Genomic DNA, 56,481 nt, shown 5'->3' with positions numbered 1-56,481 from the left:
GCTGCGCCAGATCGTGAGCCGCTACGACCTCGACACCCCGGCCGGCCGCGCCGCCGCCCTGGACGAGGCCGCGCCGATCGTGGCCCGTATCAAGAACAGCGGCGCGCAGCACGAGGTCGCCGTCGAGCTGGCCGGCATGCTCGGGATCCTGGACACCCAGTTCGTGGTCCGGCGGGTCGCCCAGCTGGCCCGCTGGGCGAGGGACCGCGGCGGAAAGGCCCCGCGGCAGGACCGCCCACGCGGCCCGGAACACCAGTGGGCGGCTGCCTCCCACCCCGCCGCCCCCGGCCCTGCGCTGACCCTGCGCAACCCCGTCTACGCCGCCGAACGCGAACTGCTCAAACTCGCCCTGCAGCGCCCGGAGTTGGTCTCCCCGGCCTTCGACGCCTACGGCGTGGACGAGTTCACCGCGCCGCCCTACGCGGCCGTACGCCGGGCGGTCGCGGAGGCGGGCGGCGCCGAGTACGGCGTTTCGGACCCGCAGGAATACCTCGTCCGTGTCCGCGAGGCCGCACCGGATGACACCGTCCGCGCGATGGTCACCGAGCTGGCCGTCGAGCCGATCCTGCGCCGCACGGTCGACGAGACCTATGCCGGGACGGTCCTGGTGCAGATCCGCCGCCGCGCCGTCGAGCGCCGTATCCGCGACATCCAGTCCCAGATGACCCGCCTCTCCACCGGCGGCGACCCCGCCCAGCTGGCCTCGGTCCAGAACGAGATGTGGATCCTCCAGCAGTACGACCAGGCACTGCGGACGCGGGGCGCGGAGGCGCTGTAAGGGCGCCGCAGTTGCCAGTCGCATAGTCCGGTGAACTGAGTAACCGACCGGTCACGGACCGGACGCAAAAAGTCACCGCAAGCCCCTCGTGGCGGGGATGTGTCTTCCCCCACACTGGGGGCGGTGCCCGAGTCCTCGGAGCGCAGGCCGTCGACTCTCCACTCCCGAAGTACCGCTGCCGCACACCTTCAGCAGCGATCATCCTGGAGGTCGCCCCCGTGCAGACCCAGACCCTCACCCAGACCGACAGCGCCACCAGCGCCACCAGCACCACCGCGGACGATCCGGACGCGGAGACGGACGTCCTCGTGGCCGTACCCCCGCAGAGCCGCGCCGCCCGGCACCCGGAGGCGGTGCCCGCCGAACCGGCGGAACCGCCGGCCGAAGCGCTCACGGACGAGCCCGAGGAGGCCGCTGAACCGCTGGAGGCCGCTGAACCGCTGGAGGCCGCCGAGCCCGTAGAGACACGGGTCTCGGCCCGGGCCGACACCGGCGGCCCCTCGGCCGACCTGTTCCGCCAGTACCTGCGCGAGATCGGCCGCATCCCGCTGCTCACCGCCGCCGAGGAGGTCGAACTCGCCCGCCGGGTCGAGGCCGGGCTGTTCGCCGAGGAGAAGCTGAGCAACGCCCCCGACCTGGACAGCCAGTTGGCCCTGGACCTGGACCGGCTGGTCGTCATGGGCCGGATGGCCAAGCGCCGGCTGATCGAGGCGAACCTGCGGCTCGTCGTGTCCGTCGCCAAGCGGTACGTCGGCCGCGGCCTGACCATGCTCGACCTGGTCCAGGAGGGCAACCTCGGGCTGATCCGGGCCGTCGAGAAGTTCGACTACGCCCGGGGCTACAAGTTCTCGACGTACGCCACCTGGTGGATCCGCCAGGCCATGTCGCGCGCCCTGGCCGACCAGGCCCGCACCATCCGCGTCCCGGTCCACGTGGTCGAGCTGATCAACCGGGTCGTCCGCGTCCAGCGCCGCATGCTGCAGGAACAGGGCTACGAGCCGACACCCGAAGAGGTCGCCGCCCACCTCGACCTGCTGCCCGAGCGGGTCTGTGAGGTCCTGCGCCTCGCCCAGGAACCGGTCTCCCTGCACGCCCCCGTCGGCGAGGAGGAGGACGTGGCCCTCGGCGACCTGATCGAGGACGGCGACGCGGCCAGCCCCGTCGAGTCGGCGGCCTTCCTCCTGCTCCGTGAGCACCTGGAGGCGGTCCTGTCCACGCTGGGGGAGCGCGAGCGCAAGGTCGTCCAGCTCCGCTACGGCCTCATCGACGGCCGCCCCCGCACGCTGGAGGAGATAGGCCGGCTGTTCGGTGTGACGAGGGAGCGGATACGGCAGATCGAGTCCAAGACCCTGAACAAGCTGCGGGATCACGCGTTCGCGGACCAGCTGAGGGGTTACCTGGACTGAAGGGGGGCCGCCTCTCGGCGGCCCCCCTCGCGGCTAGTCCACCTCGGCAACCGCCTGCGCGAACTGGGCCTGGTACAGACGCGCATAGGCGCCGTCGGCCGCCAACAGCTCCGTATGCGCACCCTGTTCCACGATCGCCCCGTTCTCCATCACCAGGATCGTGTCCGCGTCCCGGATCGTCGAGAGCCGATGCGCGATCACGAACGACGTCCGCCCCGCCGCCAGCTTCGCCATGGCCTTCTGGATCAGCACCTCGGTCCGGGTGTCGACCGAACTCGTCGCCTCGTCCAGCACGAGAATCGTCGGGTCGGACAGGAACGCCCGCGCGATGGTGATGAGCTGCTTCTCACCCGCGCTGACCCCCGTACCCTCGTCGTCGATCACCGTGTCGTACCCGTCCGGCAGCGTCCGGATGAACCGGTCGGCGAGCGCGGCCCGCGCGGCCTCCTCGATCTCCCCGCGGGTGACCTCCCTGGACGCCCCGTACGCGATGTTCTCCGCGATGGTGCCGCCGAACAGCCAGGTGTCCTGGAGCACCATCCCGATGCCGGCGCGGAGTTCGTCGCGGGACATGCGCCGGATGTCCACGCCGTCCAGGGTGATCCGGCCGCCCGACACGTCGTAGAACCGCATCAGCAGGTTGACCAGGGTCGTCTTGCCGGCACCCGTCGGGCCGACGATCGCCACCGTGTGACCGGGCTCCGCCGTCAGCGAGAGGTCCTCGATCAGCGGCTTGTCGGGGTCGTACCGGAAGGACACGTGCTCCAGGCGGACCCGCCCGCGCAGCTCCTCCGGCCGCTCGCCCGGCACCGGATCCGCCTCCTGCTCCTCCGCGTCCAGGAGTTCGAAGATCCGCTCGGCCGAGGCGACACCGGACTGCACCAGGTTCGCCATCGACGCGACCTGCGTCAGAGGCATCGAGAACTGCCGCGAGTACTGGATGAAGGCCTGGACGTCGCCGATGGACAGTGCGCCGGACGCGACCCGCAGGCCGCCGACGACCGCCACCAGGACGTAGTTCAGGTTCGACACGAACATCATCAGCGGCTGCATCACACCGCTGTTGAACTGCGCCTTGAACGAAGCCTCGTACAGCGCCTCGTTCTGCTCGGCGAACTGCTTCGCCGACTCCTCCTGCCGGCCGAACACCTTGACCAGGGTGTGCCCGGTGTACATCTCCTCGACGTGCGCGTTCAGCTTGCCGGTGGAGCGCCACTGCTGCACGAAGTGCGGCTGCGACCGCTTGCCCACCCGGGTGGCCACGACGAACGACAGCGGCACGGTGACCAGCGCGACCAGCGCCAGGATCCAGGAGACGTAGAACATCATCGCGAGCACGCCGATGATGGTCAGCAGCGAGTTGATCAGCTGGCCCATCGACTGCTGGAGCGTCTGGCCGATGTTGTCGATGTCGTTGGTGGCGCGGGAGAGCACCTCGCCGCGCTGGCGCTTGTCGAAGTACGACAGCGGCAGCCGGGACAGCTTCGCCTGCACGGACTCGCGCATCCGGTACATCGTGCGGTTCACGGCCCGGTTGACCAGCCGGGTCGCCACCGCCATGAGCAGGCCGGCGACCAGGAACGTGCCGAGCGCGAGCAGCAGGACGTCGCCGACGGCCCCGAAGTCGATGCCCTTGCCGGGCGTGAAGTCGGTGCTCTTCAGCATGTCCGCGATGGAGCCCTTGCCATGGGCCCGCATCTGGTCGAGGACCTGCTCCTTGGTGGCCCCGGCCGGCATCTGGCGGCCGATGATGCCGGCGAAGACCAGGTCGGTGGCCTTGCCCAGGATCTTCGGACCGATGACGTTCAGGGCCACGCTGACGACCACGCACAGCAGCAGGCCGTAGATCGTGAAGCGTTCCGGTCTGAACTGGGAGACGAGCCGTTTGCCCGACCCCTTGAAGTCCATCGAGCGCTGGTCGGGGCCGCCTCCGGCCATCATGCGTCCCATGGGCCCGGCCATCAGGCAGCCTCCGCTTCCGTCAGCTGGGAGAGCACGATCTCCCGGTAGGTCTCGTTGCCGGCCATCAGGTCCCGGTGCCGGCCGCAGCCGACGACCCGGCCCTCGTCCAGCACGATGATCCGGTCGGCGTCCCGGATGGTCGCCACCCGCTGGGCGACGATGACGACGGTCGCCTCGGCGGTCTCCCGGGAGAGCGCGGTGCGCAGGGCCGCGTCGGTGGCGTAGTCGAGCGCGGAGAAGGAGTCGTCGAAGAGGTAGATCTCCGGGCGCTGGACGAGCGTGCGGGCGATCGCGAGGCGCTGCCGCTGGCCGCCGGAGACGTTCGTACCCCCCTGCGCGATCGGCGCGTCGAGGCCGGCCTCCAGCTTCTGCACGAAGTCCTTGGCCTGCGCCACCTCCAGCGCGTGCCACAGCTCCTCGTCGGTGGCGTCGGGATTGCCGTAGCGCAGGTTGGTGGCGACCGTGCCCGCGAACAGATACGGCTTCTGCGGCACCAGACCGACCGTCTTCGCCAGCAGCCCCGGCTCGACCTGCCTGACGTCCACGCCGTCGACCAGGACCTCGCCCTCGGTGGCGTCGAACAGCCGCGGGACCAGCCCGAGCAGCGTCGACTTGCCGCTGCCGGTGGAGCCGATCACGGCGGTCGTCTCACCCGGCCGGGCCACCAGGTCGACGGCCTTCAGCACGGGCTCCTCGGCACCCGGGTAGCGGAAGCCCGCGCCCCGGATCTCCAGATGGCCGTGCCGGCGCAGCTCGACGACCGGGGAGTGCGGCGGCACCACGCTCGAGTCGGTGTCCAGGACCTCCTTGATGCGCTCGGCGCACACCTCCGCGCGCGGCACCATCATGAACATGAAGGTGGCCATCATCACGGACATGACGATCTGCATCAGATAGGCGAGGAACGCGGTCAGGTCGCCGATCTGCATCCCACCGCTGTCGATGCGGTGCGCGCCGAACCACACCACCGCGATCGACGACAGGTTCACCACCGTCATGACCAGCGGGAACATCAGGGCGAGCATCCGGCCGGTGGCCAGCTGCATGTCGGTCAGGTCGCCGTTGGCCTTCCCGAACCGGCCGTGCTCGTACTCGTCGCGGACGAAGGCGCGGATCACCCGGTTGCCGGTGATCTGCTCGCGCAGCACCCGGTTCACGGTGTCCAGGCGGACCTGCATCGACCGGAACAGCGGTCGCAGCCGGCGCACGATGAGCGTCACGCAGATCGCCAGCACCGGCACGACGGCGACGAGCACCCCGGACAGCGGCACGTCCAGGCCGAGGGCCAGCACGATGCCGCCGACGCACATGATGGGCGCCGACACCATCAGCGTGAACGTCATCAGGGCCAGCATCTGGACCTGCTGGACGTCGTTCGTGGTACGCGTGATGAGCGAGGGCGCCCCGAAGTGGCCCAGCTCACGCGGGGAGAAGGACTGGACCCGGTCGAAGACGGCACCGCGCACGTCCCGGCCGAGCGCGGCGGCGGTCCGGGCACCGTAGTACACGGCACCGATGTTGCACACCACCTGCGCCAGCGAGATGCCGATCATCAGGGCGCCGAAGGACAGGATGTAACCCGTGTCCCCCTTCACGACACCGTTGTCGATGATGTGCGCGTTCAGGGTGGGCAGGTAGAGGGTGGCGCAGGTCTGCAGGAACTGCAGCAGCACCAGGACGGCTATGGGTTTCTTGTAGGGCCTGAGATAGGTCCGCAGAAGTCGTATGAGCACGCTGGGTCTCTCGGAGTCGGCGGGTGGGGCTGGTCGGTTGCCCTTGGCCCCTATCGTCGAACACTCCACCCCCGTTACCTCAACCGATTAACCCAACAGCGGTCCAAGGAACGGCCGGCCCTCGGCCGTTGGCCCTACGCCTCGCGCGCGAAACGCCCCCGGACGGGTCACGCGTGAAACGCCCCCGGACGGGTCACGCCCGAAACGCCCCTGGATGGATCTGTTCCCGCACCGCCGCGAACTGCTGCCGCACCGCCTGCCCCACGGCCAGCTCGTCCCCCGGCTCCAGGACCTGCGCCGCCGCACCCTGCCAGGCCGGCGGGGTACGCGGGTCGAGTGTGCCCTGCGACACACCGAGCGCCCAGGCCGCCTGCCGGGCCGCGCCGATCGCCGCGTAGTCCGCGGGCTGCGGTACGACGACCTGCGCGCCGAACAGCGAGGGCGCCGAGGCCTGCACGGCGGGCAGTTCGGCGGCCGGGCCCAGCAGGAAGATCCGCCGCACGTCCACGCCCCGTCCGCGCAGCACGTCCAGCGCGTCGGCGAGCCCGCACAGCATGCCCTCGAACGCGGCCCGCGCCAGATGCTCGGGCTTCATCGACTCGCGCCGCAGCCCGGCGATGGTCCCGGCGGTGTGCGGCAGGTTCGGTGTCCGCTCGCCCTCCAGGTAGGGGAGCAGGACGAGCCCGTGCGCGCCCGGCGTGGACTTCATCGCCAGCTCGGACAGGCTCTCCAGGTCCGCGAGACCGAGGAGTTCGGCGGTGCCGCGCAGGGTCCGCACGGCGTTCAGGGTGGTCACGACCGGCAGATGCATGCCGGTGGCGTCGGCCAGGGAGGTGATCATCCCGGACTGATCGGCGAGCGCTTCCGGGTGCACGGCCATCACGGACCCGGAGGCACCGAGGGACACGACCGCATCTCCCAGCCCGATCCCGAGCCCGAACGCGGCGGCCATGGTCTCCCCGGTGCCGGCGGAGATCAGCAGCCCCTCCGGGGTCGTACCGGCCGCGTCGGACGGGCCGATCACCTCCGGCAGCATCGCCTGGTGGCCGAGCGCCAGCTCCACCAGGTCCGGCCGGTAGGCGCCGGTGGCGGCCGACCAGTACCCGGTCCCGGAGGCCCCACCGCGATCAGTGGTCCGGCGCACGGGCCGCCCGAGCAACTGCCAGACCAGCCAGTCGTGCGCCTGGAGCAGCACGGCTGTCCGGCGGGCGTTCTCGGGCTCGTTCTTCGCGAGCCAGCGCAGCTTGGTGACCGGCTGGGCGGCCTGTGGCACCGAGCCGACCGCCTGCGCCCAGGCCTCCCGGCCGCCGAGCGCGTCGACGAGATCCGCCGCCGCGACCTGCGCCCGTTTGTCGCCGCCGACCAGTGCCGGGCGCACGGTGTTCCCCTGGGCGTCCAGCGGGACCACGGCGTTCTGCTGCGCCGACACGCCGATGGCCTGCACGCCCTCCAGCAGACCGCCCCCCGCGGCCTCGCCGAGGGAGAGCAGCCAGGCCTGCGGGTCGACGTCGCTGGGCCGGCCCTCGACCGGATGCGGGGCGTACCCCTGCCGTAGTACGGCACCGGTGTCCATGTCGCAGACCACGATGCGCGTGAAATCCGGTGAGCTGTCCAACCCGGCGACTATCCCCATGCGGAGAATTTTGCAGCATCCTCGCGCTTGCCACGGCCGAGGGCGCCTAGGTGTTGCTCGTGCCCCAGTCGTCGCCGGGGGTGCCGTCCACGTTCCGCTCCCTCAGGGACCGCACGCGCTGGGCCACCGTTTCGGGGACCCGGTCGCCGACCTTGTGGCTGACCGTGTGGAATGCCTTGCCGGCGTACTGGCGCCCCTGCTGGGCGGCGGTCTCGGCCGTGTTGCGCACGGCGGGGTTCTGCGCGATCCGCTGAGCGGCCTTCTTCAGCTGCTCGTACCGCTCGCGTCCGGCCCTCGTGCCGAGTACGTAACCGAGGGCCAGTCCGGCGACGAACGTGAGCCGGTAGCGCATGGCTGCCACCCTTCCCTTGCCTGGGTCTGCTGGTGCGACGTGGGCGCCGGGGGTACCGATTGGCGGAGCACCCCCCTGCTTGCGCTAATGTATGTGTCGCAGCGAGCGCCCGCCCCCTGGCGAATACCCAGGTAGGTACGTTCGATGCAATCGAGGCGATCCTCCGTAGCTCAATTGGCAGAGCAGCCGGCTGTTAACCGGCAGGTTACTGGTTCGAGTCCAGTCGGGGGAGCTTCGGTCCTCCGTAGCTCAATTGGCAGAGCAGCCGGCTGTTAACCGGCAGGTTACTGGTTCGAGTCCAGTCGGGGGAGCGCAGTGAACCAGGACCCCTAGAGGGTCCTTTTTCATGCCCGCGGGAACCGCCGCGCCTGCGTCGATGTCCTCAAGGTCATGAGCAGCGCGGAAGCCGACCATCCGAAGCAGGAGATCGTATGAGCGGCTATGCTGCGGCAGACGGCGCGCACACTTGTACGCGACACGCCGCTATGGGGCGGTAGCTCAGCCGGTTAGAGCAGCGGACTCATAATCCGTCGGCCGTGGGTTCGAGTCCCACCCGCCCCACCACCAACTACGCGGGCAGAACCGTTTCTACTGCAGAAACGTTTGAACGGAGGGCGCCACTCCAGGGTGGCGACCCCCGTTCAAACGGTCAGACCAAGATCCAGGGGACACGCAGGGGCACGGTCAGGCGACAGTATCGAGCCTGGACGATGATCAACTCATCGTCACAGGCGGAAGCTGATGAGCATCCTCGACCCGTACGGGCTGTGAAGGCGGGCGTGCCCGGCGGCCGTTCACCGGGTGCCGGCGGCGTCTCTCAGTCCTTCAGATCGATCATCCGTACGGGCTGTCCGGTCGTACGGGCGATCGTCTCGAAGTCGCGGTCGTAGTGGAGCAACGTCAGTCCCGCCTCCTCCGCCGCCGCTGCGACCAGCAGGTCGATGGGGCCCGCACTGCGCTGCTCGCCCTTGGTGGTGAGCAGTTCCTGGACGACGCGAGCACGTCGATAGATGCCGTCGGGCATGGGGCACCAGGTGTAGTGGGCGTTCAGCGTGCGCTTCACGCGTTCACGGTCCGCCGCCGAGCGTGCGGAATAGAGGACTTCCAATTCGGTGATGTCGCACAGGGCGACGAGCCCCGCGCCGATCCTGTCGTCCCATTCAGCCGTGGTCCGGCCGAGGAGCACGCGGGCGACGGCGGAGGTGTCGATCAGGTAGTCGGCGACGGTCACTCAACCGCTCCTGCGGTGCGGACACCGTCCGGCTCGCCGGTGGGCCGGTACGTGCTCTTGTCGAGGAGGAGGCTGATGTCCAGGGCGCCTTCGGCGACCAGTTCGCGGGCTTCTCCGAGAGCGCGGAGTCGCCGGTAGCGGGCGGTGACCTCCCGCAGGGCGGTGTTGATGGTGTCGCGTTTGGTCGTGGTGCCGAGTTCCTTCGCGGCGGCCTCCAGCGCCTCGTCGTCGAGATCGATCACGGTGCGGCTCATGGCGAACCCCCTGTATATACGGTGTTGTATATCAATATACATTACCCGGTATGCCTGGCCGGCGGCGTTGCCTGCTCCGACACCCTGAGCACCGCCTGCCCGCCGCTGCTCTGCCTCCGGGGTCAGCCTTCGGTCAGCTCGCGCGAGGTGAGAAGTGGGCGGTCTCGAAGAGGAGGGACAGCCGGCTGGACCGCTCGGTGAGGACCTCGGCGAAGGCCGCCGCCCGCTTGGCCGTCCAGCGGTCCGCCGGTCCGGACACCGCCACCGACGCGGCCGCCTGTCCGCCCGGGGTCAGCACGGGAACGGCGACCCCCCTCAGGCCGGGATGGTTGGCTCCCTCCGACAACGCGAAACCGTTGGCACGCGCTGCGGCCAGCGCCCGTTCGATCTCCTGCGGGTGTGCGTCATCGCCGGCGCGGGCGAGGATCGCTGTGACGTCGTCGTCGGGCAGGTGCGCCAGGATGGCCTGTCCGCTGCAGCCTCGGTGCAGGGGAGTGGTCGAGCCGAGTCGGGCCGCCCGGCGCAGTTCGTAGTCGCTCTCCGCACCCAGGACCAGGACGGCCTCGTGGCCGGCGCGCAGGTGCAGCGTGGCGGTCTCTCCGGACAGGTCGGCCAGCGCCCGCAGCATGGGCCGGGCCGCCGCGTAGACGTCGGCGCGCGGCATGACCTCGGCGGCGAGCCCCATGAGCCGAGCGCCGATGCGGTAGCCGCCCGACTCGGCCCGGGTCACGTACGACTCTTCCTGGAGCACGCGCAGCAGGCGGTAGGCCGTGGACTTGCTCAGTCCGACCGTGTCCGCCAGGTTCTGCAGGCCCAGGGGCGACCCCGAGGCCGCGACTGCTTCCAGGAGGCGCAGGGCCCGCCGGGCCGTGTCACCGCCTTCGATCCGTGCCGCCACCATTCCGCCTCTTCCACTGGTCTCATCATCCGCATCACTGAATTCAGTATGTGGAACCTTACGCGCGCGTCGTCCGGGGAGCAAGACGGTGCGCGGCCCCAAGGAAGCTGAGGGCCCCGCTTGACGACGCTGCGGATGCCTGTACCCTCTGTCCCCCGCTGTGAAAGTCGAGTTACAAATAATGAAACTGGACGGCGCAATGGCTGATATTTCCGACGCGACGCACAGTGCGCGAGAGGTTTCCGGTACACGCTGTGTGCAGGACGCGGTCGCGGCCCGTCTCGATGCGCTCCCGGTGGGGCGCTGGCACCGACGTGTGCTGGCCGTGGTCGGCCTCGGCTCCTTCTTCAACTTCTTCGAGGGCGCCCTCGGCAGTCTGCTGATCCCGTTGCTGCCCACCGGGTGGACGGTGACCACGGTGGACAAGTCCCTGCTGATCAGCGCCACCTTCGCGGGTGAGCTGGTGGGCGCGCTACTGCTGTCCGGCCTCGCCGACCGCTATGGGCGGCGGCGTATGTTCCGGATCAACCTGCTCTCCTACGCCGTCCTGTCCCTCGGCTCCGCCTGCGCCGCGACCGCGACCTCGCTGATCGTCCTGCGAGTCCTCCTGGGCATCGGCCTGGGTGCCGAACTCGCCCTGGTGGACACCTATGTGACCGAACTGATGCCGACCGCACGGCGCGGTCGCTCGCTGGCCGGCGTTTACGCCCTGGGCATGCTCGCCGTGCCGGTCGCCGGTGTGCTGGCCGCCAAGCTGCCGCACAGCATGGCGGGGATCGAAAGCTGGCGCTGGCTGATGGGCTTCGCGGCACTGGGCGCCGTCCTGGTGTGGCTGCTGCGCAGGCGCCTGCCCGAATCGCCGCGCTGGCTCGCCACCCACCGGCCCGAGCGGGCGCTCGATGCCGTCGCGCGCATCGAGCGGGGTGCGGGCCGACCGCCGGGCGCTGCCGCCACCGTGCCGCCCGGAAGGCAGGCAGCCCGGTGCGAGGAGGCACCGCTCACCCCGCCGCCCACCTGGGCGCGGGAGCGGCCCCGGCTGTGGGGAGCCGACCTGCGGCGCCGCACCCTGCTGCTGTGCGTCATGGAGACGTTGGGCCCGGTCGGGTTCTACGGCTTCGCCTCGATCGCCCCGCTGGTGCTGCTCCACAAGGGCTTTTCGGTGGTCGAGTCGCTGACGTACTCCGCTCTGACAGGGATCGGCTACCCGCTGGGCTGCTTCCTGCTGGTGCACCTGGCCGAGCGGATCCAGCGCAGGACCCTCGTGATCGTCTCGTCCCTGCTGGTCGCGGTGGCGGGCACGGTGTTCGGCATGGGCACCAGCGTGTGGGTCATCGTGCCGGCGGGGCTGCTGACCACCCTCATCGGCGTCATCAACGCCACCGTCTCCCGGGCCTACGGGGCCGAGCTGTTCCCCACCCGGGTGCGCAACACCGCCCTGGGCCGCACCTACGCGCTCTCCCGCCTTGTCTCAGCGCTTCTGCCGTTCTGCACCCTGCCGGTTCTCGACGCCCTGGGTCCCGGCCCGCTCTACCTGATCTGCGCCGCCCTGATCGCCGCGATGAGTCTCGCCGTCGCCCTGGCCGGCCCGCTGACCAACGCCGTGCGCCTGGATTCCGTATGACCCGGTCACCGGCGAGGAGAAGGCAAGCGACCGGCGCAGGCCGGCGAGGCCGCACGACCGTTCCAAGCCGCCCGGACGGAGATCCGGACCGCCCTGCCGCCCGCTGGGCGCCTACATCGATGGAGGTGAGCGCGGTGCACGCACCGCCGACGACAACCACCCGGCCGCCGACCGACCCGGACGGCCCCACGGGACGCCTGGCCACCTGGCTGGCCGGCACCACCCTGGCAGACATACCCCGGCCGGTGCGGGAACGGGCGGCGCACCTGGTGCTCGACGGCCTGGGCTGCGCCCTCATCGGCGCCCAGCTGCCCTGGTCCCGCACGGCCGTCGAGGCCGTCCTGGACCTGGAGGGCGCCGGCGGTGCCCCGGTGATCGGCTGGGGCCGGACCACCAGCGGCCCCGCTGCCGCCGTACTGAACGGCACCTTCATCCAGGGCTTCGAGCTGGACGACTACTTCCCGCGCGCCCCGCTGCACAGCACCTCCCTGGTCCTGCCCGCCCTGCTGTCCACCGCCGACCATCTCGGCGAGGCAAGCGGTGCGGACTTCCTGCGGGCAGCCGTCGCCGGCTTCGAGACCGGCACCCGGGTCGGGCTCGCGCTGAACGGTTCGCAGATGCTGTCCCGCGGCTGGCACTCCGGCTCGGTCTTCGGCACGCACGCGGCGGCCGCGGCGTCCGGAGTGCTGCGCGGTCTGGACGCCGCCGCCTTCGAGGACGCGCTCGGCCTCGCGGCGACCCAGTCGGCGGGTCTCATGGCGGCGCAGTACGAGGCGATGTCCAAGCGCATGCACCACGGCCTCGCCTCCCGTAACGGCTACTACGCCGCCGGACTCGCCCAGCACGGCTACACCGGCATCAAAAAGGTCTTCGAGCGCCCCTACGGCGGCTTCCTGTCGACCTTCGGCGAGGGCCACAACCCCGACCCGTCCCAGATCACCAGGGGGCTGGGAGAGGTGTGGAACACGGAAAGGATCACCGTGAAGATCCATGCGGCGATGGGCGGTCTGCACCCGGCCATCGACGCCGTCCTCGCCCTGACGGCAGACCGCCACCTGGGCACCGATGACATCGAGTCGATCCGTATCGACGTCCCCGACGCGATCTACCACCACGGCTGGTGGCAGCCCGAGCGTCCGCTCACGACCATCGGCGCCCAGATGAACATCGGCTACGCCACCGCCGTGGCGCTCCTGGACGGCCGGGTCCGCCCCGAGCAGTTCCACGCCGAGCGGATCGACGCCGACGACGTGTGGGAGCTGATCGGCCGCACCGAAGTGCACCTCGACGACGAGCGGAAGGACCCGAGCTGGTCCGAGCCCGGCTACAACACCCGCGTCACCCTCGTCCTGCGCGGCGGTGAGACCCTCACGGCCGCACTCAACCAACCGCACGGCGGCCCCGACGACCCGCTCACCAACGCCGAGATCCGCGAGAAGTACCGGGCACTGACCGCGCAGGTCATCGGCCCCGGCCGCTCGGCGGAGATCGAGCAGCTCGTCCTGGACCTCGAGAACCAGGACGGCCTCAACGACCTGATCGACCTGCTCGCCGCTCCGGTTCGCGGCGCCCTGGACTGAGGAGTACCAGCATGTCTTTCTCCGCAGGGGCGCGGCTGCGCCGGCTGCTCGCCGACACCGGGCTGATCACGGCCCCAGGTGTGTACGACGGCCTGAGTGCCGCCCTCGTCGCCCGCACCGGATTCACCGCCGCTTACCTCACCGGCGCGGGCGTCGCGGTCGCCGGGTACGGCCTGCCCGACATCGGGCTGCTCACCCAGACCGAGATGACCGACCGGGCCCGCACCGTGGTCACGGCACTCGGCGACGTTCCCCTGATCGCAGACGCCGACACCGGCTACGGCACCCCGGTGAACGTGGTGCGCACCGTGCGCGAGTACGAGAAGGCCGGAGTGGCCGCGATCCAGCTGGAGGACCAGGCGTTCCCCAAGAAGTGCGGCCACCTGCCGGACAAGGAACTCATCCGTGCCGACGAGTTCATCCTCAAGCTGCGGGCCGCGCTGGATGCCCGCACCGATCCCGACACGGTGATCGTCGCCCGTACCGACGCCCGGGGGCCGCTCGGGATCGACGAAGCGATCGACCGGGCCAATCGGTACGCGCGGGCCGGAGCAGACGTCCTTTTCGTCGAAGCGCCCGAGAGCCCGGCCGAGATCGAGCAGATCGCCACCTCGGTCAAGGCGCCCTTGCTGATCAACATGGTGCAGGGCGGACTGACCCCCGAGGCAGCTCCCGACAGGCTCGCCGCCCTCGGCTACCGCATCGCCATCCACCCCGGTGCCCTGCTGGCCCCCTACGTCCTGCACGGTCTCGACGCGCTGAGCCGCCTCGGCGGCACCGTGCCCGAGGCCACGCCCGGCCCGCAGGGCCTGTTCCAACTCGTCGGCCTGCGCGAATGGTCCGCGGCCGGCGAGCGCTACCGCGACGACACCAAGGACGGTGCCTGATGGGCATGACCATGATTGAGAAGATCCTCGCCCGCAAAAGCGGCCTGGAGCAGGTGGGCGCCGGGCAGACCGTGGTCTGCGACGTCGACATGACCGTCATGATCGACCTGCAGTTCGCCACCGGCTGGGTCCAGCCGTTGAAGATCAGTGACCCGGACAAGGTCGCGGTCGTCATGGACCACGCCGTCCCCGCCCCCCACGTGCACGACGCACTGGGCGGCACTCACGCCCGCGCCTTCGTCCGGGACTTCCGCATCGAGAGGTTCTACGACGTCGGCCGGCACGGCATCTGTCACCAGGTGATCGCCGAGAACGGCCTGGCCCGCCCCGGGGAGATCCTCGCCTGCACCGACTCGCACACCTGCGCCGGAGGCGCCTACAACACCGCGGCGCGGGGGCTCGGCCCGGCAGAGGTGTACTCGATCCTGTGCACCGGCACGACCTGGTTCCAGGTCGCACCGACCATCCGCTACGAACTCACCGGCACCAGGCCCGCTGCCGTCTCCGGCAAGGACATCTTCCTCCACATCGCCGGCACCTACGGCGATGCCACCAACCACAACCTGGAGTTCGGCGGAAGCGGCCTGGCCTCGATCCCGATGAACGACCGGCGCACCATCGCCACCCAGGGCGCCGAAGTCTCCGCCGACTTCTCCACCTTCCCCATCGACGACCTGGCCCGGGACTTCCTCGCCGAACACGGGGCCGACCCCACGTCGTACCAGGCGGCCGATCCGGACCCGGACGCGGCATACGCCGCCGTGCGCACCGTCGACCTGTCCTCTCTGGAGCCGTACGTGGCCCGGCCCGGCACCGTCAGCGACAACTCCCTGCCCGTCTCGGCCATCGAGAAGCGCCCGGTCGACCAGTGCTTCATCGGCTCCTGCGCCAACGGGCAACTGGAGGACCTGAGGATCGCCGCCGAGATCGTCCGCGGCCACAAGGTCGCCCCCGGCGTGCGCCTGCTCGTCACCCCCGCCTCCCAGCAGGTCTACCGCGACGCGATGCGCGCCGGCTACCTCCAGGACCTCGCCGACGCCGGAGCGGTGGTCACCAACTCCACCTGCGGGGCCTGCTTCGGCTACCACATGGGCCTGCTCGCGCCCGGCGAGGTCTGCCTGACCTCCTCCACCCGCAACTTCACCGGCCGCATGGGCAGCCCCCAGGCAGAGATCTACATGGCATCCCCGGCCACCGTCGCCGCCTCCGCCCTGGCCGGCCACGTCACCGACCCCCGAGGAGCACTGGACTGATGGACACGCTCATCACCGGCAGCGTCTGGGTCGTCGGAGACTCGGTCACCACCGACGCCATGTACCCCGCGTTCGCCATGAAACTGCCCGTGCCCGAGGCCGCGCGTCACATCTTCTACGAGCTGCGCCCCGGCTGGGCCGACCAGGTACGGCCCGGCGACCTCGTCGTCGCCGGACGCAACTTCGGCCTCGGCTCCTCCCGACCGGTCGCGGCGCTCTTCCGCGAACTGGGCGTCGCGGCGCTGGTGGCCGAGGAATTCAACTCCCTGTTCCTGCGCAACTGCATCAACCACGGCCTGCCGGCCCTCACCGTCCCCGGGGTCACCGGCGCCTTCGCCGACGGCGACCCCGCGCGCCTGGATGTCGCCCAGGGCTGGGTGGAGAACACCGCAACCGGCATCCGCCTGGCAGGCGGCGCCCTGCCGCCCCTGGTCCTCGGCATCCTCGCGGCCGGCGGCATCCTGCCCAAGCTGGCCCGCGAAGGCTACGTCCCCCTCCCCGACGCCGCAGCCCACTGAAACCGGTGGTGAGGAGGAGACGGTACCGCCCCCACCACCCCGCACACCGGCAAGGAAACGTCATGCACCACGCACTCGCGCCCGGCGTCACCCGCATCGCCACCAGCTCACGTGACAACGCCTTCCTCGTCGAGGGAGACGACGGCTTCACCCTCGTCGACGTCGGCTGGGCCAAAGCCCCCGGCGTCCTGCTCGACGCGGTCGCCGAGCTGGGACGGGAGCCCGCCGACATCCGCCGCATCGTGATCACTCACGCCCACCCCGACCACGTCCAGGGCGCGGCCGAACTGCGCCGCCGCACCGGTGCCCAGATCCTCGTCCACGCCGCCGACCGCGTCTGGCTGGAGGCCGGGCGCGTGCCCGCAGAGGGTCGCGCCGGCATCCTCGGCCGCCTGGTGGACCGGTTGCCCAAGCTCCACTGGAGCCCGACCACCGCTGACGCGACCGTCGCCGACGGCGACATCGTCGAGCACTCCGGCGGGCTGCGGGTCATCCACACACCCGGTCACACCCCGGGACACATCGTGCTGTTCCACGAGCCCAGCGCCACCCTGCTCATGGGCGACGCCGTCTTCCACCGCGGCCGACTCGCCCTCGGACCCGCCGGCCTGGCCGCCGACCCGCACCTGCGCGCGGGCAGCCTCGCCCGCCTCCCCGACACCATCGAGGCGGTCGGCTTCGCCCACGGCGCCCCGCTCACCGGAATCAGAACCGACACGTTCCGGCACTTCCTCGACGCCCTACGCGATGGCTGACACGCCCCGACTTCTCGTCATCCATTCCTTCCGCCGCAGCGCGATCCGGGACTGATCATCCGTCGGCCGCGGATTCGAGTCCCACCCGCCCCACCGGGCGCCACACGCGCAGAAACGACCTGCCCAGACTCCGCGAGGGGCGCCCCGGGCGCCCCTCCCGCCGGGGGGCCCTCCGACGCGCTGTCCCGACCTCGTTACACTGCGACACGTTCGACTCAGGACGCAGGCGAGGGAACGGGGGCGCCGTTCGAGGGGGAGGGGCGTGCGACGACATGCCGGGCCGCCGCCGATCCTTCACAGAGTTCTGGCAGGAGGCCGTCGAACACCGTGCCGGTCTGCCGATAGGCTCGGACCGGATCGAAGCCGGCCGGCGGGCGTCGCGGACGTGGCGCAGGGCGACATGACCGCGTACCCGGAGGACACTCTGCCCGCCGCACCCCCCGCCTTACCCCGGATGCCTCTCGTGGGGGCGTGTCCGTCGCCCGGTCGTGTCCCGCTCTCCCCGTCGCCCGCGTCCGTCCCTCCCGGGAGGACCGGCGGTGCGCGGGATGGCCGGCGTTCGCATTCCCGGCTTTCGGCCTGTCATGTCCGCATCCAGACAGATGTCCTTCGGGTGAACGGCGGCCGGCGACGTCCGCTTCGCCGACCGCAGCGCCGTCCCGCCTGGCGGGGGCCGCCCCTGCCGTCGACCCCCCTCACTGACCGGTTCGCGGCTCGGACACTCTGCAGAGGACTTGATGACCGATCTGATACTGGCCGTCGGTGCCGTGGTCGCGGTGGCGGCCGCAGGGACCACGGCGCACTTCCACCGCGCCTGCCGACGCGAGCGAGGCAGGGCCGACCAGCTCCAGGGCCATGCGGAACAGCTCACCCGTCAACTGCGTGCCGTGGAGCATGCCATGGGGCAGTTGGCCTCGGACGTGCTGCCCGCGATCGCCGCCCCCGGCGGGCGGCACGGTGCCGACCTCCCCGTGCCCCCGCCGCTGGCACACACGCCACTCGCCGACCGGCTCCGCGACGTCGCCGGGCAGGCGGTCGCCACCGTGGTGCGGGTGCGGGAGACCGCGCAGGCCGCGGCCGACCACCGGGTCGCCGAGATCCGGTCCGCGGCGGATCACGAGATCGCCAAGGCGCGCCGGGAGTCGCGGGAGGCGACGCGTGCGGCGGTGCGCAGCTTCGCGTCGAACGTGGTGGCACGGGCGTCCCGGCTGAGCCGGGAGCTCAGCCAGGGTGTGCGCTCCCACCAGGACGACGAGGCGTACGCCACGCTGGTGCACATCGACCACATCGCGCAGCAGATGCTGCTCACCGCACAGGGCTACGCGGTACTGGCCGGCGACAAACTCTCCAGGCGCTGGCCGCAGACCTCCCTCACCGACGTGATCCGCGCGGCGATGGGCCGCATCGAGGGCTACCAGCGGGTGGAGCACCACGAGTTGGACACCGTCGCGGTGCAGAGCCGCGCGGTCGAAGCCGTCGTCCACACCCTGGCCGTGCTGCTGGACAACGCCCTGCGCTACTCCCCGCCGACCGCGCGTGTGCACGTCTCGGTGGAGGAAGGCCATCACGCCTGCTTCCTGACCGTGGACGACGCCGGACTGCGGATGGACGACGAGCGGCTGCTGTGGGCCAGCGACATCATGTCCGGCAAGGACCGCGACGACATCACCCAGCTCGGCGCGCATCCGCAGACGGGACTGCGGGTCGCCTCGCTGCTCGCCGAGAACTACGGCTTCCGGGTCGAGCTGAGCGCGCCGAACATCTACCAGGGCACCCGGGCCGTGCTGGTGCTGCCGAAGAACCTCCTGGTGTTCTCCACCGCCGGCCCGCCCGCCACCGCCGCATCCGCGTCCACCGCCGCGCCCGCGGCCGTGCCGGCCCCCCGGAAATCCGCCGCCCCGGCGGCTGCCGCGACCACCGCCAGCGGGCTGACCGTCCGTCAACGACCGGCGCGGACGCACAGCGCGCCCGCGCCGGCGTCCGACACACCGGCCGTGCCGGGCCGGCCCAGCGTCGCCGCCGCCTGGGCGGAGGGCAGCCGCCGAGGGCGCCAGACCGACGAAGACACCGGACTCACCGAAGGACACTGACCATGCGCGACACACACAGCAACAGCCTGGGGTGGCTGCTCGACCAGGAACTCGGCTGCGTCGAGGGCGTCGAGTACGCGGTGCTGATGAGCGGCGACGGCCTGCTGCAGGCCCGTACGACGACGATCGGCCAGGAGGACGCGGAGAAACTCGCCGCCGTGACCGCGTCGCTGCGCGCCGCCGGCAAGGCGTGGGACGAACACGTCGGCGGAAAGGGAATGTGTCAGCTGCTCATCGAGTCGCAGGGCCGCATCGGGCTGACGACCGCGGCGGCGCACAACACGATGCTGTCGGTGGTCACGACCGGCCCCGAGGCCGACGTGGGTCTGATCAGCCATCACATGGTGCGGCTGGCCGCACGGCTCGGCCACGAGATGGGCGTCTCGGACCGCGGCCCCGCCTCGGAAGGCGGCACCGCGACATGACGGGTCCGCGGCATGACCCGGACCTGATCAGGCCCTACGTCCGTACCGGCGGACGGATCCGCCCCAGCAGGGATGTGCGCCTGGAGACGGTCGTCATCGCCGCGTCCGGCCCCACGGAAGCACTGGGGCCGGACGCCCGCCGGGTGATGCGTCTGTTCGCCGGCGGACGGGGCGGTCTGGCCGTGGCCGACATCGCCGCCGCACTGGAGCTGCCGCCCTCCACCGTCCGGATCCTCGTCTCGTCGTTGATGGACAGCGGCCATCTGGCCAGCCCCACCCCGGTCCAGGGGGGCCGGCCCGGACTCGACCTGCTGGAGGAGGTACTCCGTGGACTCCGCGAACTGGTCTGACCAGCCCGCCGTTCACTATCTGGCCCCTGCCGTGGCCCGGTCGGCGAAGATCGTCGTAGCGGGGGCGTTCGGAGTCGGCAAGACGACCTTCGTCGGCAGTGTCTCCGAGGTGACACCGCTGCGCATGGAAGAGCCGATCACCCAGGCGAGTGTCGGCGTGGACGATCTGCGCGGCACGCCGCACAAGACGACCACGACGGTCGCCATGGATTTCGGGCGCATCCATCTGCTCGACGACCGGCTGGTCCTCTACCTGTTCGGCACGCCGGGCCAGACCCGTTTCCGCCCCCTGTGGGAAGGGCTGACCGAAGGCGCGCTGGGCGCCCTGGTGCTGGCCGACACCCGCAACCTCGAGGGCTCCCACGAGGTGCTGAGCCTGCTCGAGGAACAGCGGACGCCGTACGCCGTCGCCATCAACGTCTTTCCCGACGCGCCCCGCTACCCCCTGCACGAGGTCCGCCAGGCACTCGCGCTGGATCCGGACACACCGCTGACCGAGTGCGACGCCCGTGACCGCCGGTCCTGTGTGTACGCGCTCATCACCCTCATCGAGTTCCTGACCGCCCGACACGTCCCCGCCCCCCTTGTGGAGCCTCGCCCATGACCCCCCTCGACCCCGGTGCGGCGACCCCGCCGGCGCCGGTCGCCCTCTACGACGGCGAGTTCGCCGCCGACCCCCACGCCGCCTACGAGCGCATGCGCCGCCTCTTCGGACCGCTGGTCCCCGTGGAGCTGGCCCCCGGCGTCCCCGCCACCCTGGTCATCGGCTTCCACCAGGCCCGGCGCATCCTCAACGACCCGCTGCACTTCCCCGCCGACCCGCGGATCTGGCAGCAGGGCGTCCCCGAGACCTGCCCGGTCCGGCCGATGATGGAGTGGCGCCCCAACGCGCTGCGCTCGTCCGGACCCGAGCACGCCCGCTACCGGGCCGCGAACACCGCGAGCCTGCAGGCGGTCGACCAGCACGCGCTGCGGGCCCTGGTCGAGAAGGTCGCCTCCGGCGCCATCGACGGCTTCCGTGCCCACGGCCACGCCGACCTGCTCACCCAGTACTCGTGGCCCATCGCCTTCCAGGTCCTGAGCGCGCTGCTGGGCTGCCCCGACGAGATCGGCCGGCGCATCGCCGAGGGCATGGCCAAGATCTTCGAGGCGGAGGCCGAGACCGCCGCGCAGGGCAACGAGATGCTCGGCCAGGCACTCGCGGAACTCGTCGCCCTGCGGCGGCGATATCCCGGCGACGACGTCACCTCCCGGCTGCTGGCCCACTCCGCCCGCCTGGACGACGTGGAGATGGTCCATCAGCTCGTCACGCTCTACGGCGCGGGCATCGAGCCACTGACCCACCTGATCGGCAACACCGTGCTCAAGATCCTCACGGACGAGCACTTCTCCGCCGGCCTGCACGCCGGCCAGCCCGTGCGCGACGCCCTCGACACGGTCCTGTACACCGACCCGCCGATGGCCAACTACTGCATCAGCTACCCGCCGTACCCCATCGACGTCGAGGGGGTGCTGCTGCCCGCCCATCAGCCCGTCGTCATCTCCATGACCGCCTGCAACAACGACCCGGCCGTCACCGGCGGGGTCACCGAGGGCCAGCTCGCCGGCAACCGTGCGCACCTGTCCTGGAGCATCGGCGCGCACACCTGCCCCGCCCGCACCCACGCCTACCTCATCGCCGAGACGGCCATCACCTGGCTTCTGGACGCGCTCCCCGAGCTGGACCTCGCCTGCCCCGTGTCCGAACTGGTGTGGCGGCCGGGGCCGTTCCACCGCGCCCTGGAAGCCCTGCCCGTCCGTTTCCCCGCTGTCGTCTGAAGGAGACCAGCATGTCCCAGCACACTCCGCTCGTGCTCGACCCCACCGGCGCCGCCCGGCACCAGGAACACCGGGACCTGCGCGCCCAGGGCCCGGCCACCCGGGTGGACATACTCGGCGTGCAGGCCTGGGCGATCACCGACCCCGCCCTCCTCAAGCAGTTGCTGACCAGCCCCTCCGTCTCCAAGGACGCACGCGCGCACTGGCCGGACTTCGAGCAGGCGGTCACGACGTGGCCGCTCGCCCTGTGGGTCGCGGTGAGGAACATGTTCACCGCCTACGGCGCCGACCACCGCAGGCTGCGGCGGATGGTCGCCCCCGCCTTCAGCGCACGGCGCATCGCCGAACTGCGCCCGGCCGTCGAGGCCATGGTCACCGAGCTGGTCGACGACCTGGCAGCGCTGCCCGCCGGAGAGGTCGTGGACCTGCGCGAGCGCCTGGCCTACCCCCTGCCCATCGCCGTGATCGGCCACCTGATGGGGGTACCGGAGGACCAGCGAGCCGACTTCCGGCAGCTCGTGGACCGCGTCTTCGACACCACGCTCACGCCGGAGCAGTCCCAGGCCAACACCGTGCGGCTCTACGCCGTCCTCGACGACCTGATCGCCACCAAGAGCAGCACCCCCGGCGACGACATGACGTCCTTGCTCATCGCGGCCCGTGACGAGGAGTCGGACGGCACCGGCTTCACCGGCGAGGAACTCCGCGACACGCTGCTGCTGATGATCAGCGCCGGGTACGAGACCACCGTGAACGTCATCGACCAGGCGATCGTCGCCATGCTCACCCTCCCCGAGCAGCTCGAACTCGTCCGCACCGGCAAGGCCGGCTGGGGCGACGTCGTGGAGGAGACGCTGCGGCACGAACCCGCCGTGACGCACCTGCCCCTGCGCTACGCCGTGACCGACATCGAGCTGCCCGGCGGACCGACCATCGCGCGGGGCGAGGCGATCCTCGCGTCCTACGCCGCCGCCAACCGCCACCCGGACTGGCACGGCGACACCGCCGACACCTTCGACGTCACCCGCACCGTCAAGGAGCACCTGGCCTTCGGTCACGGGGTGCACTTCTGCCTCGGCGCTCCGCTGGCCCGACTGGAGGTCACCGAAGCCCTCGGCCGGCTCTTCGCCCGCTTCCCCGACATGACACTGGCGGTCCCCGCCGGCGAACTGCGGCCTGTGGCCTCCCTGATCAGCAACGGCCACCAGCAACTCCCCGTACGACTGCGCCCGTGAGCCCGGGCGCCGTCCGCACCGGGCGACGACTTCGGCCCCCGCGCGCTTGAACGTGCCGCGCGCTGGGCACGGACCTCCTACCGGCGACCACCGCCGGTGTTGCCGGCAGGAGGGGGTCGTCATGGACCGTCGGATCCGGGTACGCGTCAGCCGGCGCCCCGCCGCCCCGCGCGAGCGGGAGATCGACCGCAGGACGCCGTCGGGGCGCATCCTGCCGTACTGACCACCGCGTCGGCCGGCGTCCGGGAACGCGGGTTCACCCCCTGCGGCCGTCGACCGCCGCCCGCAGGGCGGTGCGCAGCTCCTCCGGCAGGGCCGGGCCGCCGGGGTTCGCGCTCGCCGTGATCGCCGCCGCCACCCGGCGCAGCTTGGTGTTGGAGCGCTGGGAGGTCTCGCGCAGGATGTCCCAGGCGTCGTCCGGGGTGCAGCCGTGCGAGGCCATCAGGATGCCGCGCGCCTGGTCGATCACCGGGCGGGAGTCGATCGCGTGCCGCAACTGCGCGATCTCCAGGCGCAGGGAGTCCAGCTGCTCGGCGCGTTCCCGGGCCACCGCCGAGGCGGTGCGGGCCGGGAGGCCGGCGGGTGGCGCGGCGCGCAGCGGGTCGGTGGTGTCCAGCCCCATCAGCTCCAGGACCCGGCGCGGCTGACCCCGCCAGCCGGTGGCCGAGACAGCGACACCGTGCCGGCGGCCGTACTCCCGCAGCACGTCCAGGAACGCCGGGCCGGTCGAGTCCATGAAGGACACCTCCGCCAGGTCCAGCTCGATCCCGGCGACGCCCGCCGGCAGCCCGGCCAGGATCCCGGCGAGGGTGTCCGTACAGCCCTGGACCAGCTCGCCACGCGCCCGCAGGACGATCCGGTCACCCTGCCCGTGGCCGTCGACGACCAGGGTGTCCGGCCGTCCGGTGTGCGATGCGTGTGCCGCAGAACGCATGTCGCCGCCCCGTTCTCCGCTCTCTTCGGTCCGCTCGGTCCACGCCGCTCGCCTGCCCTGTGCGCCTTCGCCTACACCGCCGTGCCCGGATCCGGTCCCGAGCGGGTGAGCCGAGCGGCATACTGGGCACTCTCTTCCTGTGCGAGTGGGAGAAGGCGTGAGCGGACCCGAGGTCGTGCGGCCCCGGCGGGCGAGCGGTGCCGTGCCGGCGCCCTGGCTGGACGTGTACCCGCTCACCGGGCGGACCGGATTCCGCGCGGTGGGCGAAGTGAGCCTGCCCACCCACGGCATATGGGAGCGCGCGCTGGAGGATGCCGTGCGCGACGACGGGGACGTGTACCACGTGGAGCTCTCCGCGCTGTCCTTCGTCGACGTCGCCGGGGCCGAGGCGCTCGCGGAAGCCGCCCGGCGGTTCGGTCAGCGGCGGCTGGTCCTGGACCGCCCGCCGGCCGTTCTGCCCCGCGTTCTGGACCTGTTGTGGCCCGGACTTCCGGCGATCGAGATGTCTGTGTCATGACCACTGAGCCGACGACGGAATCCTTCGACGCCTTCGAGCCCTTCGTGCACCCCGCGCTGTTCTACGGCGACACGGAGGAGTACCTGGCCGGCACCGTCCCCTTCGTCCGTGACGCACTGGCGGCCGGCGCACCGGTCGCGGTCGCCGTACCCGGCGAGAACCTGCGGCTCATCCAGGACGCGCTGGGTGCCGACGGCGCCGCCGTACGGTTCCTGGACATGCGGGAGGCCGGCCGCAACCCCGGCCGGATCATCCCCGGCGTGCTGCGTGCCTTCGCCGACGCCCAGCCGTCCGGCCGGCGCGTCCACATCATCGGCGAGCCGGTCTGGGCGGGCCGCAGCCCGGCCGAGTACCCGGCCTGCGCCCAGCACGAGGCGCTGATCAACGCGGCCTTCCAGGGCCGTGAGGTGACCATCCTGTGCCCGTACGACACCGCCCGGCTGGACGCGCGCGCACTCGCCGACGCCCACGCCACCCATCCGCTCGTCATCCGCGCCGGCGCGCGGGACAGAAGCGAGGCCTACGACCCCGGGGGCGTCGTCGCCCGCTACAACGAGCCGCTGCCGCCCGCCCCCGCCGACGGTACGGGCGTGTTCACCACCGTCTTCGACGAGGACTCCCTCTCCGCCGTACGGCACCTCGCCACCGAGCACGGCGCCCGGCTGGGCCTGGCCGGCCTGGGCCTGGAGAACCTGGCGCTGATCACCGCCGAGCTGACCACCAACAGTGTCGTCCACGGCGGCGGCACCGGCGGGCTCACGGTGTGGGCCGAGGGCGGGTACGTGCTGTGCGAGGTCCGCGACAAGGGACGGCTGGCCGACCCGCTGGCCGGCCGGCGGCCGGCCTCCCGGGACCAGCGGGGCGGGCGTGGGCTGTTGCTGGTCAACCTGGTGGCGGATCTGGTGCGGGTGCATACGGGGGCCGCGGGGACGGCCATTCGGTGCTACGTGGCGCGTTGACGGGGACCCCGCCGAGAAGGGACTGGGCGGAGCCGCAGGTCACATACAGCCCCCGCGCCCCTTACGGGGTGCGGCCACGGTCAGCAGGGCCCGCACGGTGCTCTCTGCCGGGCCCAGGCGGGGGTGCCACTGGGCGATGATGCTGACCGGGCGGAGCCGTTGCGTGATGCCGTTCTTCACCGGTCGGCTCGTGGCCCGCCACGGCCCCCGCCCGGTCCTGCTGTCCGGCATGTCCGCCGCCGTGGCCGCCGGCGTGCTGCTGGCCTGCGCGGTGGGTCCGCACCCGGCGCTGCCGCTGGTCGTGGCCGCGGAGCTGGCGCTTGCCGCCACCGGCACGCTGTCCATCCCGGGGGCCGCCGCCGCGGTGGCCGTCGCGGCACCGCCGGAGTACGCCGCCACGAGTCAGGGTGCGCTCAACGGCATTCGGCAGGCGGGGTCGGCGCTGGGGGTCGCGGTGCTGGGCACGATGGGTTCCTTGGCCGCTTCCGGTTACGTCCTGCTTGGGGTGGGGGCCTGTGCGGTGCTGTGGGTCGTACGCAGCCGTGACTGAGCGCCGTGCTGCCGCGGGTCGCTTCCCGGGTGCGGTCCGCTGTGGCCGCCGGTGCGCGGCTCAGGCGGCCAGCGGGTTCAGGACCAGTGGCTCGATCCGGCCCTCCAGCATGGCACCGATGCCCTGGACCGCGCAGATGTCGGGGCGTTCGGCGATGTACACCGGCATCCCGGTGGCCTGCCGCAGCATCTGGTCGAAGCCGGGCAGCAGCGCCGAGCCGCCCACCATCGTGATCCCGCGGTCGGCGAGGTCGGCGACCAGGTCGGGCGGGCAGTCGCGCAGCACCTTGCCGATGCCGTCGAGGACGGCGGTCAGCGGGGTCTGGATCGCGTCCCGCACGGCGGCGGTGTCGACGCGCACGCTGCGCGCGAGCCCGGTGACCACGTCCCGGCCGTGGATCTCCGTCGAGGACGGGCCCTGCGAGGTCAGCCCGTTGCCGGACAGGGCCAGCTGCAGCGGACGTACCGACTGGCTGGGCAGTATCAGCTCGTGCGCGTGCCGCAGGTGCTGCACGATCGCCTGGTCCACCACCTCGCCGCCCACCGGGACCCGCTCGGCGGTCACGACGGACCCGAGCGAGAGCACCGCGACCTGCGTGGCCGCCGCCCCGCACATCATGATCATGGTGGCCTCGGGGCGTTCGACCGGGAGCCCGCAGCCGACGGCCGCGGCGATCAGCGTGTCCACCAGCTCGACCCGGCGCGCGCCCAGCCCGACCAGCGTCTCGATGGTCGCCCGCTGGGCCAGCGGATCCGCGCCGTGCGGGGTGCACGCGGCGGCCCGCAGCCGCAGGTTGCGCCGCAGGGCACGGCGCATCTTGTCGCCGAGCAGCTGCCGCAGCATGCGCTGGGCCATCTCGATGTCGACCACCGTGCCACCGGAGATGGGCCGTACGACCCGGATGTAGCCCGGCGTCCGTCCCGTCATCCGCTCCGCGAAGTCGCCGACCCCGATGAGTGACCCGCTCCGCGTGTTCACGGCGGCGACCGAGGGCTGGTCGATCACGAGACCGGCGCCCTTCACATACACCCGGGTGCGGGCCGCGCCCAGGTCGACGGCGAAGTGGCAGCGCCGCAGCTGCTCCAGACGGACGGTCACGGCAGATCCTCCTGGGGTGCGCGGGCCTCTTCCTTCTGTCTGCATCCTGCGCGGGGTCCGGGGGCGGGCGCCTTCTGGAGGGGTCCGGGCGGGGTGCCGCTGAATGGGGGGTTTCCGGGGGTGCGCCGGTGTGTCGCGTGGTCAGGTGCGGGTTCGGGTCACGTTCAGTTCGGCGCGGACCGTGCAGCCGGGTACGGCGTGGGCCGGGCCGGAGCCGAGGGAGAGCGACGCCCCCGCGGTCAGGGAACCCGCCCGGGTGCCCGCCAGGTCCCGCAGTCGCCCGCGCACCGCCTCCCTGATCAGCTCGAGGTGGTTGCCTGATGCGTGGGCCACCGCCTGGAGCGGGTCGCTGACCTGCCAGAACGCGGTGCCGGTGGCCCGCAGGGACGACTCCGTCTCGTCCAGCTCCAGGCGGCGCCCGGTGAGGTCGACCTCGAAGTACCCCTCGGTCCGCGGGCCCGGGGCGAGGCTGAGTCCGCCCGCGCCGTCCGTGTAGACGACCACCCTGGTCTCGCCCGTCCCCTCGGGGACGGTGTCGCCGGGAGGCAGCGGGTGAGGGCCGTCGACGGGGGGAAGCAGGTGCGTGCCGTCGAAGAGCGCGCGCGGCAGCCGGCACAGCCGGTACCAGCCCGCGCCGGTCCCCCGGCGCAGGGGCTCCAGCCAGGGAGCCAGGTCCTCGTCCTCTTCCAGCTCCTCCCGGAGCGTCTGCGGTACGGCGACGATGCCCCGCCGGTCCTCTGCGGTGTCCAGCATCCCGCTGACGGCCCTGGGGTCCGGTACCTCCGTGCTGCCGGGAAGCGCGCACGCGAAGGTCACCCGCCAGCGCAGGCCGCCCAGCCGCACCACTTCCTCCTCGAAGTGCCTCAACGTGGCGCGCAGCAGCGGCAGGCCCGGCACGTCCGGATGCGTCTCCACGTACCACCCGGTGGCTTCCCGGGTCGGGCCGAACCAGTGGCCCCGTCCACTCGCCGCCATCAGCCGGGTGACCGCCCGGCCCAGCGCGGCCACGTCGTCCGGATGCCGGGGGCCGTCGGCGAACTCGTAGACGGCGACCGTGCCGTAGGCGGGCGGGAGCGGCTCGTCGCCGGGATCGTCGAAGAGGTCGTCGTGGGAGATCTCCGGAGGGGGGCCGTCGTCCTCCTCCTCCCCGCCCGGCCGCTCGACGGCGAACAGGCCCTCGTCCTGCGGCAGCGGGTCCTCCTCCGCCGTCTCCCGGTCCTGCATCTCGAAGATCGACGGCAGCGACTCCTCGGTGGGAAAGCTGCCCTCCGGCAGCGCGTCGGGATCCGGGACCGGGTGCTGCGAGAGCGGGGTGGTGGCGTAGTCGTCGAGGGCGGAGCCGCTGTCCTCCGAGGGTGCGTCGTACTCCCCGCGCAGTTCGTGCCCCAGCGCGAGCAGCTCCGGGTTCCGGCCGCCGGCGAGGTCGTACTCCTCGTACACCTCCAGCGCTTCCTCGGTACGGCCCTGGCGGCGCAGGGCGATCATCAGCAGCAGGCGGAAGTCCTCCCGGGAGGGGTGCCGGCGGACCAGGTCGGTGAGGTGCGTGGCGGCGCGCTCGTACTCGCCGAGGTCCAGGTCGAGTTCGGCGATCTTGTGGTGCAGCGCGAGGTGGAGCCCGCGGAGGTGGCGGCGGGCGCTGCGGGCCGCGGGGCCCGGGACATCCGCGAGCGGGGTCCCGTCGGGCCACAGGCCGAGCGCCGTGTCCAGACGCTCGCGTGCCGCGCGGGCCAGGCCCCCTTCGGCCCACTGGGAGGCGGTCCGCTCCAGCCATTGGCAGTGCACCAGGTCCACGTAGTCGGCGCTGGTGTGCAGGGCGTACCCGGTGGGGAGCGTGGCCAGCGCGCCGGGGCCCAGCGCGGCGCGCAGCCGGGAGGTGATCCGGTCCACGGCCGCGGTGGCGTCCGCCGGCCTCTCGGGCGGGTCCCACAGCCCGGTCACCAGGGCGTCGCGGGTCACCTCGCGACCGTGCCGCAGCAGCAGCATGGCGAGCACCGCGGCCTCGTGGGGGGTCAGGTCCACCGTGACCGGACCCAGCCGCACGGTCGGCGGGCGCAGAATGCCGTAGCCCCGTCGGCTGTAGGCCTCCTGGGCGCCGCGCAGCAGCTCCCCGTCCCTGAGCAGGTCCCTGCCCCGCAGCTGGTCCTGGGGTGACCCGGAGATCAGGAGGCCGAGGGCGCGCGCGTACGGCTCGCGCAGGCTCTCCGGAAGGTGCCGGAGCCGGTCCGGCGCGAAGGGCGGCGCGGGCCGTCCGGTGCCCGAGGCCAGGCGCAGCAGCAGCCTGCCCAGCTTCGCCAGGTCCTGCGCCCGCCCCTCGGCCCCGGAGGTCCGGCCCGGTGCGAAGCCGCTGAGCTTGACCGTGCCGTCGGGGCTGAGCATCACCCGGGACAGGCCGAGGTCGCCGTGCGTGACGCCCGCCTCGTGGACCGCTTCGATCGCCTGCGACACCTGCGTCCCGACGGACACCAGCAGGGGAGCCGGGATGCGGTAACCGTCCGGGGAGGCCAGGGCGTTGAGGTTGACGCCCGGCACGTACTCCATGGCGACGTACGGCCTGCCGTTCTCGATGCCGAAGTCGCCGACGTGTGCGATGTTGCGGTGCGCGAGGGCCCGCAGACGCTCCGCGTCCCGCAGGAACGCCTCGCGCCGTGCGCCGTCGGGAAACGGCCGGTACAACCGCACCGCCACCTGACGGCCCGTCTCCGGGTCGTCGGCCAGCCACACGGCCCGCCCGGACGGAGTGAACCGCCGCACCAACGCATAGCGGCCGACCCGGTCACGCGGCACCACGGGCTCCGCCGCGCCGCCCGTCAACTGCCGCACGCTCTGCGGCCGTACGGTCGCGAACGCCTCCCCGTCCGCAGCCGCACCCCCACCCTCGGCCGCGGGCGTCACCGCGCGGAACTCGCCGGGTGCCGCCCCGGCCCGTTCCTCGATCAACCCGCCGACCCGGGCCAGCAGTTCGGCCGTTGCGCCGCGTGCGGAGCGGGGCAGGCCGCGCAGCAGCAGCTCGCGCACCCCGGGGCGGAACGCGTACGACCCCGGCGGCCCCGGGACCGTCGTCAGGACGCCGCTGAGGATCACCTCGGCAAGATGCTGCGGGCGCGGATCCGGCTCGACCGCCCGCTGCACCAGCCGCATCACGGGCAGGTCGGGGCGGCCCAGCGCGAGGTGGCCGGCCAGCCGGAACGCCTCCGGGGATGCCGTCGCCCTGAAGCGCAGTACCAGTTCCTCGGCGGTCAGAGCGGCGAGGTCGGTGCGGTCCTTGGCGTCCTCGGGCCCGAGCGGCGAGCCCAGCAGGGCGGCCGTGCCCGGGAACGCGGATCCGCCCATGGACGCCACCAGCCCCGCCCAGTGCGCGAGCCACCGGGGACCGGCCTCGAGCACGGGCAGCGCCACCGCCCCCCGCGGCGCCTTCGTCCCCCACTCCCCGTACTCCTCGTACGGCGTGAACGTCAGTGCCGCCGTCGGCGCGGCCGGGAACGGAGCCGAGAACACCCCCGGTGCCGCGGGCAGCGCCGTGCCGCGCCACAGGTGTTCGGGCAGCGGCTGGACCACCGCCAGCGGCATCCGCCCGGCCCAGCGGCGCAGGGTGCCGTACCAGCGGCTGCCCGCCTCGCCCTGCCACCACTGCGGACCCATGCAGTCGCTGATCAGCAGCGTGACCGTACGGCCGTCGCCGGGATCGTAGGAGCCGTCGCCGCGGACCGTGCCGTCGGGATCGGCGCGGTGCACGGTCAGCGTGCGGAACACACCCGACTGGGCCAGTGCCTGCCGCAGTTCGCGGATCAGGGGGCGCCAGACGGGCATCGTGGGGCCGGTGTCGTACACCAGGTTCAGCCGCAGCCAGCGCTCCCGGGCCGGGCGCAGCACCGGCAGCCACCACTCGGGCCCCGCGCCCAGCCGGGCGATGCGGTCGGCGGTGGCCTGCTCGTCGAGGCGGTGGCCGACCGGGGCGTCCGTGCGGCGCTTGAGCGGGCGCAGGGCACGCTGGAGGCCCAGGGGGTGGCGCAGCATCGGCGGCGCGGGGGCGTGGAGGGCGGCGTACGGCCCCGCCGTGGGGGTGTGTGAGGGCAGGTGGAGCGGGGCGCGCGCGGACGCCGCAACGGGGGATCCGAGACCTTCGGCGCGGTCCGGGGCGGGAACCGGGCCGGCGGGTTCCCGCACAGGCTTCTGCGGCCCGGGATCCGGCTCCTTCTCCCGCACCGGACTCCCGGGCCGCTCGCCCCCGCCGTCCGCCGGTCCCAGCTGCCGGGCCAGCCACAGCAGTTCGGCCAGCTCCAGCGGGGTCGGGCGGGCGCCGTCCGTGGCCAGGGCCAGGACGTCGGCGAGGCGGGCGTGCGGGGCGGGGGCCGCAGCGGCGGGGTGGTCAGAAGGCATCTGCCTGCGGGGCCTCGCCGAGGTACGGCATGAGCTGTTCGGCCAGTTCGTCCAGGGACTCGGCGCTCAGGTCGGCGGAGCGGGCCAGGTAGATGGCGTTGAGAAGCTGGTCGGTGGCCAGGTCGCCGCGGCCGGCCCGGGACAGGAAACGGGTGATCAGCGACTCGGCGCAGGCGTCCGGTTCGCCCAGGTGGGCGCGGACGATCCCGGCGAGGTGACGGTCGTCGGGCTGCCGCAGCCGGAGGGTCACGCAGCGGCGCAGGAACGCGGGCGGGAACTCGCGTTCGCCGTTGCTGGTCAGCACCACGAAGGGGAAGGCACGGCAGCGGACCCGGCCGTGCGCCACCGGCACGCGGCCGTGGGTGCCGTCGACCATCACCTCGGCGACGGGGGTGTGCCGGGCGGCGCGGACCAGCTCGGGGATCTCGTACTGGCCCTCCTCCAGGACGTTGAGCAGGTCGTTCGGCAGGTCCAGGTCGCTCTTGTCGATCTCGTCGATCAGCAGGGCGCGGGGGCGGGCGTACGGCAGCAGCGCGGTGCCCAGGGGGCCGAGGCGCAGATGGTCCTCGATGCCGGACTCGGGGGCGGGGCCGTCCGGTTCCCCGGTGGCGGCGGCCTGGCGGGCCGCGTAGAGGCGGGAGAGGGGGTCGTACTGGTAGAGGCCGTCGTGCAGGGTGCTGCGGCTGGTGATGTTCCAGCGCAGCACCGGGCCCAGTCTCAGCTCCCGGGCCACCGCGTAGGCGAGCGAGGACTTGCCGGTGCCCGGCGGGCCCGTCACCAGCAGGGGGCGGCGCAGGTAGAGGGCCGCGTTGACCAGTTGGACCGTGCGGTCGGTCGCCTGGTAGGTGGCGGCACGGTGGGTGCGGTCGGGGGAGGTGGCCGAGGCGTCGTCGCTGTCGGCGGGTGTCGGGAGCGCCGGGCCGCCGTCGAAGGCCCGCCAGGGCGGGGGCGGGGGCAGCAGGCCGATGCCGTCGTGCGGCTCCTTCGTGCCGGTGTAGACAGGCCACAGGGGCATGGGGTCCTTCTTCTCCATCGGGTGCGGTGCTCGGTTCAGGCGACGGGGGAGTGCAGGCCGGCGGCCGGCTCGGGGAAGCAGTGGGGGTCGTCCCACAGCAGCTGGACGTCCCGCGCCCAGTGCCGGTCGGGGGCGTCGTCGGCCGCCGCCTCCTCGCGCAAGGACCGGATCCGGCGCGGGAGTTCGGCGGCCGGGACGCCGTCCACGGCCGGCCCCAGGGCGTCCAGGAAGTCCGCCCCCGCACAGGGGGCGGCGGGGTCGTGGCCGATGCCGGTGCAGCCGGTGCGCGGCCACAGCAGCACCGGGACCGGGACGTTCAGACCGGTCTCGAAGTGGCCGGGCAGACAGGCCGGCGGGGCGGCGTAACCCACCAGGTCGGCGTCCTCGTCCCGGAGGCGTTTGCGCAGGCTGGGCGGGCGCTCCGGGTTCGCGCAGTCGACCCGGTGCAGTGCCGCGGCCCCCGGTCCGCTCTCCAGCCTGCGCCACTTCTTGGCGAGGTGGTGGCGCAGCCGGCCGCTGCGGTGCCGGGTGGCGTCGGTGACGACGAGCGGATGGGCGCAGCCGAGCGGGGTGGAGTCCTCCGGGCCGCACTCCCAGTGCGCCACCGGTTCGTTGAGCCACTCGCGGGGCAGGACGAACGCGAGCAGCGCCTCGGCGCCCTCCGCCAGGTGGACGAAGGCGCGGTCGACGCGCTGCTGCACGAAGGCCCGTACCTCACCGCGTGGCAGCCGGCCCGTGTCCACCGGGCGCCGCTGCCCGTCTCGGTAGGCCGACACCCGCACCGTCACCTGGTCCTGGCCCTCGCCGCTGCGCTCCAGCTCCACGACGATGGGGGACCAGGCGGACGTCCGTGGCGCGGGCGGACCGGTGAGCAGCTCGGCCAGCCGGCGGGCGAGGCGGGGTACCGCCTCGGGGTCGTCGACCTGCCACTGCACATAGGCCGCCGCCGCCCGCAGCGAGCCGAACCCGCCCGGGGGCAGGTCCGGGCCGAAGGGGCCCACGGCATGTCCGTACAGCCGGTCCGGATCGCAGTCCAGGCCGGCGGCCTCCGCGCGCCGCACCAGGGCGTGCAGCCGCCCGGTCGCGTCCGGGGAACCGGCGCCGGGGCCGGGGACCAGAGCGCCCAGGCCGTACCAGTAGCGGGCCATGACCTCCGTGGGCAGCATCCGCCCGACCCGGACGTCCGGTTCCCCCGCGACCTGCGCCACCATGCCGACCACCCGGTCGTCCGGCAGGGTCACCGCCGCCCCGCTGAACCCGCCCGCCAGCGGCTGCCCGTGCGCGGAGGTGGCCTCCAGCTGCACCCACTGGTCGGCGATCAGGGTCCGGGACACGGCGCGGTACCGGGCGAGGACGCCCTCGTCGTAGCCGTCGGGGAACCCGTACGCGAGCAGGGACGGGCTGCCCTGCTCCGCGCCGGGCGGCGCGAACCGCGCGGGCGCCACGGGTACGTCGCGGTCCAGCTCCAGTACGGCGAGGTCGCCGGGGTCGGTGGCACCGCCCGCCCAGCCGCCGGGCACGGTCACGGCCGCGGGCAGCCCGGCCAGCTCCGGCCGGTTCGGGAAGCTCACCGTCACCGGCGCCGGAACGCCCTGGACGACATGCGCGCAGGTCAGCACCGTCCGGGGGGTGACGAGGAAGCCCGCCCCGGCCACCGTGCCCCCGCACTCGATCCGGGCCTGCCAGGCGGCACCCCTCATGACCGGGGTGTGGGCTCCGCCGCCGCCGACGCCCACTTCAGCCTGACCACCAGCTGGCCCTCCGCCGCGCCCTTGGCGATCACCGCGCCGGCCTGCGCGCTCAGCTTCACGCCGAACTCCAGCTCCACGGCGTCGGGGCGCAGCGTGCCGTCCCGGAAGACCCGCAGGGCGGATTGGGCCGCCGCCCGCACACTGTCCAGGGCTCCCTCGAAGGTGCGGGCGGCCTGCGCCGCGGGGGCCTCGCCACGCGAGACGAGCTTGGTCCCGCTCACGGCGTCCGCGGTCTCCACGACGACCACGGCGCCGTCCTCCGTGGTGAACTCCACCAGCTTGTTCATGAAGTCGGCTGCCCCCGTGCGGTTGATCCCGGATCAACTCCATTGTGACGCACGGGGAGTGAGCTGTCCCGGTCCTTTCACGCCTGACGCGGAACGGCGTGGCGGATGGCCGTCAGGGCGCCTTCCCCGCCATCGTCGGTCGACGCTCCGGCACCGGGTGGCACATGACACTCGTCCCGGCACGCGAGCCACTCGGACAGACACCCGACGAGAAGAGGCGTGGATGACCAGAGGACCAGGACGAGCCGGACGCGGGGCGGTACTGCCGGCGGCGGCGCTGGTGGGTGCCCTGCTGCAGGCCGGCCCCGCAGCGGCGGCGGCACACCCGGCCGCACCCGCCCCGGGCGGCACCGCCACGGCCACCACCGTCACCCTGGTCACCGGTGACCAGGTGACCGTCACCGACCTCGGGCGCGGGAAGAAGACGGTCACCGTGCGGCGGGCCGAGGGGGCCGCGGGCGCCGTACGGACCCAGGTGAGCAACGGCGCGGTCACCGTCGTACCGGACGAGGCGCTGCCGTACCTGCGGGCCGGGACGCTGGACCGGCGGCTGTTCGACGTGAGCGGGCTGATCCGGCAGGGGCTGACGGACGCCGGGGCGGACGCGACGCCGCTGATCGTGACCTACGGCAAGGGCGCGCCGGCCGTCACCCCGGCCGGGACCGAGCGGACCCGGAGTCTGACCAGTGTGGGCGGGGCCGCGGTCGAGGCCCGCAAGGGGCGCACCTTCTGGCGGTCGTTCAGCCACCACGACGGCGTCGACAAGGTGTGGCTGGACGGCAGGGTGCGGGCCGACATGGCCGAGAGCAACGCCCAGATCGGCACACCGGCGGGCTGGGACGCGGGACTCACCGGCAAGGGTGTCACCGTCGCCGTCCTCGACACCGGGGCCGACCTGAGCCATCCGGACCTGAGGGACCGGGTGACCGCGGCCAGGAGCTTCGTCGACGGTCAGGAGGTCGCCGACCGCAACGGCCACGGGACGCACGTGACCTCCACCGTCGGGGGCGGCGGCACCGCCTCCGGCGGGAGGGAGAAGGGTGTCGCGCCCGAGGCCGGCCTCGCCGTCGGCAAGGTGCTCAGCGACCAGGGCTCGGGCAGCGAGTCGCAGATCATCGCCGGGATGGAGTGGGCGGCGCGGGACGTGCACGCCAGGATCGTCTCCATGAGCCTCGGCTCGGCCGAGGCCAGCGACGGCACCGATCCCATGGCCCAGGCCGTGAACACCCTCTCCCGGGAGACCGGCGCGCTCTTCGTCGTCGCCGCGGGCAACACCGGCGCCCCGTCCTCCATCGGCTCGCCCGGCGCCGCCGACGCGGCCCTCACCGTCGGCGCGGTGGACTCCGCCGACCAGGCGGCCTACTTCACCAGCGCCGGACCCCGCTACGGCGACAACGCCCTGAAGCCCGACCTGTCCGCTCCCGGCGTCGACATCCTCGCCGCCCGCTCCCAGTTCACCGACGGCAGCGGCTACTACACCTCCCTGAGCGGTACGTCCATGGCGACCCCGCACGTCGCCGGAGTCGCCGCCCTGCTCGCCCAGCAGCACCCCGGCTGGACCGGCGCGCGCCTGAAGGACGCGCTGATGTCCAGCTCCAGGCAACTCGACGCGCCCGCCTACGTGCTGGGTGCGGGCCGGGTGAGCGTGCCGGACGCCGTCAGGGCCCGGATCACCGCCACCGGCAGCGCCGACCTCGGCTTCCACAGCTGGCCGTACGACGCGGACAAGCCGGTGACCCGGACCGTCACCTACACCAACTCCTCGGACGGCCCAGCAGAGTTGAAGCTGTCCGTGCACGGCGCCCCGGACGGCGTCGCCACCCTCGCCGACTCCGCCCTCACCGTCCCGCCCCACGGCACCGCCTCCACCACGGTCACCGGCGACGGAACCAAGGCGCCGGCCGGCGAGACCGGCGGGCAGATCGTGGCCGTGGACCAGACCGGCGACACCGTCGCGCACACCGTGTTCGGGCTGGTCAACGAGGAGGAGCGGTACACGCTCACCGTCCACGTCAAGGACCGCGCGGGCGCTCCCGCCCCCGCCGACCTCACCGTGCAGCGGCTCGCCGCGGACGAGGACGCCCAGTCCGCCCACGTCGGCGACTCCGGGACCCTCCGGCTGCGTCTCAGGCCCGGCCCCTACGCGCTCGCCACCTTCCTCGACGTGCGCGGCAGCCACGGCACCGACTCCCTCGGCCTCGGCTTCCTCACGGCGCCCGAGATCACCCTCGACCACGACCAGGACATCACCCTGGACGGCCGGAGACTGCGCGAGATCAAGGCCGCCGTGGACCGGCGCACCGAGACCCACCAGCTCCTGATGGAGTACGACCGCCGCGCGAACGGCACCGACCTCTTCGGCGCGGTACAGGTGCCCCTGACCTACGACAGCGTCTTCGCCGCACCCACCGCCGACGTGAGCGACGGCACCTTCGAGTACCGGACCGTGTGGCGGCTGGCCGAGCCGCAGCTGGCGGTCAGGGGCGTCGGCGAGGCGACCGTCCAGCCGGGCGGCACGCTGATCGAGGGCCGCACCAGGCTGCCGCTGGTCGACGCCGGCGACGGTCCGTTCCCCGGTGCGGCCGGCAAGGCGGTGCTCGCGCACCTCGCCGACGGCGCCGACCCGGCCGCGCTCGCCCGGACCGTCCAGGACGCGGGCGCCAGGGCGCTGTTCGTGACGGACGACGCGCCCGGCCGGCTGGTGGCCTGGTGGGGGACCGACGACAACACCGGCCGGCCGCTGCAGATCGCCACCGTGGACGCGGCGGACGCCGCCCGGCTCCGCGCGGCCGGCCGGGTCGACATGACCGGCACCACCGACCCCCGGTACGTGTACGACCTGTCCGAGGGACATCGCGGCGCGATCCCGGACCGGGACCTGACCTACGCGCCCGGCGAACGCCGACTGGCCGCGGTGCAGGCGAGGTTCCACGCCGCTCGGCCGACCGACGGCGGCGAGTTCCGCTACTCCCTCACCGACACCTTCCCCGTCGGCCTCGGCTTCCAGGAACGCGTCCACCTGCCCGCCGAGCGCACCGACTACGTCTCCACTGGCCCCGGCCAGCGCTGGCACGAGTCCGTGACGGTCGGCGACGGCGCCCTGGAGGAGCGCAGCGGTCTGGTGCGGTACGAGGGCGGCTCCCGGCCGGTGCTGAACTGGTTCCGGCCGGTCTGGCACCCCTGGCTGGGCACCGGGCTCGGCTCGGGCCAGCAACGCTGGGGGAACCGGATCCAGTTGGACACCCCCGGCTGGGGCGACTCCGGTCCCGACCACACCGGGTTCGGCGACGTGTGGAGCGCGGACAGCGGCATGAGCCAGACCACCGCCGTCTACCTCGACGGCGCGCTCGCCGACAAGCGCACCGGTTCCGCCGCGTACGTCTGGGACGCACCGGCCGGCGAGCACGCGTACGAGGTCGTCACCGACACCGCCCTCGAGGCCGGGCGCTGGGCGCGGGCCTCGGCGGGGCACAGCGAGTGGACGTTCCGGTCGGCGGCGACACCGGAGGACCGCTGGACGTACCTGCCGTTGATCAACCTCGCGTTCGATGTCGACACCGGTCTCGCGGGGGCCCTGCGGGGCGGGCGGCGGGTTCCGGTGGGGTTGGGTGCGGAGTACGTGGCGCAGGCCGCGGGCACCGGGACCTTGACCGGGGGCCGGCTGGAGGTGTCGTACGACGAGGGCGGCACCTGGCAGACGGTCCCCCTCACGGGTGCCGACGCGTCCTGGCGCGGCACGCTGGACGTGCCGCGCGGCGCGTCGTCCGTCTCGCTGCGGGCTTCCGCCCACGACGACAGGGGTGGTTCGGTGACGCAGGAGATCATCCGGGCGGTGGGGGTTCGGTAGCGCTGTTCAGACGATCCCCCTGACCACCCCCAGCTCCACCAGATCCTGCGGGCGGATCCGCAGCTGGTCGGCGGTCGTCTCCACCTCCTCCCTCGGGCGTTTGAGGATGGCCGCCGCCAGTTCCGGTGCGATCACCGAGAAGTAGCTGTCCGGGGTGGCCCAGGTGTTGGCCGGTGCGGCGAGTGCCAGTGCTCCGCCGGAGCCGCCCTCGCCGATGACGAGCGTGGTGACGGGGACGCGGGCGGAGGCCACTGCCCCGAAGACCTCCGCGATGGCCGCGCCGGCCCCTTGCCGCTCCGCCTCCGCGTCGTTCGCGGCGCCCGGGGTGTCCACCAGCGTCAGCACGGGGATGCCGAGGCGGTCCGCCAGCCGGATCAGGCGGGCCGCGGTCCGGAAGCCGGCGGGGCGGGTCGCCGCTCCGGTCTGCGCGGCGTAGGCGACGGTACGGCCGTCCCGCTCGCCGAACCCGCACAGGATGCCGTCGGGATCCGTGCCGCCGCAGCGGTCACCGCTGAGGGCACGCCGGTGGGTGAAGTAGGCGTTCAGGTAGGCGTGGGCGCGGGGGCGTTCGGGTGCGCGTGCTCGCTGGACGGCGTCCCAGCCGGTGGCCGGGAGACCGGCGCCGCCCAGTGCCGGTGGTGGGGAAGGCACATCGGTGGACGGGGAGGTGAGCAGGCGCAGCCACGCACCCAGTGCCTCCTTCAGCTCGGCCGGAGCCACCACCGCGTCCGCGGAGCCCACCGCCAGCTGGGACTCGGCCGTGTACGCGGACGGGTCGGCGTCGGCCGGGCGGACGCGGGAGCCGGCGAAGCCGACCTGGGCGCCGGGCAGGGCCAGGACGACGTCCGCGCCCGCGCCGAGCGTGGCCCAGCCGCCGCCGGTCGTCGGGTCCCGCACCACCGCGATCTGCGGCAGCCCCGCCTCCCGGGTGAGCGCGGACTGCCGCGCCACGCGCTGGAGCTGGCTCAGCGCGAGCATGCCCTCCTGCATACGGCTGCCCCCGGTCGCGATCAACGGCACGACCGGCAGCCGGTGTGCGCGGGCGTGGATGTACGCCGCCTCCAGGCGGTCTCCGGTGTGTTCGCCCAGGGAGCCGCCCAGGAAGCCGAACTCGAAGGCGATCAGCACGGCCCGGGTGCCCTCGACGCGCGCGGTGCCGCAGACGACCGACTCCTCCTCGCCGGTGCGGGCGGCGGCGCGGGCGCGCGAGGCGTCGTAGCCCTGCCAGCCGAGGGGGCCGTCGGGTGCGCTTTTCCCTGGCGGGCAGGGGAGTTCGGCGAAGGTGCCGGGGTCCGCGACCAGGGTCAGTATGTCCCGGGCCGAACGCCGCTCAGACATCGGCCAGCGCCCGCTTCATGATCTTGCCCATGTCGTTGCGGGGCAGCGCGTCCAGGTAACGGACGACGCGGGGGCGCTTGTGCGGGGCGAGGCGACGGGTCACGTGGTCCGCCAACTCCCCGGCCCCCGGCGGTGCCTGGGGATCCGCCGGGACGATCCAGGCCACGATCCGCTCGCCCAGGTCCGCGTCCGGCTCCCCGGTGACCGCCGCCTCCCGCACCCCGGGGTGCTCCAGCAGGGCGTTCTCGATCTCACCGGCCCCGATCTTGTACCCGCCGCTCTTGATCAGGTCCGTGGCCTTGCGGCCGACGATCCGGACGTACCCGTCGCTCTCCCGCACCGCCATGTCACCGGTGCGGAACCAGCCGTCGGCGGTGAACGCGGCGGCCGTGGCCTCGGGCCGGTTCAGGTACTCGGTGAACAGGTTCGGCCCGCGCACCTGGATCTCGCCGACGCTCTCCCCGTCGTACGCGGTGATCGGCGTCCCGTCCTCCTCCACGAGCCGCAGCTCCACGCCGGGCAGCGGTACGCCCACGGTCCCCGCGCGCGGCTCCCCGTCGGCCCGCACGCTGGTGTTCATCAGGGTCTCCGTCATGCCGTACCGCTCGATGACCCGGCGTCCGGTCGCCGCCGTGATCCGCTCGTGGTCGTGCACGGGCAGCGCTGCCGAGCCGGAGACCAGCAGGCGGGCCCGGCCCAGCGCCTCGGCCAGCTCCGGGTCCCGGGGCAGGGCCTCGGCGATGCGGTGGTACATCGTCGGCACCCCGAACAACATGGTCGCGCCGGCGTTCAGCTCCCGTGCCACGCCCTCGGTGCTGAAGCGGCCCAGGTGCCGGACGCCGCCGCCGCGCCGCAGCGGGCCCAGGACGCCCAGCACCAGCCCGTGCACATGGAACAGGGGCAGCCCGTGTACCAGCACGTCGTCGCCGGTCCACTGCCAGGCGTCGGCCAGCGCGTCCAGGGTGGTGGTGAGGGCCCGGCGGGGCAGGACCGCGCCCTTGGGCGGGCCGGTGGTGCCGGAGGTGTAGACGACCAGCGCCGGGTCCTCGGCAAGGGCCGGCTCGCCCAAAGCCGTGGCGCCGCAGGCCGCGGCGCCGGAGTCCGTCCTGTCAGCCACGGCACCGGATCCGGCGGACGCCTCGACGTCGATGCGGGCCAGGTCACCGAGGACCGGCGGGAGGTCGGCGCCCGGTGCGGCCAGCACCAGCGCCGGTGCGCTGTCGGAGACGATGTGCGCGAGTTCCTTCTCGCCCGACCTGGGGTTCAGCGGTACCGCGGCGGCCCCGGCGAGCAGGACGCCGGTCACTGCGACGGCGGTCTCCAGCTCCGGGGTGGCCCACACGGCGACCCGGCCGGCGCCCCGCAGCCGGGCTGCGAGCGCACCGGCGGCGCCGGCCAGCTCGCCGTACGTCAACGACCGTTCGCCGAACCGCAGGGCGATCCGCTCGCCCGGACCGTCCGCCAGGGCGGGGAAGAGGGAGGACACGCGGCGCACTCCTATCTCTGGGACTGTCGCTTGACCGTCGGCACCTTCCTACACCAGCAGGCTCCTGCCGACGACCGCGCTCAAGTACGGCGCGAGCCGCAGCCGATGGCCGCGCTGCCTTCGTGCCGGACCGCGACGGTTGTTAGCCTCCCGGTGATCGCACCGTCGTACGACAGGGAGTCCGCCGTGCCCCGCATCGCCCTCGCCACCTACGACCCCGGCGCCGAGCCCGGCAAGGACACCGACCTGCCGGAGCTGGTGCGGGCGCTGGGCGAGTCCGGCGCCGAGGCCGAGGCCCGCCACTGGGACGACCCGGACGCGGACTGGGGCCGCTACGACCTCGTCGTCATCCGCTCCACCTGGGACTACAGCTGGCGGGCCGCGGAGTTCGGGGCCTGGGTGGAGCGGGTCGGCACGCTCACCCGGCTCGCCAATCCGGCGCCCGTGGTGCGCTGGAACACCGACAAGCGTTACCTCGGCGAGCTGGCGGCGGCCGGTGTGCCCACCGTCCCCACGCGCTACATAGCGCCGGGTGAGCCGGCCGACCTGCCCGACGGCCACGAGTTCGTGATCAAACCGACCTCGGGCGCGGGTGCCCGGTTCGCCGCCCGCTACACCCCCGACGGGCATGAGCGGGCGGCACGGCAGCTCGCCCGGATGCACGCCGAGGGCTTCACCGCGATGGTGCAGCCGTACGTGCGGGGCATCGACGTCAGCGGGGAGCGGGCGCTGCAGTTCTTCGGCGGGCGGCTGCTGCACGCCAGCCGCAAGGGCGCCGTCCTCGCGCCCGGGACGCCGTACGACGCGCAGAAGGTGGCGCACCCGGACCTGGAGCGCTGGCAGCCCACGGACGTCGAACTCGCCGTCGCCGAGAAGGCGTTGGCGGCCGTACCGGGCGGCCGGGAGCTGCTGTACGCGCGCGTGGACCTGGTGGACGGGGAGGACGGCGAGCCGCGGCTGATGGAACTGGAGCTGGTGGAGCCGAACCTGTTCCTGTGGCTGCACCCCGGGTCGCTGGAGCGGGTGACGGAGGCGGTCCTCACGGCGGCGGGGGAGTAGCCGGGAGGATCCGGCTCACCAGGCAGCGGGAAACGGCAGAGGGCGGCAGGCTGGTCCCTGTCGGCGGGACGACGCGGACACGAAGCGGACACGATGCACAGACGGGGAGTTGCCGTGACGAAGGTATGGCTGGTGACCGGGGCGAGCAGCGGTTTCGGGCGGGCGATCACCGAGGCCGCCGTGGCCGCCGGGGACGTGGTGGTCGGCGCGGTCCGGCGCCCTGAGGCCCTGGCGGACCTGGTGGCCGCCCGTCCCGGCCAGGTGGAGGCACTGCGGCTGGACGTCACCGACCTGGGCGCGATCGAGGGGGCGGTCCGCGATGTCGTGGCCCGCCACGGGCGGATCGACGTGCTGGTCAACAACGCGGGGCGCACCCACGTGGGAGCCGTCGAGGAGACCACCGACGACGAGCTGCGCGCCCTGTTCGACCTGCACTTCTTCGGCCCGGTGGCCCTCGTCCGGGCGGTGCTGCCGCACATGCGGGAGCGGCGCTCCGGCGCCGTCGTGCAGATGAGCAGCATGGGCGGCCAGATGTCCTTCGCGGGTTTCGGTGCGTACAGCGCGACGAAGTTCGCCCTGGAGGGCCTGTCCGAGGCGCTCGCGGACGAGGTGCGGGAGTACGGCATCAAGGTGCTCGTCGTCGAGCCGGGTGCGTTCCGGACCTCGTTGTTCGAGGCCGACCGGGCCGGGGTCAGCTCCGACACCGGGGTGTATGCGAAGGTCGCCGAGACCCGTGGCGTCGTGGCGGGCGGCCACGGCAGCCAGCCCGGCGACCCCGCCAAGGCTGCGGCCCTGATCCTGGCCGCGCTGGACGCCGAGGACACCCCGCTGCGGCTGCCGCTCGGCGACGACGGCGTGAGCGCGGTCCTGGGCCACCTCGATCAGGTCCGCGAGGAGGTCACCGCCTGGGAGAAGCGCACCCGGGCGACGGCTTTCGACGCCTGAGCTACGTCAGCACGGCCGTCCGCTGGAGCAGCCCCCAGGTGAACTCGGCGACCACCTCGTGCCGTACGCCGTCCGGGCCGGGCGCGGTGAAGGCGAGCCCCCACCGGGTCGGCGCGGTGCCCTCCAGCGGGCGGGCCGGGGGGAAGGCGCGGGCGGCCTCGTCGACCGTGCAGGACCAGGGGACCAGGTCGTCCAGGGTCTTGAGCCGGGGCGCCGGGGCGCCGGGCGCGCGCACCAGCCACTCGTTCCACACCGCCCCGTCCGGCCCGACCAGTACCTCGAAGCGCAGGTCGGGCCAGAGGGCCAGGGCCCAGCGCCGGGCCTCGCAGTCGACATCGCCGAGGCGGCGCGGAACGACGGACTCCGGCTCGCCCAGGACGGACCGGTACCGGGCGGCGGCGGACCGGGATCTCGGCGAGCGGACCATCGCCTGCCAGCGCCTGTTCGCCTCCCGCATGTCCGCGATCGAGGCGCCCAGCTCCCTCCGGGCGTCCTCGACCAGATCCGGATTGTGGTCGGCCATACGGCGCAGCAGCACCAGCTGGAAGTCGAGATCCATGGCACCCATGGTGCCCGGCGGGTTCCCGGCCATTGCCCGCGCATCTCCCGATGACTAGCCTGTGTTCGTCATGCCGATCGCCTGTTGATATCTCGAACGAGATGGCAGCGGCGCTTAGACCCAAGGGAGGGGGCCGGACGTGGGACGCCTCGTGCCTGCCGTGACCCGGGCTCTCGACATTCTTGAGCTGTTCCTCGACGGGGACGGGACACTCTCCGCCCCCGACATCGTGCGCAAGCTCCAGCTGCCGCGCACCACCGTGCACGAACTGGTCACCACACTCGCCGCACGGTCGTACATCGTGCCCGTGCCGGAACAGCCCGGACGCTACCGGCTCGGCGTACGCCCGTACCAGCTCGGCAGCCGCTACGCCGAGCAGCTCGACCTCTCCGCCGAGGGCCAGCAGGTGGCCCGCTCGGTCGCCGAGACCTGCGACGAGACGGTGCACGTGGCGATCCTGGAGGGCACCGACGTGATCTACATCGCCAAGGTCGACTCCACGCACGCCGTCCGCATGGTCTCCGCGGCAGGCCGCCGCCTGCCCGCCCACTGCACCTCGGTGGGCAAGATGCTGCTGGCCTCGCTGCCGGAGCAGGAGCTCGCGGCACGGATCCCGGACGACGCCGAGCTGGCCGCGATGACCCCCAACAGCATCACCGACCCCGGTGTGCTGCGCGAGACGCTGGCGGAGATCCGGCAGCGGGGCCTCGCGACGGAGAGCCGCGAGTCCAACCCCGACGTGAGCTGTGTGGCCGCTCCCGTGCACGACCGCACGGGCCAGGTGGTCGCGGCCCTGTCCATCTCGGTTCCCATGATCCGCTGGAGCGACGAGCGCCGCGCCGAACTGGAACAGCTGGCGGCCAAGGGCGCGGCGGAGCTGTCCGAGCGGCTGGGCCACCGGAGCGCGGCGTGAGCGGCGGGTACGAGGTCGCCGTGCGGGCACACGCCGAGCTGGGCGAGGGCCCGACGTGGGACCCGGCGACGGGCCGGCTGATCTGGCTCGACATCCTGGGCATGCGGATCCACACGTACGACCCGGCGACGGGCCGTCGTACGGTGCGGACGACGCAGCAGCACGTGGGCGCGGTCAAGCCCCGCGCGGGCGGCGGCCTGGTGCTCAACCTGCGGGACGGCGTGGGGCTGCTGGACCCCGACGACACGTTCCGCTGGCTGCACCACGAGCCGGTCGCGGGCCGCCGGGCGAACGACGCCGCGGTGGCGCCGGACGGCTCGTTGTGGGCGGGCACGATGCGGTACGACGAGGCGGCGGGCGGCGGCACGCTCACCCGGCTGACCGGCGCCGGTACGGCGCAGACGGTCCTGCCCGACGTCACGGTCAGCAACGGCACGGGCTGGAGCCCCGACGGGCGCCTCATGTACTACGTCGACACTCCCACCCGCCGGGTGGACGTCTTCGACTACGACGGCGAGCGGGTGCGCGACCGCCGGCCGCTGGTCGAGATCGAGGAGGGTGCGGGTTTCCCCGACGGTCTGACGGTCGACGCGGACGGATGCGTGTGGGTGGCGCTGTGGGACGGGGGTGCGGTGCGGCGCTATACGCCGGCCGGTGAGCTGGACCGTGTGATCAGCGTGCCCGCGCCTCGTACGACGGCCTGCGCGTTCGGCGGCGCCGGCTTGACCGACCTGTACATCACGACGGCCCGCACCGGTCTGTCCCGGCCGCACCCCCTGTCGGGTTCGGTCCTGGTGATCTCCGGGGCGGGCGAGGGGCTGCCCCAACCGGCGTTCCAGGGCTGACCCCGGCGCCCCGTAAGGGGCTCGGGGAACCGCGCGCCCTCCCGCGGACCCGCACCCGGAAGGCGGCCTACAAGACCCCCGCCGCCTTCCGTTCCTCCGCGGTCAACGGTGGCTCGGTCAACACCGGCTTCAGCGGCCCCACCGCGGCAGCCACCAGCACACTCGGTGTCAGCAGCACGTGCGCCCCCCGCTCCAGCGAGGTCACGTCAGTGACCCGGCGCGCGACGCGTCCGTTCCCCGTCGCCGTGTACATCAACCGGCCGACGTAGGCGGAGACGAGCCGGTCCCGCACGGTGGGGCCGCAGGCCGTCGCCCCCGGGTAGAACACGTCCTGCCCGAGCGCCAGGTCCCACGCCGCCCGCACCGGCCGGGCGACCGCCCGCTGCACGCGCCGCGCCAGCCTCGGCGTGCCCCAGCCGTGCCGCCGTATCACCTCGCGGAGCAGCACCGCGCTCTGCGCGGCCACCGCCAGCCCGTGGCCGTAGACCGGGTTGAACACGGCGAGCGCGTCGCCGAGGACGGTGAAGTTCTCGGGCCACGCCGGCATCCGCTCGTAGAAGTGCCGGCGGTTGACGGTGGACCGGGTGACCGACACCTCGGACAGCGGTTCGGCGTGCTCCAGCAGCTCACCCAGCAGCGGATGCCGCAGCTTCTCGCGCGCGAAGGTGACGAACTCCTCGTCCGCGGCGGAGGGTTCGCCGCCGCGGGTGCCCTGCAGGGTGACGATCCAGCGGCCGTCCTCGATGGGCAGGAGGAAACCGGAGCGGCCCGGGCCCTCGCCGCGCGGATCGGGCTGCAGGTTGACCACGGGGAAGCCGTCGCGGGCGTCCTCGGGGGCGAGGAAGAGCCTGCTGGCGTAGACGAGACCCGGGTCGACCACCCGGCATTCCGGCGCCGGCAACCCCAGATCCGCCAGCCAGTGAGAGGCCCGGGACCCGCGCCCCGTCGCGTCGACCACGAGATCGGCCGGCAGCGAGCGCTCGGCGCCGTCCCGCGTCCGGATCCGTACGCCGGTGACCGCGGCCTCGGTACCGGTGAGGCCGAGGGCCTCGGTTCCGTCGAGGAGCTCGATCCGCTCGTCGGCGAGCACCTGCGCGCGGATCGTGGCGTCCAGCAGATCCCGGCCGGCCAGGAACACATGGTGGGACTCGGGCCAGCGCCGGAACCAGCCGTGCGAGGACAGGGCGACCACACCGGTCGTGAACGGATGCCGGCGGCCCCCGGCGGCCTGCAGCGCGTCGGTGATCCCCGGCAGCAGTTCCTGCACGGCCCGCACCCCGCCCGACCACAGCATGTGGGCGTGCCGGGCCTGCGGCAGCCCCTTGCGGGGTGCGGGGCCCTCGGGCAGGGCGTCGCGTTCCACGACCACGACCCGGTCGGCCAGGTCGGCGAGCGCGCGTGCCGCGAGCATGCCGGTGTGGGATCCCCCCAGCACGACGGCGGTTCTGGCGGGGGAGGGGCGTTCACTCATGCGCGGGCACGCTCTCTGCCGGGGCGGTCGCGCGGGCGCGTACCGCCGTGATGTCGTCGGGGCGGCGGAGGGCTTGGGAGACGGCCTGGATCTCCTGGAGCAGGTACGCCGTGTCGGGGCCGGACGGGGAGCCGTCGCCGTCGGCGCGCGGCGGGCGCTCACCGCCGGCCGCGTCCAGCAGGGTCACGGCGGCGGCCAGGGCCCTGGCCCGGGTGCGGGTGAAGCCGAGGGCGAGGGCGGCCTCGTGGGAGCGCCTGCGCAGGTCCTCGTCGAGGTGCCGGGACAGTTGCAGCAGCGCGTCGCGGATGAAGGTCTCGCGGCGGATCAGGCGCAGTTCGGCGGGGGCGTGCGGGGCGAAGGGCTCGCGCTCGCCGGTGACGGTCCGCATCAGCTGGTACAGGGGGCCGAGGCCGCGGTGGTGCAGGCGGACGTTCCAGCGTTCGTGCAGGTACTGGCCGACGTGCGGCACGATGAAGCCCACCGCGACCAGCGTGGCGGACACGCACGCGCCCGCCGGTGCCACATTGGTGCTCAGCCAGTCCAGGTCGTGGCCGGTCCACCGGGCGACGACGGCGCTGAGCTTGGCCGCGTCGTAGAACAGGTTGGTGGCGTAGCCGACGCCGAGCAGCCCGAGCCCCCAGCGCAGCCACGCGTCGAGGCCGTCGGTGCGGATCCAGTTCCAGATCAGCCGGGCCGTGATGGAGCAGGCCACGGTGTGCGCGACGAGGTAGAGCAGGATCTCCTCGCGCATGAAGGGCGTGTTGGCGTAGTAGGTGTCGAGGTCCCGCAGCCGCTCCTGCGGCACGTCCGCCAGCGCGAACAGCACCCACAGGGCGACCACCACGCCCGCGTAGACGGAGACGACCCACCGGGTCACCCGGCGGGTCTGGGCGGAGCGGTCGGAGCGGCCGTTGCGCCAGGCGATGATCAGCAGCAGCCAGGACGCGCAGAGCGCGGTGAGCAGGGAGTACACCCAGGGCGCCGAGATGTTCGGCACCCCGGTGACCCGGTTCGTCCAGGCGATGGTCCGCGGGGCGGCGAAGACGAACACCGCGCAGGCGAACAGCAGCAGACCGCCGACGGCGCGCAGCATCGGGTCCCGCCACATCTTGATGATGCTGGGCAGCTTGATCACCAGGGCGGCGGTCAGCACGGCCGTGGGGATCCAGAAGGAGACGGAGAGCGCCCCGAGGAAACCCGAGGAAGCGAGCACCGGCATCACCGTGTGGTTCCTCTCTTTTCTGACACTCGGTTCGCTTCGGCGCCTCCGCGATAGCCGAGGGTCCGTTGCACCGGGCTGAGGGCCCGTTGCGCCGGGCCGGGGGCGGCGCCGGTCACGGAGTCGCTGAGGTGGGGCCGGAACAGGGCGGCCAGGCGGTGGCCGAAGTCGTCCGCCTCGGCCTCGTCGGCCTCGCGGGAGCCGTTGCGGGCGGCTACGGTCAGGGGGGTGCCGCGCCAGCCGGGCCCGTCGGCGAGCGCGCGGGCCGCCGCGTCACCGGCCAGGTGGTGGTGCCGGTGCCCGGCGTGCAGATGCCACAACTCATGGCCGAGGATCACCAGTTGCTGCACGGCCTCGGCCCGCTCCTCCACGATCACCAGGTCGAAGTCGGCGAACTCCAGCCACAGTCCGGTGACCTCGATCTCGTCCGGGATGTGTTCGAAGCGCACCTCCACCGGCCGCCCGCCGCGCAGTGCGCTCATCTCCTCGCACACGGCCCGGCACAAGTCCCGTACCCCGTCCGGCGTTCCGGGCCGGGTGCGGACGGCGGTGGCGAGGTCACCGGCCAGCGAGCGCATGGCCGAGCCGGGACGGGGGCGCCTCAGCCGTGCGGAAAGGCGTGCCGCCCGCTCACGCGCGCCCGCGATGCCCATCGGTCCCCCTTCTGCCGGTCCGAGCGTACGCGTCTGGGCGTGTCCCCGTCATGAGGTCTCGGCGACCTTGGTCAAACAGAAAACCACCATGAGCTTGTGCCCGACCCACTGACGGCGGAAGCGCTTCGAATCCACGGTCGCACAGCGATCAGACTGGCGTGACCGGTACTCCGCCGCTCGCCCTGCCGAGCAGCGTCAGGCCCACCTTCCCCGGCCCCGACAGCGTGGTGAACTCCGACAGGACCGCCAGCGCGAGGGTGTTGGTGCCCCGGGTGCGCAGGACGCCGTTCGGCAGCACGAAGGTGTGCTGCGGGCCGACGTTGTTGATGTACTGGCCCATGTTCCAGCCGTTGAGGAAGATCTGCGCCCGGTAGGCCCGGTACGGGTCGTCCTCCAGGGTCAGGCCGATCGAGGCGTCGAGGTCGGCCGGCACCGACAGCCGGAACGTGGTGCGGTACCAGGTCACTCCCTGGTACCGGGCGGCGCGCGGGAAGGTCGCCTTCTCCCAGTCGTGGTCCCGGAACCCGGGAAGGTGCCAGCCCTCCCGCTCGCCGTACAGGCCGCCGTTGTTCATCGGGCCGCGGACCGGGTCGGGGGCCTTCTCGCCCTGGATCCGCCAGCGCACCGCGGGCGAGGCGCCCTTGAAGGAGGCCGCCGTCAGGCCCCGCGCCACCTTGTGCGTGTCGAGCCCCTTGCCGTCCTGGTCGTGTTGCATGCGCCGCACGAGCACGGACAGCACATGCCGGCCGGGCGAGCGCAGCGCGTCGCGCACCGGGAAGGCGGCCGTCGCCGCCCAGCTGCCCTTGCGTACGGTCGTGTCCTTGTCCGGCACCGGCATCCGGTGGGTGCCCAGCGGCTCGCCGTCCAGCCAGGCCATCAGCAGGCCCTGGGTGCCGGTGCTGTAGGCGAGCGAGATCTCCTCCAGGCCGGTGGAGTCGGTGAAGGAGCCGCGGTACCAGACGTCGCCGTAGTGGAAGCCGTAGTCGTCCGCGAACAACACCGGCTGACCGCCGGGGACCGGCGTGGTGCTGAACGACGACCTCTTGTCGGCGGCCTTCCAGCCGGAGTCGTCGAAGCCGGGCCCGGCCTCCGGGTTCTCCCTCCGCATCCGCCACCCGCTCAGCCCGGGCAGCTTCACCTCGGGGGCGGCGGGCAGCAGGCCGGCGGTCATCAGGCTGCCGGACAGGGTGACCCGGGTGCGCAGGGTGCGGCCGTTCCACACCAGGGTGTCGATCCCGCGCGGCCCCCACACCTCCACGCTCGTCGTCTCGGTGACGTCACCCGTCAGATGCACCTCGGAGCCGCGCAGTTCCGCGTGGCGCAGCATCGCCGGGCCGTACACCAGCAGGGTCCCGGACGGGGTGTCGTACGGGAACAGGCGTACGGTGGTGGCGTCGTCGGTGAAGAGCAGCAGCAGCGGGGTCTCGGTCTCGCCCTTCTGCACCAGCACACGGGTCAGTCCGCCCTCGCCGAGCGGGACGTTCACATGCAGCTCGTCGCCGTCGATGACCCAGGCGGCCTCCGGGTCCAGCCGCATGACGCTCGGCTCGACCGGGCACTGCAGCACCAGTTCGGCCATCTCGTCGCGCGGCCCCGAGAACACGGCGATGTCCTGCCGCCCCGCCGTCACGCACATGACGGGCTGGGCGGTCGCGTACTTCAGCGTCCGCTCGCCCAGTTTCAGCCCGGTCGTGAACAGCCGGGCGTCCTTGCCGGGCACGGTGATCCGCAGCCGGCCGGCGTCGGTCGGCAGGTCGGTGGTGACCGCGTCCGTGCCGTCGTTGCGGGCGACGTAGACGTGCGCGCCGGTGTCGGGGTTGGTCAGGTGGTAGACCTTCAGGCCCGCGGCGTGCACATCCGCCGCCCGGTCCAGCTTGGCGAAGTCGGGCACACGCTGGAGGAGGTGCCCGAGCTGGTGCATCGGCGCCATCTTGCCGGTGACGTTGCGGCCCTCGTCGATGGCGGCGCCGTAGTCGTACGACGTGTAGACGACCGGCGCGGGCAGCCAGCCCCAGGAGGTCCCGCCGAAGGTCATGTACACGTTGTGCAGGGTGAGCCCGTTGGCGAGGTTGGTCAGGTAGAAGCGCCGCTCGTAGGCCGCGTCCCGGGTGCGCCGCGACTCGGCGTACCCCTTGCCGTCGAACCAGGCGCCGCCCCACGGGTCGAACCAGCCGCCGCCGAACTCGGGCACGAACCCGGGCGTGGACGGCGAGGCGCTGGCCCCGCCCTTCGGCCCGCCGGGCCCGAACGTCCCCCAGTCCGGCGGGGTCTTCGACGGCGACGGATACCCGTCGAAGCCGTACAGCCAGCCGCCCTTCTCACCGCCGGTGTCGAACGACCCGGGCACCCAGTAGCCGTTGCGTCCCTTGTCGTTGTGGAACAGCGGCACGTCGATGCCGTCCGCGCGCACCTTCTTGTACAGGTGGGACATGTACGCCCGGCCGGTGGCGTCGACGTGGGCGTCGTACTCGTTCTCGATCTGGTACAGCAGGACCGTGCCGGTGCCCTGGGTGAACAGGTGCCTGCGGACGATCCGGTTCACCTGGGTCAGCCACGCGTCGACGTGGCCCAGGTAGGTGGGGTCGTCGGTGCGGGCCCGGCCCTTGGTCGCCGTCAGCCAGCCGGGGAAGCCGCCGCCGTCGACCTCGGCGTTGATGTACGGGCCGGGCCGCAGGATGACGTACAGGCCCGTCTCGGCGGCCATGCGCAGGAACAGGTCCAGGTCCCGTACGCCGGTGAAGTCGTACGCCCCCGGGGCGGGGGAGTGGTAGTTCCAGGCCACGTAGACGCTCACGGCGTTGTACCCGTGAGCCCGCATCTTCTGCAGCACGTCCCGCCACAGGGAGGGGCTGGGCAGCCGGAAGGGATGCATCTCGCCGGACCACACGACCAGCCGTCTGCCGTCCACGAGCAGGGAGTACCGGTCGTAGCCGATGGTGTGCCGCTCGCCGTCGGCGCTCGGCGGGGCGGGCGCCGGGCCGGTCGGCACACTGTGCGCCGCGTATGCCGAAGGCGCCCCGGGGCCGCCGCTGCCGCCCAGGGCGAGCCCCAGCGCGGTCGAGCCGGCCAGGGCACTGAAAGTACGTCTGCTGAGCGCCAAGGTGGATCCTCCCGGGCGATCTTACGGGGCGCGGGTGCGGCCATTCTCCACGCGGCGACGCCCCACAATGGATCCATGAGGATCTCGGCACGGGCGGATTACGCGGTACGGGCGGTACTGGAGCTGGCCGTACGGCAGGGTAACGGCCCGGTGAAGGCGGAGGAAATCGCCGCCGCGCAGGGCATCCCGCACAAGTTCCTCGAAGGGATCCTGGGCGACCTGAGGCGTGGCGGGATCGTCGGCAGCCGGCGTGGCGGGGGCGGCGGCTACCGGCTGGCGCGGGACGCGGCGGCGATCACTGTGGCTGATGTCATCCGCGCGGTGGACGGCCCGATCGTGTCGGTACGGGGAGAGCGGCCGACGGGCCTGGCGTACACGGGAACGGCACAGCCGCTCCTGCCCCTGTGGATCGCCCTCCGCGCCAATGTGCGCCGCATCCTGGAGGGCGTCACCATCGCCGACCTCGCGACGGACGCGCTGCCGGAGCCGGTGCGGGCGCTGGCGGCGGAGCCGGGGGCATGGGAGAACCCGTGACGGCTCGGCGTAACGGGCCGGTGTGAACGGCCGGTTGTGAATGGCCGGAGTCGGCCCTCCCGGGGGTGAGCGGGGCTTCCTACGATGCGGAGCGCTCAGGCTCTCCACAGGTTCCACACAGACCCCCCACTCCACGACATGGGAGAAACCATGGCTGGTGGCCTCCTCCTGAGCGGCGCCGTCGCGGCGCTGCTCACCACCGCACTGCCCGCCCGTACGCCCGCCTCCGGCGTGTTCGACGACCCGCCCCCGGACAAGATCGTCATCGACGTGGCGACGGTGAACGGCTCCGGCTGTCCCGCGGGCACGGCCGCGGTCGCCGTCTCGCCGGACAACACCGCCTTCACGGTGACCTACAGCAGCTACCTGGCCCAGGCCGGCGGCAACTCCGACCCCACGGCCTTCCGCAAGAACTGCCAGCTCAACCTGGTGGTCCACGTGCCGCAGGGCTTCACCTACGCCGTGGCCAGCGCCGACTACCGCGGCTTCCTCTCGCTCCAGCCCGGCGCGACCGCCACCCAGAAGGCCTCGTACTACTTCCAGGGCTCCTCGCAGACCGTGCCCAGGACCCATCCGTTCAGCGGCTCCTACAACGACGACTGGCAGGCCACCGACAGCACGGACTGGGCCCAACTGGTCTGGGCGCCCTGCGGGGTGCTGCGCAACTTCAACATCAACACCGAGCTGAGAGTCAACGCCGGCACCACGTCCCCCGGCAAGGTCAGCTTCATGACGATGGACTCGACGGACGGGGACATCAGCACGGTGTACCACCTGGCGTGGAAGCAGTGCCCGAAGGGCTAGGTGTGCCCGCCACGCCGGTCACTCTGAGTGTGTGCCGGCTCCGGGCGGCTCCTGTCGGTAAGCAGTCACCCATCGGTTGACCTGCGGAAACGTTCGACCTGGAGCTTTGTGTGTCAGGGGCGCGCGAGGGCGCATGACCAGCATGCCGAATGCCTCGCGCGCCATCTGATTCCCTTACTCAATGTAAGCGCGCTCTGCTACTTCTGTGTACGCAGCGTGACGACAGCAGGTCGTCGCGCCTCTCCCGTGCCATGGAAGACGAGGTAGAGCCATGCCCCTCGACACAGTGACCGCAGCGGCGGCGGACCCGGAGTCGGAGCAGCAGCAGCGCGAGCAGCAGAGCCTCAGTACCGCGGCAGCGCGCAATCTCGCCACCACCACCAAGTCCGAACCCCAGATGCAGGGCATCAGCTCCCGCTGGGCGACCCGCATCCTGCCCTGGGTGAACGTGCCCGGCGCGACCTACCGGGTCAACCGCCGCCTCTCCTACACCGTCGGCGACGGCCGCGTGAGCTTCGTGAAGACCGGCTCCAAGGTCCAGGTGGTCCCCGCCGAACTGGGTGAACTGCCGCTGCTGCGCGGCTTCTCGGACAACGACGCGCTCGGAGCGCTGGCCGACAAGTTCGTACAGAAGGAGTTCACCCCCGGCCAGGTCATCGTCCAGGAGGGCCGCAAGGCCGACCAGGTGTACCTGATCGCGCACGGCAAGGTCGAGAAGATCGGCCAGGGCCCGTACGGCGACGAGTCCGTGCTCGGACTCATGGCCGACGGGGACTGCTTCGGCGGCCAGGTGCTCGCCGGGCAGGCCGGGAAGTGGGAGTTCACGGCCCGCGCCCTGACCGCCACCACGGTGCTCGCGCTGCCGATGACGGCGTACAAGGCGGTCGCCGACCGCCACGAGGCGCTGCGCCGGCACGTCCGGCACATCAGCTCCCACGGGCAGCGCAAGCTGAACCGGTCGGGTGAGGCGGAGATCGAACTCAGCTCGGGGCACATGGGCGAGGAGACGCTGGCACAGACCTTCGCCGACTACGAACTCGCCCCGCGCGAATACGAGTTGAGCGTGGCACAGACGGTGTTGCGGGTGCACAGCCGGGTCGCCGACCTCTACAACGAGCCGATGAACCAGACCCAGCAGCAGCTGCGGCTGACCATCGAGGCGCTGCGCGAGCGGCAGGAGCACGAGCTGATCAACAACGAGGAGTTCGGGCTGCTCAACAACGCCGACTTCGACCAGCGGATCTCCACCTACTCGGGCCCGCCGGCCCCGGACGACATGGACGAGCTGCTCAGCATGCGGCGCAAGACCCGCTGCTTCCTCGCCCACCCCAAGGCCATCGCCGCGTTCGGCCGCCAGTGCAACAAGCGCGGCCTCTACTTCGGCAGCGTCGAACTGAACGGCAACCACCTGCCCGCCTGGCGCGGAGTGCCGCTGCTGCCGTGCAGCAAGATCCCGATCACCGAGCAGGGCACGACGTCGGTCATCGCCATGCGCACCGGCGAGGACGACCAGGGCGTCATCGGCCTGTACCAGACCGGGATCCCGGACGAGGTGGAGCCCGGCCTGAACGTGCGCTTCATGGGCATCGACGAGAAGGCGATCATCTCCTACCTGGTCAGCACCTACTACTCGGCGGCCGTCCTGGTGCCCGACGCCCTCGGCATCCTGGAGAACGTCGAGATCGCCCGGACGAACGGAAGCTGACGCCGGTGTCGCTGCACCGGCTTCACGGCCAACGCGCGCTTCGGCTGCCACGTGGAGGGCAGCCTCCCCTACCTCCTCATCGCGGCCGACCGCATCTGACACCTGGGAGACGACATGAGAACAGAGTGCCCCTGGCACAAGGCCGTTGTCATCGGCGGCAGTTACGCGGGACTGGTGACCGCCCGCGTGCTGTCCGACTTCTTCAGCGAGGTCCTCCTCGTGGAACGGGACGCCGTCGACGAGGACACCGGCGTCCTGGCGCTGAAGGTCCTGGCGGTCAGTCGCCGGCGTGCCTGACGAGGGCGGATCACGCCGTGGAGGGCAGGGTGAGGATGGCGCCTTCTCCTCCGACGCATTGGGCACCGAGACCGCGGAGGCCGTCTCCCTGGTCGTCGCCGAACTGGCCGCCAACGCCGTGACCCACGGCCGTGTGCCCGGCGGGACTTCGAAGTGCGTCTGTCCCTCCTGGACGGCGGTATCCGAGTGGAGGTGACCGACACCCGGGCCGAGCGCCGTCCGCCCGCCCCCGGCCAGGTACCCGAGCCCCCGCCCCTCGCGGCTGCGGGACGCGGTCTGTTGCTGGTGGACGCTAGGGGCGAGGGGGCGTGGCCGTGTCGCCTGCGGTCGGTTCGGTTCTGGTGTAGAGGATCTCGCGGGCCTGTTCCGCGGCGCGCAGGAGGCTTTCGGAGACGAAGTCGAGGAAGCGGGCGACGTTCTCCAGGCGGGTGGCCGCGGGGGTGTCGGGGCCGAGGACGGTGACGCCCTCCCGTGCGGTTTCGACGAGTTGGTCGTTGGACCGGGCGCTGCGGATCATCGACTGGTACCAGAGGTCGTCGTCGACGATGTAGCGCTCGCGGCGGCGTTCGTCGCGCTCCCGGCGGACGAGGTCCATGTTCGCGAGGAACGTGATCGCTTTGGAGACGGATGCCGGGCTGACCCGGAGGCGCTGGGCGAGTTCGGAGGCGGTGAGGCTGCCCGCGTCGGTCATGTAGAGGCAGGCGAGCACTCGGGCCGTCATTCTGGGCAGGCCCGAGACCATGAAGACGGTGGTGAGCTTCTCCTGGAACTCGGTCACGGCCTCGGCGTCGCGTCCGTGGGGCTGGGGGAGTGCCTCCGGCCCCTGGGCGGCGGCGGGTCTGCGTCGGCGGGCGCGGCGTTCGGTGGCGCGGTGGGCCAGGTCGGCGCGGTAGGCGGTGGGGCCGCCGTTGCGCATCACCTCGCGCGTGACCGTCGAGGTCGGACGGTCGAGGCGGCGGGCGATCTCCGCGTAGGCGAGGCCGTCGGCCACCCCGAGTGCGATCTGCTGGCGCTCCTGCTGGGTGAGCCTGCCTCCCGGCATCGCGATCTCCTTGGTGGTCCTTCGTGGTGGTCCCTGATCCCTCGACTATAGCGTTAACTCCCTATTCATTGCAACGAGCGGACGTGTTCGTTGCGTTACCTTCCAGGTCCATTGCAACAGTTTAGTGACTGTGGCCTGCAGATATGCCAATTCTTCGCAACGAGCTTGTTGTGGGCTCATGGAAAGCAACGTAGCGTTTCCGATGTCAGAAACGAGAAGCGCAGGAGGAGAGCACCATGCAGAAGTTCGAGACACCCGCCCCGATCTCCGCCGTCCTGGACATACCCGCCGGACGCGTCCGGTTCATCGCCGCCGACCGCGCCGACACCACCGTCGAGGTGCTGCCCGCCACCCCCTCCAAGAGGCGCGACGTCCAGTCCGCCGAGCAGACGGAAGT

At 72.6% G+C, this 56,481-nt stretch carries 47 protein-coding genes, 3 tRNA genes and 2 pseudogenes (2 of these 52 cut by a window edge); 31 read left to right on the top strand and 21 right to left on the bottom strand.

Going from position 1 to position 56,481, the window contains the following annotated elements; all coding sequences use genetic code 11:
* Both dnaG and ACZ7GZ_RS01090 read left to right on the top strand, forming a co-directional pair.
* On the top strand, positions 1-778 hold the 3' portion of the coding sequence (dnaG, locus tag ACZ7GZ_RS01095; RefSeq protein ID WP_471019598.1) for a DNA primase. The gene continues 1,130 nt to the left of window position 1, outside the view; only the last 778 of its 1,908 coding nucleotides appear in the window; the start codon falls outside the window, past its left edge; it ends in the stop codon at positions 776-778.
* A gap of 97 nt (positions 779-875) precedes the next feature.
* Positions 876-2,184: pseudogene (locus tag ACZ7GZ_RS01090) on the top strand (RNA polymerase sigma factor).
* Between the two features lie 33 nt (positions 2,185-2,217).
* On the opposite strand, the gene ACZ7GZ_RS01085 reads toward ACZ7GZ_RS01090, so the two are convergent.
* The 4 genes from ACZ7GZ_RS01085 to ACZ7GZ_RS01070 all read right to left on the bottom strand — a co-directional run bounded on the left by ACZ7GZ_RS01085 (position 2,218) and on the right by ACZ7GZ_RS01070 (position 7,864).
* Positions 2,218-4,146, bottom strand: coding sequence for an ABC transporter ATP-binding protein (locus ACZ7GZ_RS01085; protein ID WP_471019596.1), 1,929 nt, complete (start codon positions 4,144-4,146; stop codon positions 2,218-2,220).
* Positions 4,146-5,879: an ABC transporter ATP-binding protein gene (locus tag ACZ7GZ_RS01080; RefSeq protein ID WP_471019593.1), complete on the bottom strand. Its 1,734-nt coding sequence runs from the start codon at positions 5,877-5,879 to the stop codon at positions 4,146-4,148. The genes ACZ7GZ_RS01085 and ACZ7GZ_RS01080 overlap by 1 nt, the downstream gene beginning before the upstream one ends.
* Positions 5,880-6,072: 193 nt before the next feature.
* A complete protein-coding gene (locus ACZ7GZ_RS01075) occupies positions 6,073-7,512 on the bottom strand; it encodes an FGGY family carbohydrate kinase (RefSeq protein WP_471019590.1) in 1,440 nt (479 codons plus the stop codon).
* 46 nt (positions 7,513-7,558) lie between these two features.
* Complete coding sequence (locus tag ACZ7GZ_RS01070) at positions 7,559-7,864, bottom strand: YtxH domain-containing protein (RefSeq protein ID WP_471019587.1); 306 nt, start codon at positions 7,862-7,864, stop codon at positions 7,559-7,561.
* 159 nt (positions 7,865-8,023) lie between these two features.
* Here ACZ7GZ_RS01070 and ACZ7GZ_RS01065 point away from each other — a divergent pair.
* The 3 genes from ACZ7GZ_RS01065 (at position 8,024) to ACZ7GZ_RS01055 (ending at position 8,428) form a co-directional block, all read left to right on the top strand.
* Positions 8,024-8,096, top strand: a tRNA-Asn gene (locus tag ACZ7GZ_RS01065).
* 6 nt (positions 8,097-8,102) lie between these two features.
* A tRNA-Asn gene (locus tag ACZ7GZ_RS01060) sits at positions 8,103-8,175 on the top strand.
* 176 nt (positions 8,176-8,351) lie between these two features.
* Positions 8,352-8,428: transfer RNA gene (locus ACZ7GZ_RS01055), tRNA-Ile, on the top strand.
* A 253-nt stretch (positions 8,429-8,681) separates the two neighbouring features.
* Here ACZ7GZ_RS01055 and ACZ7GZ_RS01050 read toward each other — a convergent pair.
* From ACZ7GZ_RS01050 to ACZ7GZ_RS01040, 3 genes are all read right to left on the bottom strand, one after another.
* Positions 8,682-9,095, bottom strand: a complete 414-nt coding sequence (locus ACZ7GZ_RS01050; protein WP_471019584.1) for a PIN domain-containing protein — start codon at positions 9,093-9,095, stop codon at positions 8,682-8,684.
* Complete coding sequence (locus ACZ7GZ_RS01045) at positions 9,092-9,349, bottom strand: type II toxin-antitoxin system VapB family antitoxin (RefSeq protein ID WP_471019579.1); 258 nt, start codon at positions 9,347-9,349, stop codon at positions 9,092-9,094. Before ACZ7GZ_RS01045 ends, ACZ7GZ_RS01050 begins: the two co-directional genes overlap by 4 nt.
* Positions 9,350-9,482: 133 nt before the next feature.
* Positions 9,483-10,250 (bottom strand): IclR family transcriptional regulator, encoded by a 768-nt coding sequence (locus ACZ7GZ_RS01040; RefSeq protein WP_471019575.1) that lies wholly within the window; start codon positions 10,248-10,250, stop codon positions 9,483-9,485.
* A gap of 253 nt (positions 10,251-10,503) precedes the next feature.
* Between ACZ7GZ_RS01040 and ACZ7GZ_RS01035 the strand changes: the two genes are divergently transcribed.
* From ACZ7GZ_RS01035 to ACZ7GZ_RS00980, 12 genes are all read left to right on the top strand, one after another.
* Positions 10,504-11,868, top strand: a complete 1,365-nt coding sequence (locus ACZ7GZ_RS01035; protein WP_471019573.1) for an MFS transporter — start codon at positions 10,504-10,506, stop codon at positions 11,866-11,868.
* 134 nt (positions 11,869-12,002) lie between these two features.
* On the top strand, positions 12,003-13,448 hold the full coding sequence (locus ACZ7GZ_RS01030) for an MmgE/PrpD family protein (RefSeq protein ID WP_471019569.1): 1,446 nt from the start codon (positions 12,003-12,005) through the stop codon (positions 13,446-13,448).
* Positions 13,449-13,459: 11 nt separating this feature from the next.
* Positions 13,460-14,335 carry an isocitrate lyase/PEP mutase family protein gene (locus ACZ7GZ_RS01025; RefSeq protein WP_471019567.1) on the top strand — a complete coding sequence of 292 codons (876 nt, stop codon included), beginning with the start codon at positions 13,460-13,462 and terminating at the stop codon, positions 14,333-14,335.
* A 5-nt stretch (positions 14,336-14,340) separates the two neighbouring features.
* Positions 14,341-15,588, top strand: a complete 1,248-nt coding sequence (locus tag ACZ7GZ_RS01020; protein WP_471019564.1) for a 3-isopropylmalate dehydratase large subunit — start codon at positions 14,341-14,343, stop codon at positions 15,586-15,588.
* Entirely contained in the window at positions 15,588-16,106 is a 519-nt protein-coding gene (locus ACZ7GZ_RS01015; protein WP_471019561.1) for a LeuD/DmdB family oxidoreductase small subunit, read from the top strand. The genes ACZ7GZ_RS01020 and ACZ7GZ_RS01015 overlap by 1 nt, the downstream gene beginning before the upstream one ends.
* A gap of 62 nt (positions 16,107-16,168) precedes the next feature.
* The gene (locus ACZ7GZ_RS01010) at positions 16,169-16,861 is read left to right on the top strand and encodes an MBL fold metallo-hydrolase (protein ID WP_471019558.1); all 693 of its coding nucleotides are present in this window, start codon (positions 16,169-16,171) and stop codon (positions 16,859-16,861) included.
* Between the two features lie 737 nt (positions 16,862-17,598).
* Positions 17,599-18,951 carry an ATP-binding protein gene (locus ACZ7GZ_RS01005; protein WP_471019555.1) on the top strand — a complete coding sequence of 451 codons (1,353 nt, stop codon included), beginning with the start codon at positions 17,599-17,601 and terminating at the stop codon, positions 18,949-18,951.
* Positions 18,952-18,953: 2 nt separating this feature from the next.
* The gene (locus ACZ7GZ_RS01000; RefSeq protein WP_471019552.1) at positions 18,954-19,376 is read left to right on the top strand and encodes a roadblock/LC7 domain-containing protein; all 423 of its coding nucleotides are present in this window, start codon (positions 18,954-18,956) and stop codon (positions 19,374-19,376) included.
* Positions 19,373-19,726: a DUF742 domain-containing protein gene (locus ACZ7GZ_RS00995; RefSeq protein ID WP_471019549.1), complete on the top strand. Its 354-nt coding sequence runs from the start codon at positions 19,373-19,375 to the stop codon at positions 19,724-19,726. Before ACZ7GZ_RS01000 ends, ACZ7GZ_RS00995 begins: the two co-directional genes overlap by 4 nt.
* Entirely contained in the window at positions 19,704-20,330 is a 627-nt protein-coding gene (locus ACZ7GZ_RS00990; protein WP_471019546.1) for a GTP-binding protein, read from the top strand. The genes ACZ7GZ_RS00995 and ACZ7GZ_RS00990 overlap by 23 nt, the downstream gene beginning before the upstream one ends.
* Complete coding sequence (locus ACZ7GZ_RS00985) at positions 20,327-21,544, top strand: cytochrome P450 (RefSeq protein ID WP_471019542.1); 1,218 nt, start codon at positions 20,327-20,329, stop codon at positions 21,542-21,544. The genes ACZ7GZ_RS00990 and ACZ7GZ_RS00985 overlap by 4 nt, the downstream gene beginning before the upstream one ends.
* A gap of 11 nt (positions 21,545-21,555) precedes the next feature.
* Positions 21,556-22,779, top strand: coding sequence for a cytochrome P450 family protein (locus tag ACZ7GZ_RS00980; protein ID WP_471019539.1), 1,224 nt, complete (start codon positions 21,556-21,558; stop codon positions 22,777-22,779).
* Between the two features lie 256 nt (positions 22,780-23,035).
* On the opposite strand, the gene ACZ7GZ_RS00975 is transcribed toward ACZ7GZ_RS00980, so the two are convergent.
* The gene (locus ACZ7GZ_RS00975; protein WP_471019537.1) at positions 23,036-23,713 is read right to left on the bottom strand and encodes an ANTAR domain-containing protein; all 678 of its coding nucleotides are present in this window, start codon (positions 23,711-23,713) and stop codon (positions 23,036-23,038) included.
* Positions 23,714-23,870: 157 nt separating this feature from the next.
* Between ACZ7GZ_RS00975 and ACZ7GZ_RS00970 the strand changes: the two genes are divergently transcribed.
* The 3 genes from ACZ7GZ_RS00970 to ACZ7GZ_RS00960 all read left to right on the top strand — a co-directional run bounded on the left by ACZ7GZ_RS00970 (position 23,871) and on the right by ACZ7GZ_RS00960 (position 25,739).
* Positions 23,871-24,230 (top strand): STAS domain-containing protein, encoded by a 360-nt coding sequence (locus ACZ7GZ_RS00970; protein WP_471019535.1) that lies wholly within the window; start codon positions 23,871-23,873, stop codon positions 24,228-24,230.
* The gene (locus ACZ7GZ_RS00965; protein WP_471019532.1) at positions 24,227-25,189 is read left to right on the top strand and encodes an anti-sigma factor RsbA family regulatory protein; all 963 of its coding nucleotides are present in this window, start codon (positions 24,227-24,229) and stop codon (positions 25,187-25,189) included. Before ACZ7GZ_RS00970 ends, ACZ7GZ_RS00965 begins: the two co-directional genes overlap by 4 nt.
* A 166-nt stretch (positions 25,190-25,355) precedes the next feature.
* The gene (locus ACZ7GZ_RS00960; protein ID WP_471019529.1) at positions 25,356-25,739 is read left to right on the top strand and encodes a hypothetical protein; all 384 of its coding nucleotides are present in this window, start codon (positions 25,356-25,358) and stop codon (positions 25,737-25,739) included.
* A 60-nt stretch (positions 25,740-25,799) separates the two neighbouring features.
* On the opposite strand, the gene ACZ7GZ_RS00955 is transcribed toward ACZ7GZ_RS00960, so the two are convergent.
* The 5 genes from ACZ7GZ_RS00955 to ACZ7GZ_RS00935 form a co-directional block, all read right to left on the bottom strand.
* Positions 25,800-26,837, bottom strand: coding sequence for a rod shape-determining protein (locus ACZ7GZ_RS00955; protein ID WP_471019526.1), 1,038 nt, complete (start codon positions 26,835-26,837; stop codon positions 25,800-25,802).
* A gap of 141 nt (positions 26,838-26,978) precedes the next feature.
* Complete coding sequence (locus tag ACZ7GZ_RS00950; RefSeq protein ID WP_471019524.1) at positions 26,979-31,214, bottom strand: SAV_2336 N-terminal domain-related protein; 4,236 nt, start codon at positions 31,212-31,214, stop codon at positions 26,979-26,981.
* A complete protein-coding gene (locus ACZ7GZ_RS00945) occupies positions 31,204-32,229 on the bottom strand; it encodes an AAA family ATPase (protein ID WP_471019521.1) in 1,026 nt (341 codons plus the stop codon). The genes ACZ7GZ_RS00950 and ACZ7GZ_RS00945 overlap by 11 nt, the downstream gene beginning before the upstream one ends.
* A gap of 35 nt (positions 32,230-32,264) precedes the next feature.
* On the bottom strand, positions 32,265-33,929 hold the full coding sequence (locus ACZ7GZ_RS00940; protein ID WP_471019520.1) for a VMAP-C domain-containing protein: 1,665 nt from the start codon (positions 33,927-33,929) through the stop codon (positions 32,265-32,267).
* Positions 33,926-34,267 carry a CU044_2847 family protein gene (locus ACZ7GZ_RS00935; RefSeq protein ID WP_471019517.1) on the bottom strand — a complete coding sequence of 114 codons (342 nt, stop codon included), beginning with the start codon at positions 34,265-34,267 and terminating at the stop codon, positions 33,926-33,928. The genes ACZ7GZ_RS00940 and ACZ7GZ_RS00935 overlap by 4 nt, the downstream gene beginning before the upstream one ends.
* Positions 34,268-34,490: 223 nt before the next feature.
* Here ACZ7GZ_RS00935 and ACZ7GZ_RS00930 point away from each other — a divergent pair, with 223 nt between their 5' ends.
* Positions 34,491-38,114 (top strand): S8 family serine peptidase, encoded by a 3,624-nt coding sequence (locus ACZ7GZ_RS00930; RefSeq protein WP_471019515.1) that lies wholly within the window; start codon positions 34,491-34,493, stop codon positions 38,112-38,114.
* A 6-nt stretch (positions 38,115-38,120) separates the two neighbouring features.
* On the opposite strand, the gene ACZ7GZ_RS00925 is transcribed toward ACZ7GZ_RS00930, so the two are convergent.
* On the bottom strand, positions 38,121-39,452 hold the full coding sequence (locus ACZ7GZ_RS00925) for a carboxyl transferase domain-containing protein (protein WP_471019512.1): 1,332 nt from the start codon (positions 39,450-39,452) through the stop codon (positions 38,121-38,123).
* Entirely contained in the window at positions 39,445-40,938 is a 1,494-nt protein-coding gene (locus tag ACZ7GZ_RS00920; RefSeq protein WP_471019510.1) for an acyl-CoA synthetase, read from the bottom strand. The genes ACZ7GZ_RS00925 and ACZ7GZ_RS00920 overlap by 8 nt, the downstream gene beginning before the upstream one ends.
* Positions 40,939-41,124: 186 nt before the next feature.
* Here ACZ7GZ_RS00920 and ACZ7GZ_RS00915 point away from each other — a divergent pair, with 186 nt between their 5' ends.
* Both ACZ7GZ_RS00915 and ACZ7GZ_RS00910 read left to right on the top strand, forming a co-directional pair.
* Complete coding sequence (locus ACZ7GZ_RS00915; RefSeq protein ID WP_471019507.1) at positions 41,125-41,997, top strand: ATP-grasp domain-containing protein; 873 nt, start codon at positions 41,125-41,127, stop codon at positions 41,995-41,997.
* 114 nt (positions 41,998-42,111) lie between these two features.
* Positions 42,112-42,942 (top strand): oxidoreductase, encoded by an 831-nt coding sequence (locus tag ACZ7GZ_RS00910; RefSeq protein WP_471019504.1) that lies wholly within the window; start codon positions 42,112-42,114, stop codon positions 42,940-42,942.
* Position 42,943: 1 nt separating this feature from the next.
* Here ACZ7GZ_RS00910 and ACZ7GZ_RS00905 read toward each other — a convergent pair whose 3' ends face one another.
* Complete coding sequence (locus ACZ7GZ_RS00905; RefSeq protein ID WP_471019502.1) at positions 42,944-43,534, bottom strand: hypothetical protein; 591 nt, start codon at positions 43,532-43,534, stop codon at positions 42,944-42,946.
* Between the two features lie 106 nt (positions 43,535-43,640).
* Here ACZ7GZ_RS00905 and ACZ7GZ_RS00900 point away from each other — a divergent pair, with 106 nt between their 5' ends.
* Entirely contained in the window at positions 43,641-44,414 is a 774-nt protein-coding gene (locus ACZ7GZ_RS00900; RefSeq protein WP_471019500.1) for an IclR family transcriptional regulator, read from the top strand.
* Positions 44,411-45,259 (top strand): SMP-30/gluconolactonase/LRE family protein, encoded by an 849-nt coding sequence (locus tag ACZ7GZ_RS00895; RefSeq protein WP_471019498.1) that lies wholly within the window; start codon positions 44,411-44,413, stop codon positions 45,257-45,259. Before ACZ7GZ_RS00900 ends, ACZ7GZ_RS00895 begins: the two co-directional genes overlap by 4 nt.
* 67 nt (positions 45,260-45,326) lie before the next feature.
* On the opposite strand, the gene ACZ7GZ_RS00890 is transcribed toward ACZ7GZ_RS00895, so the two are convergent.
* The 4 genes from ACZ7GZ_RS00890 to ACZ7GZ_RS00875 all read right to left on the bottom strand — a co-directional run bounded on the left by ACZ7GZ_RS00890 (position 45,327) and on the right by ACZ7GZ_RS00875 (position 51,702).
* Positions 45,327-46,730, bottom strand: coding sequence for an FAD-dependent oxidoreductase (locus ACZ7GZ_RS00890; RefSeq protein WP_471019495.1), 1,404 nt, complete (start codon positions 46,728-46,730; stop codon positions 45,327-45,329).
* A complete protein-coding gene (locus tag ACZ7GZ_RS00885) occupies positions 46,723-47,949 on the bottom strand; it encodes an MAB_1171c family putative transporter (protein WP_471019492.1) in 1,227 nt (408 codons plus the stop codon). Before ACZ7GZ_RS00885 ends, ACZ7GZ_RS00890 begins: the two co-directional genes overlap by 8 nt.
* Positions 47,949-48,602 (bottom strand): toxin-antitoxin system, toxin component family protein, encoded by a 654-nt coding sequence (locus tag ACZ7GZ_RS00880; RefSeq protein ID WP_471019489.1) that lies wholly within the window; start codon positions 48,600-48,602, stop codon positions 47,949-47,951. Before ACZ7GZ_RS00880 ends, ACZ7GZ_RS00885 begins: the two co-directional genes overlap by 1 nt.
* 148 nt (positions 48,603-48,750) lie before the next feature.
* Positions 48,751-51,702 carry a glycoside hydrolase family 35 protein gene (locus tag ACZ7GZ_RS00875; protein WP_471019486.1) on the bottom strand — a complete coding sequence of 984 codons (2,952 nt, stop codon included), beginning with the start codon at positions 51,700-51,702 and terminating at the stop codon, positions 48,751-48,753.
* A gap of 75 nt (positions 51,703-51,777) precedes the next feature.
* Here ACZ7GZ_RS00875 and ACZ7GZ_RS00870 point away from each other — a divergent pair, with 75 nt between their 5' ends.
* The 5 genes and pseudogenes from ACZ7GZ_RS00870 to ACZ7GZ_RS00850 form a co-directional block, all read left to right on the top strand.
* Positions 51,778-52,236 (top strand): RrF2 family transcriptional regulator, encoded by a 459-nt coding sequence (locus tag ACZ7GZ_RS00870; RefSeq protein WP_471019483.1) that lies wholly within the window; start codon positions 51,778-51,780, stop codon positions 52,234-52,236.
* Between the two features lie 150 nt (positions 52,237-52,386).
* Positions 52,387-53,040: a DUF4360 domain-containing protein gene (locus ACZ7GZ_RS00865; RefSeq protein WP_471019482.1), complete on the top strand. Its 654-nt coding sequence runs from the start codon at positions 52,387-52,389 to the stop codon at positions 53,038-53,040.
* A 271-nt stretch (positions 53,041-53,311) separates the two neighbouring features.
* Positions 53,312-54,745, top strand: a complete 1,434-nt coding sequence (locus ACZ7GZ_RS00860) for a family 2B encapsulin nanocompartment shell protein (protein WP_471019479.1) — start codon at positions 53,312-53,314, stop codon at positions 54,743-54,745.
* A 114-nt stretch (positions 54,746-54,859) separates the two neighbouring features.
* Positions 54,860-55,042, top strand: a complete 183-nt coding sequence (locus ACZ7GZ_RS00855; RefSeq protein ID WP_471019477.1) for a hypothetical protein — start codon at positions 54,860-54,862, stop codon at positions 55,040-55,042.
* A 61-nt stretch (positions 55,043-55,103) separates the two neighbouring features.
* Positions 55,104-55,336 (top strand): annotated as a pseudogene (locus ACZ7GZ_RS00850) (ATP-binding protein); the annotation flags it as partial.
* Here the strand turns inward: ACZ7GZ_RS00850 and ACZ7GZ_RS00845 are convergent.
* Positions 55,335-56,084, bottom strand: a complete 750-nt coding sequence (locus ACZ7GZ_RS00845; RefSeq protein ID WP_471019475.1) for a GbsR/MarR family transcriptional regulator — start codon at positions 56,082-56,084, stop codon at positions 55,335-55,337. The pseudogene ACZ7GZ_RS00850 and the gene ACZ7GZ_RS00845 sit on opposite strands and share 2 nt — an antisense overlap.
* A 236-nt stretch (positions 56,085-56,320) precedes the next feature.
* Between ACZ7GZ_RS00845 and ACZ7GZ_RS00840 the strand changes: the two genes are divergently transcribed.
* Positions 56,321-56,481 carry the 5' end (the start) of a DUF4097 family beta strand repeat-containing protein gene (locus ACZ7GZ_RS00840; RefSeq protein WP_471019473.1) on the top strand. The gene runs 505 nt beyond the window's last position, so the window shows 161 of its 666 coding nt (coding positions 1-161); its start codon is at positions 56,321-56,323; its stop codon lies beyond the right edge, outside the window.

This window comes from Streptomyces sp. NPDC037288 (assembly GCF_055603265.1).
This window is presented reverse-complemented; position numbering and strand designations above follow the sequence as displayed.

Coding starts and splice junctions, on each gene's coding strand:
- ACZ7GZ_RS01085 (WP_471019596.1), bottom strand. CDS start 4,146: ATGGCCGGGCCCATGGGACGCATGATGGCCGGAGGCGGCCCCGACCAG.
- ACZ7GZ_RS01075 (WP_471019590.1), bottom strand. CDS start 7,512: ATGGGGATAGTCGCCGGGTTGGACAGCTCACCGGATTTCACGCGCATC.
- ACZ7GZ_RS01070 (WP_471019587.1), bottom strand. CDS start 7,864: ATGCGCTACCGGCTCACGTTCGTCGCCGGACTGGCCCTCGGTTACGTA.
- ACZ7GZ_RS01045 (WP_471019579.1), bottom strand. CDS start 9,349: ATGAGCCGCACCGTGATCGATCTCGACGACGAGGCGCTGGAGGCCGCC.
- ACZ7GZ_RS01040 (WP_471019575.1), bottom strand. CDS start 10,250: ATGGTGGCGGCACGGATCGAAGGCGGTGACACGGCCCGGCGGGCCCTG.
- ACZ7GZ_RS01025 (WP_471019567.1), top strand. CDS start 13,460: ATGTCTTTCTCCGCAGGGGCGCGGCTGCGCCGGCTGCTCGCCGACACC.
- ACZ7GZ_RS01020 (WP_471019564.1), top strand. CDS start 14,341: ATGACCATGATTGAGAAGATCCTCGCCCGCAAAAGCGGCCTGGAGCAG.
- ACZ7GZ_RS01015 (WP_471019561.1), top strand. CDS start 15,588: ATGGACACGCTCATCACCGGCAGCGTCTGGGTCGTCGGAGACTCGGTC.
- ACZ7GZ_RS01010 (WP_471019558.1), top strand. CDS start 16,169: ATGCACCACGCACTCGCGCCCGGCGTCACCCGCATCGCCACCAGCTCA.
- ACZ7GZ_RS01005 (WP_471019555.1), top strand. CDS start 17,599: ATGACCGATCTGATACTGGCCGTCGGTGCCGTGGTCGCGGTGGCGGCC.
- ACZ7GZ_RS01000 (WP_471019552.1), top strand. CDS start 18,954: ATGCGCGACACACACAGCAACAGCCTGGGGTGGCTGCTCGACCAGGAA.
- ACZ7GZ_RS00995 (WP_471019549.1), top strand. CDS start 19,373: ATGACGGGTCCGCGGCATGACCCGGACCTGATCAGGCCCTACGTCCGT.
- ACZ7GZ_RS00985 (WP_471019542.1), top strand. CDS start 20,327: ATGACCCCCCTCGACCCCGGTGCGGCGACCCCGCCGGCGCCGGTCGCC.
- ACZ7GZ_RS00980 (WP_471019539.1), top strand. CDS start 21,556: ATGTCCCAGCACACTCCGCTCGTGCTCGACCCCACCGGCGCCGCCCGG.
- ACZ7GZ_RS00975 (WP_471019537.1), bottom strand. CDS start 23,713: ATGCGTTCTGCGGCACACGCATCGCACACCGGACGGCCGGACACCCTG.
- ACZ7GZ_RS00965 (WP_471019532.1), top strand. CDS start 24,227: ATGACCACTGAGCCGACGACGGAATCCTTCGACGCCTTCGAGCCCTTC.
- ACZ7GZ_RS00960 (WP_471019529.1), top strand. CDS start 25,356: ATGCCGTTCTTCACCGGTCGGCTCGTGGCCCGCCACGGCCCCCGCCCG.
- ACZ7GZ_RS00950 (WP_471019524.1), bottom strand. CDS start 31,214: ATGCCTTCTGACCACCCCGCCGCTGCGGCCCCCGCCCCGCACGCCCGC.
- ACZ7GZ_RS00945 (WP_471019521.1), bottom strand. CDS start 32,229: ATGCCCCTGTGGCCTGTCTACACCGGCACGAAGGAGCCGCACGACGGC.
- ACZ7GZ_RS00940 (WP_471019520.1), bottom strand. CDS start 33,929: ATGAGGGGTGCCGCCTGGCAGGCCCGGATCGAGTGCGGGGGCACGGTG.
- ACZ7GZ_RS00935 (WP_471019517.1), bottom strand. CDS start 34,267: ATGAACAAGCTGGTGGAGTTCACCACGGAGGACGGCGCCGTGGTCGTC.
- ACZ7GZ_RS00930 (WP_471019515.1), top strand. CDS start 34,491: ATGACCAGAGGACCAGGACGAGCCGGACGCGGGGCGGTACTGCCGGCG.
- ACZ7GZ_RS00925 (WP_471019512.1), bottom strand. CDS start 39,452: ATGTCTGAGCGGCGTTCGGCCCGGGACATACTGACCCTGGTCGCGGAC.
- ACZ7GZ_RS00905 (WP_471019502.1), bottom strand. CDS start 43,534: ATGGCCGGGAACCCGCCGGGCACCATGGGTGCCATGGATCTCGACTTC.
- ACZ7GZ_RS00890 (WP_471019495.1), bottom strand. CDS start 46,730: ATGAGTGAACGCCCCTCCCCCGCCAGAACCGCCGTCGTGCTGGGGGGA.
- ACZ7GZ_RS00885 (WP_471019492.1), bottom strand. CDS start 47,949: ATGCCGGTGCTCGCTTCCTCGGGTTTCCTCGGGGCGCTCTCCGTCTCC.
- ACZ7GZ_RS00880 (WP_471019489.1), bottom strand. CDS start 48,602: ATGGGCATCGCGGGCGCGCGTGAGCGGGCGGCACGCCTTTCCGCACGG.
- ACZ7GZ_RS00870 (WP_471019483.1), top strand. CDS start 51,778: ATGAGGATCTCGGCACGGGCGGATTACGCGGTACGGGCGGTACTGGAG.
- ACZ7GZ_RS00865 (WP_471019482.1), top strand. CDS start 52,387: ATGGCTGGTGGCCTCCTCCTGAGCGGCGCCGTCGCGGCGCTGCTCACC.
- ACZ7GZ_RS00860 (WP_471019479.1), top strand. CDS start 53,312: ATGCCCCTCGACACAGTGACCGCAGCGGCGGCGGACCCGGAGTCGGAG.
- ACZ7GZ_RS00855 (WP_471019477.1), top strand. CDS start 54,860: ATGAGAACAGAGTGCCCCTGGCACAAGGCCGTTGTCATCGGCGGCAGT.
- ACZ7GZ_RS00845 (WP_471019475.1), bottom strand. CDS start 56,084: ATGCCGGGAGGCAGGCTCACCCAGCAGGAGCGCCAGCAGATCGCACTC.